This window comes from Acidipropionibacterium jensenii DSM 20535, assembly GCF_000425285.1.
GTDB lineage: Bacteria > Actinomycetota > Actinomycetes > Propionibacteriales > Propionibacteriaceae > Acidipropionibacterium > Acidipropionibacterium jensenii.
This window is the reverse complement of record NZ_AUDD01000001.1, coordinates 170,392-227,914: the sequence shown is the minus strand read 5'-3', so window position 1 is coordinate 227,914 and position 57,523 is coordinate 170,392. Positions and strand designations below refer to the sequence as shown.

Here is a 57,523-nt window from a genome sequence, read left to right as displayed (position 1 = left end):
CGGCCACCGAGCTGCCGCTCGCGTCCTGCCCGACCGCGTCCGCCCCGTGGATCAGCCGCAGCAGCTCATCGATGAGACGCCGTCCGATCTCGGCGAAGTCCTGGCGCACCGTGGTCAGCCTCGGCCACAGCCGCTCGGCCATCACGTCGTCGAAGCCGACCACCGAGACATCCTCGGGGATCCGCAACCCACGCTCGTGCAGGGCCGACATCAGGCCGGCGGCCATCTCGTCGTTGACGCAGAACACCGCCGTCAGCTCCGGATCGGCCAGCAGCCGGTCGGCGGCCCGGTAGCCCGACTCGCTCCCCCAGTCTCCGGGCACCGGCTCGGGCACCCGGGCACCGTGGTCGACCAGGGTCTGGTACCAGCTGCACAGCCGGTCGGCGGCCTGCAGGGAGCTCTCCGGACCGGCCACGCAGTGCACCGTCCGGTGACCCAGCTCCAGCAGGTGCTCCACCGCCCGCCGCACCCCCTCGACCTGTCCGCAGCCCACACTCGTCAACGGTCCCGGCCGGCTGCTGGCCACCACCAGCGGCACCGGGACCGTCGGCAGGGACTCCGGATGGCCGAGTTCGATTCCCTGGACGACGAATCCGTCGACCATCAGCCCGGTGCGCGCCAGCAACGACCGGTACCCGATCTCGAAGGCCTCCGAGCTGCCCATCCCGTCCAACGGACGGCCGATCTGCCCCAGGACGGTGTCGAAGCCCCGCTCGGCGGCGGCGTCCACCACCGCCTGGACGGTCCTGGCCTCCCCGGTGCGCGAGAAGTCGGTGCTGATCAGACCCAGGCAGCCGTGTCGTCCGTAGCGCAGCGCCCGGGCCGCCCCGTTGGGCACATAGCCCAGTGCCTCCATCGCCCGCAGCACCTTCTCACGGGTCGCCGGAAGCACCCTCTCGGAGCCGTTGAGCACCCGCGAGACGGTCTGCGGGGACACCCCGGCCACCGCTGCGACGTCTCGCTGGGACGCTCCCCGCGATGGCACCCCGCCGCGTCCATCGGCCATCTCGGGGTCTCCTCAGTTGACCCGGCTGCCCGCCGCGGACGGGATCGCCGCGTAGAGCCTCGGTGCCGCGAAACCGTGTTCGGCGAAGGCGGCCACGGCGGCCGCGGCCACGTCGTCGCGCTTCTCGGCGTCCACCAGGGCGATCGCGCAGCCGCCGAACCCTCCGCCGGTCATCCGGGCGCCGATGGCCCCGGCCGATCGGGCGGCGTCCACCGCGACGTCCAGCTCGGGGCAGGTCACCTCGTAGTCGTCGCGCAGCGAGTCGTGGGAGGCGTTCATCAGCGGTCCGACGTCGAGCAGCCGGCCGGCCTCCACCAGTGCGACGAAGTCGCGGACCCGCTGGATCTCGGTGACGACGTGGCGCACCCGGCGGACCGGCTCGTCATCGGCCAGGCGTGCCAGGGCGCCGTCGAGATCGGTGATCTCTCGCAGCGTGCCGACGCCGAGGGTCTTCGCGGCGGCCTCGCAGGTGGCCCGTCGCTGCCCGTAGCCTCCGGTGGCGTGGCTGTGCTTGGCGCGGGTGTCGATCACCAGGAGTTCGAGATCCTCGGCGGCCAGGTCGAAGGGGACCTGGCGGACCGAGCCGTCCTGGCAGTCCAGCAGCAGGGCCCTGCCCTCGGCGGTGCGCAGCGACGCGGCCTGGTCCAGGCCGCCGGTGGGCGCGCCGACCAGGTCGTTCTCGGTGTGCACGGCCAGATCGACGAGTGCGGCGCGGCCCGCGTCGGTGGCTCCCAGCCCGAGGCCGTTGACGTCGTCGAGGGCCAGCCCGACGGCGCACTCCACGGCGGCCGAGGAGGACAGCCCGGCCGCCGTGGGCACGCAGCTGACCAGGGCGGCGTCGAATCCGGAGATCTGGTGCCCTGCCCCGGCCAGGGCCCAGGCGATACCGGCGGTGTAGCCGACCCAGCCCCTCACACCGCCGGGATGGACGTCCGGCAGGGCGCCGTCCCAGCGCAGCACCTCGCCGTCGAAGGACGAGACGAGGCGCACCTCGGCGTCATCACGGCGCCGCAGTGCCACATAGGTGCGGTGCGGCAGGGCGATCGGCAGGCACAGGCCGCCGTTGTAGTCGGTGTGCTCCCCGATGATGTTGACCCGCCCGGGGGACGCCCACACCCCGTCGGCCTTCTGGCCGAAGGTGTCCTCGAACAGTGCGACGGCGCCCTCGGCGCCTTCCTGGGCGGTCCAGGCGGGAACAATCTCCTGGGGGTCCTGCTCCTGCAGGTCCTGCTGCGTGTCCACGATGACTCCGATCCTGCGGACGGGGCCTGCGCCGGCCCCGTTGATAGGTGAGGTGACGAACATCGCACGGCACCCGCCCGACCCCGCCACGGTGCGGTGGAACCGAGCCTGATCGGCGGCCGTGAATGTTTACGCCACCACAAGTACAAGTATGACATGCGGCCTTGACACGCGCCGAATCTTGACGAAACATAGATATCCACAGGCACGCTTCCACGACCGGATCCGCACCCTGCTGCGGTAACGCAAACATTCGGGATGACGACCTGTGGGGAACGATCCTCGCAGCGACCGACGACCGGCCGCCAACCGACGTCGCCACCCGGGGAGGATATTCACGATGGTGGCACTGCAGACACTGATCCACGCCAGTCCGATCGACTACGTGATCCTGATCGTCTACTTCGCGTTCGTTCTGGGCATCGGGTACATGGCCCGGCACCAGATCTCGGACTCCCTCGACTTCTTCCTGTCGGGACGCCGGCTGCCGGCCTGGGTGACCGGCCTGGCCTTCGTCTCGGCCAACCTCGGCGCTGTCGAGATCATGGGCATGTCGGCCAACGGGGCCGAACTCGGACTACCCACCCTGCACTACTTCTGGGTCGGCGCGGTTCCCGCGATGCTCTTCCTGGGCGTCGTCATGATGCCCTTCTACTACGGCTCCGGCGTCCGCTCGGTGCCCGAGTTCATGCTGAAGCGGTTCGGGCCCGCCGCCCACCTGGTGAACTCGCTGTCCTTCGCCGTCGCCCAGCTCCTCGTCGCCGGCGTCAACCTGTACCTGCTCGGCAGCATCGTCCATGCTCTGCTGGGCTGGCCGCTGTGGGTGGCCCTCATCGTCGCGGCCATCATCGTGCTGGCCTACATCACCTTCGGCGGCCTGTCCGCGGCTATCTACAACGAGGTGCTGCAGTTCTTCGTGATCATCGCCGGCCTGCTCCCGATGGTTCTCATCGGCCTGCACCGAGTCGGCGGCTGGAACGGCCTCAAGGCCAGGATCACCGAGGCCGCCGCTGCCCACCCCGGCGCCATCGTCCCCGCCGGCGAACAGCTCAACTCCTGGCCCGGCCAGTCCCTGTCGGGCTTCGACAACCCGGTCCTGTCGGTCATCGGCATCGTCTTCGGGCTGGGCTTCGTGCTCGGCTTCGGCTACTGGACCACGAACTTCGTCGAGGTCCAGCGCGCGATGGCCTCCAAGTCCCTCTCGGACGCCCGCCGCACCCCGATCATCGGCACCTTCCCCAAGATGCTGGTGCCCTTCGTCACGGTTCTCCCCGGCGTCCTGGCCGCCGTGCTCGTCCCCGAGATCGCCGCCACCAAGGCCGGCCAGACGGTGGCCGGCGGCGCCTCAGGCACCGTCACCTACAACGACTCCGTGCTGTACCTGATCCAGGACCTGCTGCCCAACGGCCTGGTGGGCCTGGCGATCACCGGCCTGCTGGCCGCCTTCATGGCAGGCATGGCCGCCAACATCTCGGCCTTCAACACCGTGTTCAGCGTGGACATCTGGCAGCACTACGTCAAGAAGGACAAGCCCGACGGTTACTACGTGAAGGTCGGACGCCTCGCCACCGTGGCGGCGTCGATCATCGCCATCGGCACCGCGGCCATCGCCTCGAACTACTCGAACATCATGGACTACCTCCAGACCCTGTTCGGGTTCTTCAACGCGCCGCTCTTCGCGACCTTCATCCTCGGCATGTTCTGGAAGCGCTCCACCCCGGCCGCCGGCTGGTCCGGCCTGGCATCGGGCACCCTGGCCGCCGTCGCCGTCTGGCTGCCGAGCGCTCTGGGCGTGTACTCACTGAGTGGCCAGGGCATCTCCTTCGTGGCCGCCGCCGCGGGATTCGTGGTGGATATCGTGGTCAGCATCGTGGTGTCCTTGTTCACTACGCCGAAGCCTGCCTCCGAGCTGGTCGGCCTGGTCTACTCGGAGACTCCCAAGGAGTCCTTGACGGATCCCGAGGAGAAGAACCAGCCCTGGTACAAGCGGACCGTCCCGCTGGCCGGAGTCTCCCTGGTCCTGGTCATCATCCTCAACTTCCTCTTCTGACAGCGAGGCGCACAACATGGCGAAGAACACAACGACGAAGAGCCGGCACACCGCCGGACTCGGTGACATCCGCGTCATCATCGGTAGCCTGATGGGGATCTACGGCGTCATCCTCACCATCATGGGGATCGCGATGACCAATGCCGGGGCCAATCTCTGGTCGGGCATCGTCCTGCTGGCCGTGTGCGGTGCGCTCCTGCTGTGGAACGCGCTCAACCCCACGGTCGTCGACGAGGGCGAGTCCATCACCGGTGGACCCGCCGCCGACAACAGCAGGTGACCGCACCCCTCAGGCGCGCATAGCGCTGCGGAAAGGTTTCCCTCCTATGCTCCGGCCCCGGCATCCTCGTGATGCCGGGGCCGCGATGGGCCTGTGTCCGGCCGATACGCCTGCGGGGACGGACCCTCGTCAGTCCTTCGGATCGGCCGTCTGGGAATAGCCGCGGTCGGCGTCAAGACACTTGGCGACGTCAGCTGCGAGCTCGTCCATCTCGGCGGGATCCCCGGCACCGGGGCGCACGATATGGGTGCGCCCCACCTGGCCGTGATACAGAGTCAGCCGGGAACGGGTCTCGGTGAGCGCAGCCCGGGTGACCTTGTCCCAGGTGCCCGAGCGGTTCTGCCCGGCACCGTGAATGTGATAGCCCTTCGCATCCAGATCGACGTAGAGCCGCATCCGCAGCATCGACCAGGTGGCAGTGAGCGCCAGCGCGATGCCCAGGGCCAGGACCACCGCGAACAACGCGATCCAGGCATTCGCCCAACCCTGCGACGAGGCCACCACGATGAGTACCGCGCCGGCCAGGGACAGCAGACCGGAGATGACATAGCCGCGGAACGGCGGCCGGGGACTCAGCACATGCCGGGTCGAGCCCTCGGGCAGCTCTGCCCCGGGCTCCTCAGCGACGTCCTCCGAGTCTGGCATGCCGACCTCCCTGATCCACGCAGGCTCCACTGACCCACAGGGCCACGACGGTCCCCGCGGCGAGAGTGGGATTCGAACCCACGGAGGTTTCCCTCGGCCGCTTTCAAGGCGGCTGCACTCGTCCACTATGCGATCTCGCCATCCCGGTCGCCCGGGCACGCCCAATCCTAACCATCTCGCCGGGTTCCCGCCCATCGGTCGGTCCCGGACCGGCCGGGCCCGGGGCGCAGGCGCCGCGCCACGGCGGCGGCCCGGGACTGCCCCAGGGCCATCCCGGCACCGTTCCTGCCCCGGGACGACCATCGGGAGGAGCCGGCATGGCAGGCTGGGGGACATGCATGCGATCACTGTCCTTCCCACGGACGCCACAGACGCGAAGGGGCGCCACCGCCCCGGCCCGGAGAACATGGAGTGGTCCCAGGTGGAGACGCCGACGCCCGGCGACGGCGAGGTGCTGGTCAAGGTGCACGCCGCCGGGGTCAACCGGGGAGACCTGCTCCAGCGACAGGGCCTCTACCCGCCGCCACCCAGAATCACCGATGTGATGGGCCTGGAGGTCAGCGGCACCGTCGCCGACCTGGGACCCGGTGTCACCGGCCGGCACGAGGGCGACCAGGTGGTCGGCCTGCTCGCCGGCGGCGGGTACGCCGAGTACGCCGTCGTCCCGGCAGGGCAGCTGCTGCCCATGCCCCACGGAGTCGACGACGTCGTCGCCTCGACCCTGATCGAGGTGGCCGCCACCGTCGTCTCCAATATGGACCACGTCGGTCTGGAGGCCGGGGAGACGCTGCTGGTGCACGGCGGGGCCGGCGGTATCGGGCAGTTCGCCATCCAGTACGCCAAGGCCCTGGGATGCCGGGTCATCACCACCTGCGGCACCGAGGAGAAGCGCCGGTTCTGCACCGAACTGGGCGCCGACATCGCCCTCGACTACCACGGCGACTGGGTGAACGGGGTCAAGGGAGCCACCGACGGCCGGGGGGCCGACGTCATCCTCGACGTGATGGGCGCCAAGTACCTCGGGCTCAACGTCGATGCCCTGGCCCCCAACGGGCGCCTGGTGATCATCGGGATGCAGGGCGGCGCCAAGGGCGAGCTCAATATCGGCGCACTGCTCAACAAGCGCGGCACTGTCACCGCCACCAGCCTGCGTGGCCGTCCGGTGGAGGAGAAGGCCGAGATCTGCCGGCGGGTCGAGGAGGTCGTCTGGCCGATGTACGCCGACGGGCGCATCAACCCCGCACCGGTCGAGGTCTTCCCGATCTCCGAGGCCGGAGCGGCGCACTCCCGTCTGGGATCCGGCGAGGTCCTGGGAAAGATCGCGCTCACGATCTGATGGGCGGAGATTTCACTCGCTGGAGGACCCGATCCGGGACATTCCTGTCGATTCAGGGCCTCCAGCGAGCGAAATGGGCACCCTCGTCTCCCCGTTCCGCCGACCACCCGTGCCAGCACGCATATTAATTTGATCCACTGCATATCTATGCTCTAGACTCGTCGTCGTGTCCAAGGTCATCACGCATCTTCCCGTCGGCGAACGTATCGGCATCGCATTCTCAGGAGGTCTCGACACCTCCGTGGCGGTCGCCTGGATGCGATCCAAGGGCTCAGTGCCCTGCACCTACACCGCCGACATCGGCCAGTACGACGAGCCCGACATCGCCTCGGTGCCGGGCCGGGCCCACCAGTACGGCGCCGAGATCTCCCGGCTCGTCGACTGCCGCGCCTCGCTGGTCGACGAGGGTCTCTCGGCGATCGCCTGCGGTGCCTTCAACGTGCGCTCGGCCGGACGCCCCTACTTCAACACCACCCCGATCGGCCGCGCCGTGACCGGCACGCTGCTGGTGCGCGCGATGGCAGACGACGCCGTCTCCATCTGGGGTGACGGCTCCACCTACAAGGGCAACGACATCGAGCGGTTCTACCGCTACGGACTGCTCGCCAACCCCCAGCTGCGGATCTACAAGCCCTGGCTCGACGAGGACTTCGTCTCAGAGCTGGGCGGGCGCGACGAGATGAGCGCCTGGCTCACCTCCCACGACCTGCCCTACCGCGACTCCAAGGAGAAGGCCTACTCCACCGACGCCAATATCTGGGGCGCCACCCACGAGGCCAAGACGCTGGAGAGCCTCAACGTCTCGATGGAGAGCGTCGAGCCCATCATGGGCGTCAAGTTCTGGGATCCCGACGTCGCGATCGAGACCGAGGAGGTCTCTGTCAGCTTCGAGCAGGGCCTCCCGGTGGCCATCAACGGCAAGGAGTACGACGACAAGCTCGCCCTGGTGCTGGAGGCCAATGCCATCGGCGGACGCCACGGCCTGGGCATGAGCGACCAGATCGAGAACCGCATCATCGAGGCCAAGTCCCGCGGGATCTACGAGGCCCCCGGCATGGCGCTGCTCTACATCGCCTACGAGCGGCTGGTCAACGCGATTCACAACGAGGACACCATCGCGACCTACCACAATGAGGGACGCCGGCTGGGCCGGCTGCTCTACGAGGGCCGCTGGCTCGACCCGCAGTCGCTGATGATCCGCGAATCACTGCAGCACTGGGTGGCCTCGGCCGTCACCGGCACCGTCGTCCTCAAGCTGCGCCGCGGCTGGGACTACTCGATCATGGACACCACCGGCCCGAACTTCTCCTACCACGCCGAGAAACTGTCCATGGAGAAGGTCGAGGGGGCGGCCTTCGGCCCGGTCGACCGGATCGGCCAGCTCACCATGCGCAACCTGGACATCGCCGACACCCGCGAGAAGCTCGAGCAGTACTCCAAGCAGGGCCAGCTCTCCAACCACGCCGATCTGGTCGGCCAGCTGGAGACCGGTGGCGCCAAGGCCATCTCGAAGAACCACGCCGAGGAGGAGGACAAGGCCCAGAAGTCCCTGGACCGAGCCGCCATGGAGTTCGGGGTCGACTGATCGCGCGCCCCTCCCGCCGGTAGATTGACTCCCGACCGACACCGGTTCGGAGAGCCCGGAACCGGATCCCCGAAACGCCACTGAGTACCTGTACTCAGTGGCGTTCCGTCGTCTACTCAGGTAATTCGGGTAGCGGCGCCTACAGGGGAGTCACAGCCGGGCCCCAGATCCGTGGCAGGCTGAGATCCAGCACCTGAAGGAACCATCGATGCGCCCACGTCGTCCCATCGCCGTGACCGCGGCGCCCAGAGCAGGACCCGCGATCACCAGACATCGAGCACCCCGGAGAAGGGATCTCCAGTGACCAGCACGACTGCCAACCGCGTCCCCCCATGCTCACTCCTCACCGAGGTGTTCCACCACCCCTTCCTGGAGGAGGACGCCAGCCCGGCCAATGCGGAGCAGCGCCGGCTCCACCACACGCTCACCACCCGGGCCACCGAGGTCTGCATGAGCTGCCCCCACTTCGACGACTGCCTCGAGACCGCGATCAGCGGCCACGACATCGCCGGATTCGTCGCCGGCACCACGAGCCGCCAGCGCACCCGGATCCGCAACCTGCTCCACGTCGAGGTGAAGCCCGACGACATGGACGCCCTGGTCGGCATCCTCTCCTCGGGACGCCAGATCGCCACCCACGACGTCGTGAGACTTCGTCGCGCCCATCCCGATGAGCCCCTGGACTTCATCGCCCAGAGCCTGGGATGCTCCCTCTCCACGGTCAAGCGCCATCTCCGCAGGGCCCGCGCCCAGGCCTGCGAACCCACCCCGTTGATCCCCCGCGGCCCCAGCCGCGGCCAGCTCATCACCGCCTTCGAGTCGGTGACCAGGATGCGTCGCGCGGCGCCGGCGGCCCGCGCCGCCTGACCGCCCCCACCAGCCCTGTCATCCGCGGTTCACGCCGCGATGGCAGGGTGGAGGGCATGAGCTTCACCCCGCACCTCGTGGCCCTGGACATCGACGGCACTCTGGTCGACCGTCAAGGACTGCTGCCCACCTCGATCGAGCACTCCGTCGAGAGGATCACCGGCGCCGGCGTCCCGGTGGTCCTGGCCACCGGTCGCGGGCTCTTCGGCGCCCTGCCGGTCCACGACATCCTCCGACTGCCGGCCGGCGACCTGGTCGTCTCCAACGGCGCGGTCACCGTGAGCACCTCCCCGCTCACCGTCCTCGACGAGGTGCGCTTCGATCCGGGCCCGGTGATCCGCCAGGTCCTCGACCTTCATCCCTCGGCCATCATCGCCGTCGAGGATGTCGGCGTCGGCTACCGGCTCAACCGGCTCTTCCCGGCCGGCGAGCTGCAGGGCGAGTTCACCATCGAGTCCACCGAGGAGCTGGCCTCCAGACCGGCGGCCCGGGTCATCATCCGCGATCCCGACGCCCCGCCCGCCGACTTCGTCGAGCTGGCCCGACATCTCGGCCTGCACGGCGTCTCCTACGTGATCGGCTGGTCGGCCTGGCTCGACATCACCCCCCGCGGGGTGTCGAAGGCCTCCGCCCTCCAGGCGCTGTGCGACAGGCGCGACATCGACCCCCGGCAGGTGCTGGCCATCGGGGACGGCCACAACGACATGGAGATGCTCGCCTGGGCCGGCCGCGGAGTGGCCATGGGAGACGCCCCCGAGTCCGTCCAGCAGGTGGCAAACGCGGTGACCGGCACCTTCGACGAGGGTGGTACCTCCGCCGAGCTGGACCGCTGGTTCGCGGGCCCGCGATGAGCCGCGTCACCATCTCCGACATCGCCGAGAAGCTGGGAATCTCGACGGCCGCGGTGTCCTACGCCCTCAATGATCGTCCCGGCGTCTCGGGCGCGACCCGCCAGCGGGTTCTCGACCTCGCCGACGAGATGGGCTGGCAACCGCACTCGATCGCCCGGTCGCTGCGCAGCAACCGGGCGATGTCGGTCGGGATGGTGCTGGCCCGCGACGCCGAGGAGGTCGCGAACGAGCCCTTCTACTCCTACGTCCAGGCCGGCGTCGAGAGGCACCTGGCCGCCCACGACTACAGCCTCACCATGAGCAGACCCGGCGGAGCCCCCGGGGACGACCTGGAGGTCTACCGCCGCTGGGCACTCCAGCAACGGGTGGACGGCGTCATCCTCTTCGACATGGTGGTCGACGACCCCCGGGTGGAGCTGCTCGCCGAGCTGAACCTGCCCGCGGTGGAGGTGACCAGCGATGCCACCGTCGGCCCCCTGCCCAGGGTCGTCGTCGATGACTCCGGGGACGCCCGGATCCTGGTCCACCACCTGGCCGACCAGGGGTACCGCAGCATCGTCCACCTGTCCGGCCCCACCCATCTGGTCCACGAGACCCTGCGCCGGACGGCCGTCGCCCGGGCCTGCCAGGAGTTCGGGCTGCCGGCGGCCCAGCACTCCTGCGAGTACACCCTGGCCGACGGCGCCCGCGGCTTCCGGGACGCCATCGAGAGGTCGACACGGTTTCCGGTGGGGGTCATCGGCTCCAGCGATCTGCTCGCCGCCGGCGCCCTGACAGCGGCCCGCGAGGAGTCCATGGCGGTGCCCCAGGAGGTCGGGCTGGTGAGCTGGGACGACTCCCTGCCCTGCCAGCTGGCCGCCCCCGCCCTCAGCTGTCTGAACCGCAACCCGCTCGCGATGGGAGCCACCGCGGCCGAGCTGCTGCTCGCCCGGCTGGCCGGGACGACCCGGCACAGCGTCCGGATGCCTCCCTCCCGGCTGGTGGTCCGCGACAGCTCCGACCGGAACCGGGTTCTTCTCAACTCCTGAGCCCCAGACCCTTGACATCGTCGCCCGGAGGGGAAACGATCGACGAAGACCTGGGAGCCCGCAGTGTGGCGAGTTCTTAATCGATTCAGGTCGCGGCATATCTCACCGAGGAGCACACCATGCCAACACGACGCGAGTTCCTCGCCTTCTCCTCCCTGGCGGCAGTGGCCATGGCGGCCACCGCATGTGGGAAGAAGGCCGACAACGGCTCATCGAGCACCGGCGACAAGGACACCACCCTCACCTACTGGGCCTCGAACCAGGGCACCAGCCTGGCCAACGACAAGGAGGTGCTCACCCCGGTGCTGGCCGACTTCACCAAGAAGACCGGCATCAAGGTCAACCTGGAGGTGATCGGCTGGAACGACCTGCAGACCCGGATCCAGACCGCGATCACCTCGGGCCAGGGCCCCGACGTGCTCAACATCGGCAACACCTGGGGAGTCTCCCTGCAGGCCACCGGCGGACTGCTCACCTTCGGCGACGCCGAGATGAAGGCGATCGGCGGGGCCGACCGGTTCGTCCAGGCCGCCCTGGAGACCGGCGGAGCCCCCGGCACCAAGCCGGCCTCGATCCCCCTCTACGGCCTGGCCTACGGGTTGTACTACAACAAGGCGATGTTCAAGGCCGCCGGCCTCAATCCGCCGACCACCTGGGAGGAGATGGTCGCCGCCGGCAAGAAGCTCACCGATCCCGCCAAGGGGGTCTACGGGATGAGCCTGGCGGCCGCCTCCTACACCGAGAACTCCCACTTCGCCTTCATCAACGCGGCCCAGAACGGTGCCGAGCTGTTCGACTCCGCCGGCAAGCCGACCTTCACCGAGACCGGCGTCGTCGACGGGGTGCTGCGCTACATCGACCTCATGCAGACCGACAAGATCGTCAACACCTCCGACTCCCAGTTCGACAACGGGACCCTGTCGGTGACCTCCTTCGCCAAGAAGAAGGCCGCGATGATCATCAACCAGAACAATGCCGACGCCACGATCATCGCCTCCGGGATGAAGGCCGACGAGTTCGGGGTGGTCCCCTTCCCCGCCCCCAAGGACGCCAAGAGCAATGTCGCCAGCCACGTCGCCGGCATCAACATCGCGATCATGAAGAGCACCAAGCACAAGGAGCAGGCGCTCAAGTTCGTCAACCACATGACCAGCGAGAGCGTCCAGGAGACCCTGGGCAAGCCCTTCTCCTCGCTGCCGGTGCTCAAGGGCGGCAAGGCCACTTTCACCACCAATCCCGATGAGCTGAAGACCTTCACCGAGATCTACAACACCCGCTCCAAGCCACTCCCGCTGGTCGCCAATGAGGACCAGTTCGAGTCCAGTGTGGGCAAGGCCATGAACAACCTCTTCGCGAAGGCGGCCACCGGCACCAAGGTGGCGGCCACCGACGTCTCGGCGGTGCTCAAGACCGCCCAGGAGTCGATCCGCTGACTCCCCCGCAGGGTCCGCCCCGATCCGGGCGGACCCTGCGGAACCCAGCCCCCCAGCACGAGGTCGCACCATGTCCACCACCCCCGCAACGACGCGCACCCGGGCCCGCAGTGGCGGCCACCACCAGCCCTACCGCTGGTTCCCCTACCTCATCGTCGCCCCCGCCGTGATCTTCGAGATCGCCATCCACGTCATCCCGATGCTCACCGGAATCTGGATGAGCTTCGTCAAACTCACGAAGTTCTTCATCCGGAACTGGACCGAGGCCCCCTGGATCGGGCTGGGGAACTACCGCTACGCGCTGGACCTCAACACCTCGGTCGGCACCGCCCTGGTCCACTCATTCCTCATCACCTGCGCCTACACGGTGATCGTGGTGGCCGTCTCCTGGGGCCTGGGAATGGCCGCCGCAGTGGCCCTCCAGAAGGCCTTCCGCGGCCGCGGGATCTGGCGGACCATCTTCCTGGTGCCCTACGCCCTGCCGATGTACGCCGGGATCATCACCTGGAACTTCATGTTCCAGCGCGACACCGGCATGATCAACCATCTGCTGGTCGACCAGCTCCACCTGATGAGTTCGCGGCCCTTCCTGCTGATCGGCAGCAATGCCTTCAGCTCCCTGGTCATCGTCTCGATCTGGCGGATGTGGCCCTTCGCCTTCCTGATGCTGATGGCCGGTCTCCAGTCGATCCCGACCGACGTCTACGAGGCCTCGGCGATCGACGGCGCCTCCCCCTGGCGACAGTGGCGCTCGGTCACCCTGCCGATGCTCCGATCGGTCAACGTGGTCCTCGTCCTGGTCCTCTTCCTGTGGGTGTTCAACGACTTCAACACCCCCTTCGTGCTGTTCGGCAACTCCCAACCGCCGCCCGGGGACCTGCTGTCCTTCCACATCTACAACTCCTCCTTCCTGTCCTGGGACTTCGGCACCGGGGCCGCGATGAGCGTCATGCTCCTGATCTTCCTGCTCATCGTCTCGCTGATCTACCTGGCCGCCCTCAACCGTTCGAGGAGGAATGATGCGTGACACCCGGGGCGAGCAGATCTTCCGCTGGGTGGTCATCACCCTGCTCACCACCTTCATCGTGGTCCCCCTCTACGTGATGGTCACCTCGGCGATCAAGCCGCTGGGAGACGTCCAGGGACCCTTCACCTGGTGGCCCAGCCACATCACCTTCTCCGCCTTCCGGACGATGTGGCAGACCGTCCCACTGGGGCACTACTTCATCAACAGCCTCATCGTGTGCTCGGTGGCCACCGTGTTCAGCGTCGTCATCGCCATCTTCGCGGCCTTCGCCGTCTCCCGGTGGCGGTTCCGGGGCAGGACGATCTTCACCACCACCGTGCTGTCCACCCAGATGTTCCCGGGGGTGCTCTTCCTGCTGCCGCTGTACATCATCTTCGTCAACATCGACACCTCGACCGGGATCACCCTGGTCGGCACCCGGCTCGGCCTCATCATCACCTACCTCACCTTCTCCCTGCCCTTCTCGATCTGGATGCTGGCCGGCTACCTCGACGGGATCCCCCGCGATCTCGACGAGGCCGCGATGGTGGACGGCTGCAACCCGTGGGGAGCGCTGTGGCGGGTGGTGCTGCCGGCGGCCCGGCCCGGAGTCATCGCGGTGACCATCTACTCCTTCATGACCGCCTGGGGAGAGGTCCTCTTCGCCTCGGTGATGACCACCGACGCCAACCGGACCCTGGCCGTGGGGCTGAGGCTGTACTCCACCCAGACCAACGTCTACTGGAACGAGATCATGGCGGCCTCCCTGGTGGTCAGCGCCCCGATCGTGATCGCCTTCCTCCTTCTGCAACGCAGCTTCGTCGCCGGCCTGACGGCCGGAGCCGTCAAGTAGCCATCCCGAGAGGACTCCCATGGATCGCCTGGACCCCCGCCTGCCCCAGACCTGGCTGGGCGCCAACTTCTGGTCGCGCACCGGCGGCCCGCTGATGTGGCGGAACTACTCCCCCGACGTCGTGCGCGAGGAACTGGCCGTGCTGCACGACCACGGCCTGAACATGACCCGCTCCTTCTTCTACTGGCCCGACCTCCAGCCCGAACCCGAGGTCATCGACGAGGAGAAGGCCGACCGCTTCGCCGACTTCCTGGACGCCCACCGGGAACTGGAGATGTCCACCATCCCGACCTTCATCGTGGGACACATGTCGGGCGAGAACTGGGACCCGGCCTGGCGCAACGGCCGCTCCCTCTACTGCGATGTCTGGATGGTCGGTCAGCAGGCCTGGTACATCGAGAACCTCACCAGGCGGTTCGCCGACCATCCGGCGATCGCCGGATGGCTGATCTCCAACGAGATCCCGATCTACGCCGGGGAGGCCGAGGAGCAGACCGTCACCACATGGGCCCGGATCATGGTCCAGGCGGTCCGGGCCGGCGGCGGAACCCAGCCGGTGTCCATCGGAGACGGCGCCTGGGGCGCCGACATGAGCGGCCACGCCTCGGGGTTCTCCACCCGACGGCTGGCTGGATTCACCGACTACGTCGGCCCGCACGTCTACCAGATGGAGACCGACATCGTCCGGTCCCACCTCAAGGCCGCCTTCGTCTGCGAGCTGGCCGCGATCGGCGGTCGGCCCGTGGTTCTGGAGGAGTTCGGGCTGTCCAGCGACTTCGCCTCCCCCGAGCACTCCCGCAGCTACTACCGGCAGGTGCTCACCACCACCCTGCTGGCCGGTGCGGTCGGCTGGATCGCCTGGAACAACACCGACTTCGACGACCTGGCCGGCCAGCGCCCCTACAGCCACCACCCCTTCGAGCTGCACTTCGGGATCACCGACAGCCACGGCCGGCCCAAGCCGCCGCTGGAGGCCCTGGCGGAGTTCTCCCGGTTGCTGGAGCGCATCGACTTCCCGCACTGCCACCGGGCGTGGGTCGACGCCGCCCTGGTCGTCTCCTCCTACCTCGCGGCCGGCTACCTGTCGGTCGACGAGACCCAGCGACGGCTGGTGGTCCGCCACACCGAGCAGGCCTACATCGCCGCCAAGGAGGCCGGACTGGCCGTCGGGGTGGTCCGCGAGCAGGAGGACGGCGGTCTGCCGGAGGGCTACCGCCTCTACCTGGTGCCCTCGGTCAAGGAACTCACCGCTCCCAGCTGGCACCAGCTGGTGGATCTGGCCGAGGCGGGAGCCTGCGTCTACGCCTCCTACTGCGCCGGGGAGTCCCCCTCCCAGCGCGGCCCCTGGTGGAGTGCCACCGAGGAGCTGTTCGGGGTGCGCAACGACCTCGCCTACGGGATCAACAACCCGGTGGTCGACGACCTCGTCGAGGTGCGTCTGCTGGCCGATCTGGGGGATCTGCGGGCCGGCACGGTGCTGACCTTCCCCACCGCCGGGACCGAGAACTCGCGGGCCTTCCTGCCGGTGACGGTGACCGACGGGCGGGTGGTCGCGGTGGACGCCGCCGGCCGTCCGATGATCGTCGTCAAGGAGCACGGTCGCGGGCTGGCGGTGCTGTCCACCCTTCCTCTGGAGCACTTCGCCGCTCGACGCCGGGACGCCAACCCGGAGGACACCTGGCGTCTCTACCGGGCGCTGGGCCTCATCGCCGGGATCGAGTCTCCGGTGCAGGTCGAGGATCCCCGCGTCCTCATCGACGCCATGGAGCACGACGACGGCAGGATCTTCCACATCCTGGTGAGCGAGCGCCCCGAGGCCACCGAGGCCCGGGTCCACAGCCGCGAACCCCTCAGCACCCTCGACGGGGAGCCGGTCACCGGACCGGTCCATCTCGACCCGTACGGGGTCGCGGTCCTCGTCAGCACACCGTCACCTCAGGAGAACCGATGACCTCCCACGTCTTCCCCCGGCCCTTCCTCTTCGGCACCGCCACCGCCTCCTACCAGATCGAGGGGGCGGTCGCCGAGGACGGTCGCGGCCCCTCCATCTGGGACGTCTTCAGCCACACCCCCGGACGCACGAACAACGGGGACACCGGAGACATCGCCTGCGACCACTACCACCGGTACCAGGAGGACATCGCCCTGATGAGGGACCTCGGGGTGGACGCCTACCGGCTGTCCATCGCGTGGCCGCGGATCCTCCCCGGGGGGACAGGTGCCGTCAACCCGTTGGGGGTGGCGTTCTACCGGACCCTGCTGGAGGGACTGCGCGCCGCGGGGATCCGACCGGTCATCACCCTTTACCACTGGGACCTCCCCCAGGCACTCCAGGACCGTGGCGGGTGGGCCGAACGGTCCACCGCCGAGGCCTTCGCCCACTACGCCGCCGTGATGGCCACCGAACTGGGCGACCTGGTCGACACCTGGACCACCCTCAACGAGCCGTGGTGCGCGGCCTACCTGGGGCACGGCTCGGGGGTCCACGCGCCGGGGATCACCGATCCGGCCCTCTCCGTGAAGGTGGCCCACCACCTCAACCTGGCCCACGGACTGGCCGTCCAGGCGATCCGCCAGGTGCTGCCCGACGCCCGGTGCTCGGTCACCCTGAATCTCCAGGTGGCCCGTCCGGAAGACCCGGAGGACCCCGCGGATCGGGCCGCCGCCCGCACGGTCGAGACGATCGGCAACGACGTCTTCCTCTCCCCGATGCTCGAGGGCCGGCTGCCCGAGGAGCTGGTCGCCGCCACCGCCCCGGTGACCGACTGGTCCTTCGTGGCCCCCGGGGATCTGGCGGAGATCCACCAGCCCCTCGACGTGCTGGGGATCAACTACTACTCGACGATGACGGTGCGCCCCCGGCGCGCCGACGACCCGGACTCCTCGGGGGGACACGGGCAGACCGGCCACTCCCCCTGGCCGGCCTGCGATGACATCGCCTTCCTGGACCCGACCGGACCGTTGACCGCGATGGGCTGGAACATCGAGCCCCAGGGGCTGACGGATCTGCTGGTGGCCACCTCGCGGCGGTTCCCGGATCTGCCGCTGATGGTCACCGAGAACGGGGCCGCCTTCGAGGACCGGGCCGACCAGGACGGACATGTCGCCGATCCCGACCGGATCGACTACCTGCACGATCACATCGCCGCCGTCGGCCGGGCCCGCGAGGCCGGCGCGAGGGTGGAGGGGTACTTCCTGTGGTCCCTGATGGACAACTTCGAGTGGGCCTACGGATACTCCAAGCGGTTCGGCATCGTCCGGGTCGACTACCGGACCCTGGCCCGCACCCCCAAGGCCTCCTTCGACTGGTACCGCGGCCTCATCGCCACCCGCCGGCTCAGTGAGCGGCCCTGAGCACTCCCCTGGGAAGGTCGCACTCGTCGCCGAGCCGGATCCCCTCGGCGATCCGGTGCTCCCGGCGGGCGTCGATGAGTCTGGGCAGCAGCCGGGCGCACAGCGAGGCCGGAGAGATGGTGTTGATGTAGATCTTGGTGCCCCCCTCGAACCCGGCGGGGTTGGAGACCCGCAGCTTCAGCACGATGTGCCAGGGCATCGGGGTCTTCACCTGGACCGGCCGGTGGTGCCACTCCTCATTGCTCGGCACATCGACCCCCACCGCGACGTGGACGGCGTGCACCAGGTCGGAGACGGCGTCCACCTCCTCGGGGTCCATCCGCCAGGGCTGGTCGATCCCGCTGGTGGACCACACCTCGACGGCCGGGTAGCGGTGCCCGAAGGTGACGAAGGCGACCGCGTGGTCGTTGGCGGCCAGCAGCAGATGGTGGTCGATGGCGAAGTCGGGACCCCACCGGTTGAACAGCGAGGGGTCGTCGGCGGCCGCCTCGAGCGCCGACTCATTACTGGCGCCGATCTCGTCGATGGCCACCAGCTGCTTGTGCAGGTGGTCGAAGGAGGCCCCGGCCGGCCTCAGCCAGTTCTGGAAGACGGCGACATAGCGGGCCTGGGGATTCGCCCGGTACAGATCGGCGGTGGCGGTGACGGTCATCGCCATGAAGGCGCGGTGCTCCACGACGCTGAGCTGACCGGAGCCGGCCAGTCCGGCAGTGGTGGCGGCGTCGTCGGCGTAGTGACGCCGGGCGATGATGACGTCGTGCCCGCCGCCGAAGAAGGGGGCCGACTCGCGGCGCAGATCGTCCGCCGACAGCCGGTCCGCGCGCAGCGACAACCCCTGGGCGGCGAACTTGGCGTCCAGCACGCGACAGACGTGGGCCATCCCCTGCGGATCGGCCAGGTAGGACTCCTGCCAGCTGCGGGCGTCATCGGACAGGTCGATGCCGTGGTTGTCGTGCCAGTACTGCCAGGTGAGGATCTCGAAGAGGTTGGGAACCCGTCGGAACTCGGCGGTGCTGGCCGTCAACTCCTCCACCGGCAGGTGACGCAGGGTCCGGAAGCCGCCGCGGACGTCCCCGAAGGGGTCCCCGACCAGCCGGCACTTCTCGGGCGGGGTCTCCAGCAGCCGGTCGGCGCAGAAGGAGCAGGCCGAGACCCGCTCGGCGTCCCCGATCGGGCGCGGATTGGCGAGCGGGCGGCCCAGCGGGCGGGCCCCCCGTCCGGGAACGGTCCACACCTGGACCCCCGAGAAGGGGTTGGTCTGCTTGATCGTCCCGTCAGGGAGCTCGCGGTAGTACTGGTCCTCGTTCCCGGAGGGGGTCACATCGTCCACCCCATCAGGCCCGGGAGAGGGTCTCGCGGCCTCCCAGGTAAGGCCTCAGGGCGACCGGGACGGTGACCGAGCCGTCGGCGTTCTGGTGATTCTCCAGGATCATGATGATGATCCGGGTCATCGCGCACAGGGTGCCGTTGAGGGTGGCCAGGGGGGCGACGCCCTCAGGGCCGCGGTGCCGGATCGACAGCCGGCGGGCCTGGAAGGTGGTGCAGTTGGAGGTCGAGGTGATCTCACGGTAGCGGTTCTGGGTGGGCAGCCAGCCGTAGCAGTCGTACTTGCGGGCGGCCGACAGACCGAGGTCCCCGGAGGCGACGTCGAGCACCTCGAAGGGGATCTCGAGGGCCTCGATGAACTCCTTCTCGAAACCGAGCAGCTTGGCGTGCCAGGCCTCGGCCTCCTCGGGCAGGCAGTAGACGAACATCTCCACCTTGTCGAACCAGTGCACCCGGAAGATGCCGCGGGTGTCCTTGCCGTAGGAGCCGGCCTCGCGGCGGAAGCACGGCGAGAAGGCGACGTAGCGCTTGGGCAGCTCGGCGTCCTCGAGGATCTCCTCGGAGTGGAAGGCGGCCAGCGCGACCTCGGAGGTGCCGACCAGGTACTGGTCGTCCTTGGGCAGGTAGTAGACGTCGTCGGCGGCCTGGCCGAGGAACCCGGTGCCCTCCATCGCCGAGGGCTTCACCAGGGCCGGCGGGATCATCGGGGTGAATCCCCAGCCGGCGGCCTTGGTCATCGCCAGGTTGAGCAGGGCGATCTCCAGCTGGGCGCCGATCCCGGTGAGCACGTAGAACCGCGATCCGGAGATCTTGGTGCCGCGCTCCATGTCGATCGCGCCGAGGGCCTCGCCGATCTCCAGGTGGTCCTTCGGCTCGAATCCTTCCGCGGCGAAGTCGCGCGGGGTGCCGATCGTCTCGACCACCTCGCCCTCGTCCTCGCCGCCGGCCGGGACGCCGTCGATGACGATATTGCCCAGCGTCTTGTCGAGCTCGATGAACCGCTCCTCGGCGGCGTCGGCCTCCTTCTTGAGGTCGGCGACCTGACCGGAGATCTCCTTGGTGCGGGCCAGCAGGGCGGCCTTCTCCTCGCCGGAGGCCTTGGCGATCTTCTTGCCCAAGCCCTTCTGCTCGGCACGCAGGGACTCGTGCGCGGCGATCGCGTGGCGACGGGACTCGTCGGCGGCAACCAGCTCGTCGACGACGGACGGGTCGTCGCCACGGGCGATCTGGGAGCGTCGGATGCGGTCCGGATCAGTGCGCAGGAGTTTGGGATCGATCATGGCCCCGATCCTACCGATCTGTGTCCGCCGTCGTGTTGCGGCCCGCTCGGCCCACGGCGCAGCCGCGCTGATCGACCCGGGGCGCAGCCGCGCTGATCGAGCCATGACTCAGTCCGCGTTGATCTGGTCAGCGGGTTGGCGGCCGGTGACCCGGGCGAACCAGATCTCGGCCTCCCGGTAGGCCTGGTCGGTGGAGGCGTCGGGGGTCGGCACCTGGCCGGCCGTCTGCTCCCCGTCGATGACGGCGTGCGGGTAGGAGCCGAGGAAGACGACCTCCTCGCAGACCCGGTGCAGACCCTTGAGGGCGGCGGCCATCCGCTCGTCGTCGGCGTGGCCGACGGCGTCGATGGAGAAGGAGTAGCTGCCGAGCCGTCCCTTGGTGGGCCGGGACTCGATCCGTGACAGGTTGATCCCCCGGAAGGCGAACTGGTGGAGGATGTCGAGAAGGGCCCCGGAATGGTCCTCGCGCATGTAGGCGACCACCGTGGTCCGGTCGTCCCCGGTGCGCTGCGGGAGGTGGCCGCGCGGTCCGACCAGGACGAACCGGGTCTGGGCGTCGGGGTTGTCGGCGATGCTCTCGGCGGCCGGCACCAGCCGGTACATGTCGGCGGCCACCGCCGCGCAGATCGCCGCGTCGTAGCGGGAGAACGGGTCGGAGACCTCCTTGGCGGCCCCGGCGGTGGACCCGCTCTCGGTGATGTCGGCCTCCTTGGGGAGGTGGGCCTCCAGCCAGCCGCGGCACTGCGCGGCGGCGTGGGAGTGGGTGATGACGTTGCGCACCTGGCCGAGGGTGGTGCCTGGGCGCACGTAGAGACCGAACTGCACCGGAATGACGACCTCGCGCAGGATCTGCAGGTCTCCCATCGAGGCGAGGGTGTCGAGGGTGGCCGAGACGCCGCCCTCCACCGAGTTCTCGATCGGCACCAGGGAGGCCTCCACATCGCCGTCCTTGGCGGCGGCGATGGCGGTCGTCACCGAGCTGAAGGGGCGGGCGTCCGACTGTCCGAGGGACTTCAGGGCCTGGTGGGTGAACGTCCCGGCGGGACCGAAATATCCGAGCACCGGGCAAGCCTATCCGGCTCAGCGGGACCCCCGCCGACGCATTGACCCCCCGGTTGCCTAGGGTCATGGTCCGTACCAGCGGTCAGGCGTTCCGGGCTCCTCGGGCGAGGGCCTCGGTGTTCGACAGGAGGAGCACTGCGATGGCTGACGACAGCACGATCGACAGCGACTCCGACACGGGTCCGATGCCCCGGAAGGGACCGCTGACCTGCGCCCAGATCGTCGACGACGCCCACACCCGGATCAGCGACGGCCAGCTGGCCCTGGGAAATGCCCTCAACGATCTCCACCAGAGCTGGTCGGACACCGTGGTGAAGGCCTTCTGCCGCAGCTATCCCGCCTTCGACCTCCAGATCGACTCGGTCAAGCAGGGCCTGGAGGAGATCCACGCGTGCCTGGTGGCGGTGGCCCGCTCAACCCCGGGCAGGAGCCGGCCGGCTCCCCTGCCGGAGTCGCCGACCGCCGACCTGGCGGACCGCTCGGGGGCCGGCTGCCCGGCAACCGGCCCGAGGGCCGCCGCAATGGTCCAGGGGGCCGATGAGCTGGCCCTGTGCCGCGACCGGATCGACGCCGAGCTCACCGCCCTGACCCCCCGGCTGGCCGCCTGCTGGTGGCCGGGGGCGGACTCCCTGTGGGACCACTTCCAGAACGCGCGCAGCGGCTGGACGGCGGCCCTGCACCAGATGACCCTGCTGGTGGAGGAGATGAACCGGTTGGTGGCCGGCTACCGCACCACCTCGGTGACGGCCCCGGAGCCGGGCTCGGGGCCCTGCCCCGCCGGCTGGTCCGGAGTCGCCGCGCAGGGTCGGGAGTCGAATGCCGCCAGCACCTGCCTTCCTTCCCAGCGCGGGGCGCTGGGCGGGGTCCATGACACCGGCGGTGCCGCGAGCGCCTCGTCGAGACCCTCCAGGTAGTCCTCCCGCGACTGCTCGACGGCTCCCAGCGACGTCAGGTGGTCGGTGAGCCACTGGACGTCGAGGATCCGCGGATCGGTGGAGGCCAGCTCCACCGCCAGCCTGATGAGTGCGGTCTTGGAGGCGTCGCGGCCGTGCTCGGGGTCGTGGAACATCGACTCCCCGGAGAACAGCCCGCCCAGCGAGACCCCGTAGAGCCCGCCGACCAGGCGGCCCTCGGAGTCCCAAGTCTCCACCGAGTGGGCGTGACCGCGATCGTGCAGGAAGAGGTAGGCCCGGGCGATCCGGTCGTCGATCCAGCCCAGTGGACGGCTGGGGTCGGCGCACCTGTCGATGACCGCCTCGAAGTCCCGGTCGACGGTGGTGGTGTAGTGCCTGGCCGACTTGCGCAGGCTGGAGCTCACCCTCACCCTGTCCAGCGGGAGGTTCGCCCTCATCAGGGGAGACCACCACCCCATCGCGTCGCGCAGCTCCGCCGGCACCTCGTCGTCGTCGATGGGCATCGGGAAGACGCCCTCGCGCAGGGCCGCCAGCACCAGGTGGGGTCCGAAGGCCTCCGAGATGGCCACCAGATCCTGGTCGGGCCACTGGTCCGGGTCCCCGAACAGCTCAGGTGTGGTCACCGGCACAGTCTGTCACCCGGCCGTGGCGGTATCCAGAGCTTCGCCTCCCGCGTTCCCGGTGTTGCCGGGACCCCTTAACCTTGGGAGTGTGACCCGGGCGGTCCGGGTGAGGAGGATGCCCCATGGGGATCGGCAGCGACATCGGTAAGGCCCTCATGACTCAGGTACCCAGCATGGCCCCGGGATTCGCAGTATCTCTGCTGCGCTCGGTGCTCGGATTCGCCATCGACGGCGCTCCGAACCTTCCCGGCGCCCGGCGGGCGGCCTCCAAGACCCTCTCCCGCAAGGAGGGCGACGTCGAGGCGTCGATCAAGTACCTCGTCGGCGAGCACATCGCGCTGGCCGGGGCCCAGGGGTTCGTCTCCAATCTCGGCGGGTTCATCACGATGGCGGTCGCCGTCCCGGCCAACATCTCCGGGGTGGCCATCGTCCAGGCCCGGATGGTGGCCAGCATCGCCCACCTGCGCGGCTACGACCTCGACGACCAGCGGGTCCGCAGTGCCGTGATGGCCTGCCTGCTGGCCCGGTCCGAGGTGGACCAGCTGGTCAAGAACGGCGACCTGCCGAGCTCCCCGATGGGCATCGCCACCGCCCCGGTCGTCGATCCCGACCTGGAGAAGACGGTGGCCGTGCGGATCCTCTCGGTGCTGGTCGGCCAGTCCGCCGGCAAGCAGATCCCCCAGATCATCGGACGTCGCATCCCGGTGATCGGCGGAGGGATCGGCGCCACCACCGACAGCGTCACCACCTGGAACGTCGCCCGCTACGCCAGGACCCAGTTCCCGAGTCGCCGTCCGCGGTGAGAACCGTGTGCGGCTGACCCCTCCGCCGGTGGGAGGATGCCGTCATGTCGCGCTGTCCATCGCCCTCCCGCGCAACCGTCGATCTGTCCGCCATCGTCGCCAATCTGGCACTGGTGCGGCAACGTGCCGGTGACCGCAATGTGCTCTTCGCCGTCAAGGCCGACGCCTACGGCCACGGCGCCGTGGCGGTGGCTCGGGAGGTCGAGGCCACCGGAGCCGCCGACTGGCTGGCCGTCGCCACCGTCGCCGAGGGCCAGGAGCTGGTTGAGGCGGGGATCGGACTGCCGATCCTCAAGCTGTCCCCCGCCGACCCGTGGGATCTGGATGCCGCGGTCCGGGCCGGACTGCGGCTCACCGTCCTGGACGCCGAGACCGTCGGCCAGGTCGAGGAGGCCTCCGCCCGGTGCGGGCTGCACACCAGGGTCCACATCGGCGTCGACAGCGGGATGGGTCGTATCGGTCTTCCCCCCGAGCGTCTGGGCGAGGTGGTCGCAGCGGTCGACCACAGCGCCCACCTCGATCTGGAGGGGGTCTTCACCCACCTGCCGATCAGCGACGTCCCGACCGGGCGAGCCTTCACCATCGTCCAGATCGGTCGATTCCTGGGCGCCGTGGAGACCGTCCAGAAGGATCGCGGGCCGATCCCCCAGGTGCACATGGCCAACTCCGGTGCGATCCTCGGCCACGACCTCACCGGCACCACCATGGTCCGCGCCGGGATCGTCGGCTACGGGTACGACCCGGATCCGGGCGGCCCGAACTCCCAGGGGATCGGGCTGCGTCCGGCGCTGTCCTGGACCAGCCACATCTTCTTCCTCAAGACCGTGGAGGCCGGCACCACAATCGGCTACGGGCGCACCTGGACCGCACCCTCGCGCACCGTCATCGCGACCGTCCCGGTGGGATACGCCGACGGCTACCCGAGGCTGCTGTCCAGCCGCGGACCGGTCCTGATCGGGGGACGACGGCACCTGGTCGCCGGCCGGGTCTGCATGGATCAGATCATGGTCGACCTCGGCCCCGATGCCGACGCCGCGATCGGCGACGAGGTGGTGATGATCGGCAGCCAGGGCGACGCCGTGGTCACCGCCGACGAGCTGGCCGGGCTCACCGGGACGATCAGCTACGAGATCACCTGCGACATCTCCAAGCGGGTCGACCGGGTGTGGGTCGGCGGCACCGCCTGAGGCCGGGTCCACCACGCCGAGATGAGCGAATCGTCTTGGCTCTGGCCTCGGGAACGGCAAGATGGCGGTCATGACCGACGACCAGTGGAAGCGCAATCCGTGGGACAACGACCCGACCTCGGGAGGCCAGGACTCCAGTCCGGCCCCCGATGACGGGCAGTCACAGGGCGACGACGACAACGCGGTGGACCAGACCACCATCCGCCCGCGGACCGACTGGGAGCCCACCGAGTCCCATCAGAGCGACCAGCCTGCTCCCGAGAGCAGTCCCTCCACGGACCAGCAGCCCTCCTGGCAGACCGACCAGACCACCGCCCTGGGTGTGGGCTACGGCGCCCCACAGCCGCAACCGGGTCAGTGGTCCCCCTCGACCCAGCCCTCCGCCCCCCAGCCGCAGGGATATCCGGCCAGCGCCAGCCAGCCCTCGGCTCCCCAGTACCCGGGCCAGCAGTACCCGGCGCAGCCCTCCCAGTCCTACCCGGGCGGCCAGCAGTACCAGGGACAGCCCGCGGCCGGGCAGTATCCCCCCGCCGGCCAGTACCCCCAGGGCGGGTGGGGTGGTGAGCCTCCTGCCGGCGGCTACTCGCCGGCAGGGATGAACCAGCCCCCGATGAACCAGCCCGCGGGGCCGAAGATGCCCGGATTCCTGGCGAATCTCTTCGATCTCACCTTCACCCGGTTCGTCACCCCGACCATCGTCAAGGTGGTCTACATCCTCATCATCGCCGCCGCGGTGGTGTGGTACCTGGGGATGATCATCGGCGCGTTCTCCACCGGCTCCACCCCGGTCGGGGTGGCCGCCCTGGTGCTGGGATGGATCCCGGCCCTGCTGGCCATCGCCCTGTCCCGGCTCCAGCTGGAGTACATCATCGCGCTGATCCGCACCAGCGAGTACACCCGCGACCTGCGCGACCGCTTCGCCAAGGGGGACGACACCCCTCAGGAGTGAGCGAGCGGCCGATCAGTACATCAGCCGGTCAGTACATCAGCGACGTGGTGGGATCCGACAGGATCTCCGCGACGTCGTGCAGGAAGGTCGAGCCCTGCTCGCCGTCCACCAGACGGTGGTCGAAGCCCAGGCTCATGGTGGTCACCCAGCGGGGCACGATCTGCTCCTGTGCGCCGCTGCCGACCACCCACGGACGACGGCTGATCGCACCGAGCACCAGCAGCGCGGACTCGGTGCGGTTGACCACCGGAGTGCCGGCGTCCAGACCGAAGACCCCGACATTGGAGATCGAGAAGGTGCCGCCGGAGTAGTCGGAGGGCTGCAACCGGTCCTGCTTGGCGATCGCGACGATCCGGGTGAGCTCGGAGGCGATCTCCAGGAGGTTCATGTCCTGGGCCCCCCGCAGCACCGGGACCATCAGCCCGCGCGGGGTGGCGGCGGCGATACCCAGGTTGATGTCGCGGTTGTAGACGATCTCACCGGAGTCGTCGTCCCACCGGGCGTTGATCACCGGGGTGCGGGTCATCGCCAGGCAGGCCGCCTTGCACCAGACGGTCAACGGGGAGACCCGCAGTCCCTTGAAGGCGCGGTCGGCGCGCAGCTTGGCGACCAGGTCCATGGTGGCCGAGACGTCGGCGGTGATGAAGCTGGTGACCAGCGCCTTGGTGTCGATGGAGTCCTTCATGGCCACCGCGGTGACCTTGCGCACCCCCTGGATCCGCACCCGGTGCTCGGTCCCCTCGGCATTGGTGGCGTCGCCGTCCAGCAGTCGGCGCTGGGCCGGGGACAGCGACTGCTGGCCGGCCGGGGCGCGCTTGACGTCGGTGCGGGCGGAGCCGGCCGACCCGCCGGTGCTGCGCGCATCGGCGGCCTGCTTGACGTCGGTGCGGGTGATGACGCCGTCCGGTCCGGTTCCGGTGACATCGGCCAGGTCGATGTCGAGATCCTTGGCGAGTCTGCGGGCCGGGGGCTTGGCCAGGACATGGTCCGGTCCCTCGCTGCGGTCGACCCGGGGAGGCTCGGGAGCCGCACAGCTCGGCGTGGCGCAACTGCGGGCGGGAGCTGCTTCGGCCGCGGGCTCGGCAACCGGCGCGGCAGCAGACTCCGGCGCAGCAGCGGGCTCAGGAGCAGGGGCAGCCGGTGCGGGAGCCGCAGCAGGTTCTGCAGCGGGCTCGGGGGCCGGGTTCGACCGGCTCTCCGCGGAGCGGCGGCGACGACGTCGTCCCCCCTCCTCGTCGGGAATGTGGCCGACCAGCAGTTCGGGCTCCTCGGCGGGCCCGTCCCCCTGGTCGATGGAGACCAGCGGGGCGCCGACGGCGACGGTGTCCCCCTCGGAGACCAGCATCCGGGCGACCACCCCGGCGAACGGGCTGGGCAGTTCGACGATCGACTTGGCGGTCTCGACCTCGCACAGGACGTCGTTGATGGCGACGGTGTCCCCCTCGGCCACCCGCCAGGAGACGAGTTCGGCCTCGGTGAGTCCCTCGCCGGGATCGGGCATGCGGTAGTTCTTCACATCTACTCCTCGGTCAGAACGCCAGTGAGCGGTCGACGGCGTCCAGAATGCGATCGACATCGGGAATGTGGTCGGACTCGACGCGGCTGGGCGGGTAGGGGGTGTCCCACCCTGTCACCCGCAGCACCGGGGCCTCCATCACGTAGTACAGGTCCTCGGCGAGCCGGGCGGCGATCGGGCCGCCCAGACCTCCGGTCAGGGGAGCCTCGTGGACCACGATGCAGCGGGTGGTCCTGCGCACCGACTCCTCGATGGTCTCCATGTCGATCGGCGACAGGGAGCGCAGGTCGATGACCTCCAGGGAGGTGCCCTCCTCGGCGGCGGCATCGGCGGCCTCCACACAGGTCTGCACCATCGGCCCGTAGGCCAGCACGGTGACATCGGTGCCGGGCCGGGTGACCCGAGCCTGGCCCATCCCGAGAGTGGCGACCTCGGAGACCGGGCCACGCGCGTAGTAGCGCCGCTTGGGCTCGAAGAGGATCACCGGATCGCGGGAGGCGATCGCCTGGCGCACCAGCCAGTAGGCGTCGTCGGGGCTGGAGCAGGTGACCACCTTGAGCCCCGGAACTCCCGCGTAGAAAGCCTCGGGGGACTCGGAGTGGTGCTCCGGGGAGCCGACCCCGCCGCCGAACGGGATCCGGATGGTCACCGGGAGGGACCAGGCGCCGCACACCCGGGCGTGGTAGCGGGCCAGCTGGGAGACGATCTGGTCGAAGGCCGGGGCGTGGAAGCCGTCGAACTGGATCTCGACGCAGGGCCGGTAGCCGCGCATCGCCAGTCCGATCGCGGTCCCGACGATGCCCGACTCGGCGAGCGGGGAGTCGACCACCCGTTGCGGGCCGAACTCGGCCTGCAGGCCGTCGGTGATCCGGAAGACGCCGCCCAGACGGCCGATGTCCTCCCCCATCAGGACGACCTTCGGGTCGGCCTCCAGGGCGTCGTGAAGACCGGTGTTGAGTCCCTTGGCCAGTGTGAGGATGCTCATCGGTCGGCCACCTCCTCCTCGCCGAGGGCCAGCCAGTCGGCGAGCTCATTCTGCTGTCTCAGATTCTCGGGGGTGGGGTCGACGTAGACCCTGCCCAGTTCGGTGACCAGATCGGGCTCGGGGATCTTGGCGATCGCCCCGCGCACCTCGGCGCCGAAGTCGTCGGCCCGACGGTCCAGGTCGGTCAACCAGTCCTGGTCGATGAGACCGGCGTCCAGCAGGTGGGTCTGCAATCGGGAGATCGGGTCCAGGGCGGCCCAGTGGGCCTCCTCCTCCCGGCTCCGGTAGCGGGTCGGGTCGTCGGTGGTGGTGTGCGCCCCCATCCGGTAGGTCCAGGCCTCGATGAAGCTCGGCCCCTCCCCGGCCCGGGCCCGGCGCATCGCGTCGCGCAGCACGGCGGCCATCGCGACGACGTCGTTGCCGTCGACCTGGACCGCGCGGATCCCGAATCCGGCCACCCGGCGGAACAGCGGTCCGCGGGCGATCAGGGTGGTGGGCTCGGAGATGGCGTACTGGTTGTTGACGCAGCAGAACACGATCGGCGCGTGATTGGCGGCGGCGAAGACATATGACTCGTTGACGTCCCCCTCGCTCATCGCCCCGTCGCCGTGGAAGAGCATCACCGCGGCATCCTCGCAGGACGCCGGGTCATCGCAGGTGGCCGGGTCGTCGCAGGAGACCGAACGACCGACCATCCCGTCGCGCTGGATCCCCATCGCGTAGCCGACGGCGTGCAGCGGGTTGGAGCCGATCATCACCGGGTAGGCGCTGCACCGGGTGGCGACGGTGTCCCAGGGGCAGATCGCCGACCCCCGCCAGGTGGCGAGAATCTCGGGCAGGGTGACCCCCATCCAGTGGGCCAGGGCCTGTTCGCGGTAGGAGGGGAAGACCTGATCGTGCGGGCCGACCGCCATGATGGCGCCGGCCTGGGTGGCCTCCTGGCCGCGCAGCGGCGGCCACAGGGACAGTTCGCCGTGGCGCTGGAGGTTGGTCCCCTCCAGGTCCAGCCGACGGGCGATCACCAGTCTCTCGAGGGCCTGGCGCAGCTGATCGGCCGACAGCTGGATCGGGTAGTCGGGGTGGTCGTGCCAGACTCCCTGCGGGGAGAGGATCTGAACCATCGATGGATCAGGTCGCGCCTCGGGCGCATGGTCGAGCCGAGCCACCGGGTTGGGGTCGATTTCGGCCTGGGTCCCAGTCATGGACACCTCCGGAGGGCATGAGTACGTGAGCTCTACCATTCTGAGCACTCCCGACGGACCTGCACAAGCCGAACCTACGGTTCGGTAGGAAGTTGACAAGAGGGGCCCGATCCGGCGGTGGAGACCCACCATCGGACCCCCGGTCGCCGCTGGTCGGAAGCCATCTCGTACCGTGGGGTGATTGTGGGAGGGGCCTCCCGTCGATCCTGGTGCCAGCCCCTCCGGACGAGGAGGAACCACGTGACCACCACGACGCATCCCGGACATCCCGGAGTTCACCACCCCGGTCATCCCGGCGGTCACCCGCTGGTCCGCGAGATCAAGCACGATCTCAGCCAGAAGCCCTTCATCGTCATCTGGGAGGTGACCCGGGCCTGCGCCCTGGTGTGCAAGCACTGCCGGGCCGACGCCCAGCACCACGCCGCCCCCGGCCAGCTCACCACCGCCCAGGGCAAGGACCTGATGGACCAGCTCGCCAGTTACGATCGGCCCTACCCGATGCTGGTGCTCTCCGGAGGCGACTGCTTCGAGCGCAAGGACCTCAACGAACTGGCCGCCTACGGCGTCTCCAAGGGGCTGCACGTCTCGGTCTCCCCCTCGGTGACCCCGCTGTTCACCCGGGAGCGGATCCAGGGGCTCCAGGACGCCGGGGTCTCGATGCTGTCGATGTCCCTGGACGGCGGCACGGCTGCCAGCCATGACGCCTTCCGCGGCATCCCGGGCACCTTCGACCGGACCATCGAGGCCTGCCACATGCTCAACGAGATGGGCATGAGATTCCAGCTCAACACCGTCTTCACCAAGAAGAACATCCACGACGCCCCCCAGATGATGAAGAACGCCATCGACCTGGGCGCCTTCATGTTCTACACATTCATGCTGGTGCCGACCGGCCGCGGCGCCCACCTCGACATGCTCTCCCCCTACGAGCGCGAGGACGTCCTGTACTGGCTGCACGACAACTCCACCCGGATCGCGATCAAGACCACCGAGGCACCGCAGTACCGCCGGATCGCCTTCCAGCGGGCCGCCGTCGAGCGCGGCGAGGCCGAGCCCGTCAAGCACGGCGAGCTGTACCGCTGGCTGACCCGCGAGACCACCTCCCTGCTCGGCGCCCGCATCGACCGGCCGCGCCCCCCGCGCACCCCGCTGGCGATCAACTCGGGGTCCGGGTTCGTCTTCATCGACCATGTCGGCGACGTCTACCCCTCCGGTTTCCTTCCGGTCCACTGCGGATCGGTCAAGGAGCGCCCGTTCGCCGAGATCTACCGCGACTCCCCGGTGATGAAGGCACTGCGCAACCCGTCGGGGTTCAGCGGCAAGTGCGGGGTCTGCGAGTTCAACCACTTCTGCGGGGGTTCACGCTCCACCGCCTACGCGATGACCGGCGACTACTTGGCCTCCGACCCCTCCTGCGCCCACATCCCGGCCGGCTACACCGGCCCGCTGCCCGAGGGAGTGCATCGCGAGGGAGCAGACCTGCTGGCCTGATTTCGGCGCCCCCGAGTGATCGAGGTGGCGGCGACGATCAGCTTACCGACCAGGTGTGGACCGGCTCTCCGATGTGCTGCTTGTCCCGGTACAGGCAGGTCATCCGGACCAGCGCCTCGGCCCGCGACAGTCCGCCGCTCTCCAGCTGGGAGACCACATGACGCTGCCAGGCGGCGCCGTTGTGGCCGCTGATGGCCCTCTCCCGGACCACCGACATGTAGTGGCTGATGAGCCCCGGGTCGACCTCGAGCATCTCCAGACCGGTGGCGGCCAGCGGGATGAGGACGTCGGCGAGCAGCTCGGCGACCGGGGCCCGGCCGAGCCCGGGCCACCTCACCTCGGCGTCCAAGCCGTGCTGGGCGCAGGCGGTGAAGTTCGCCTCGGCGTCGGCGAAGGGCATCCGCGACCAGATCGGCCGGACCTGACGGGCCAGCCTGCTCACCAGACCGTAGAAGAAGGCGGCGTCGGCCATCTGGTCGCCGATCGTCGGACCGGCGGCCAGCACCCGGTTCTCCACCCGCAGGTTCGGCCTGCCGCCGCCACCGGCGTCGTAGATCGGACGGTTCCAGCGCCACACCGTGCCGTTGTGCAGGACGAGTTCGTGGAGCCGGGGAGCGGCCCCCTCGGTGAGCAGGGAGGTTCCGGCGGCCTGCCGCGACTCCGGCAGGATCGCCGGGAAGTAGCGGACGTTCTCCTCCCACAGGTCGAAGACGGTGTTGATCCAGCGCTCCCCGAACCACACCCGGGGACGCACCCCCTGGGTGATGAACTCCGGGGGCCGGGTGTCGGCGGCCTGACTGAAGACCGGGATCCGCGACTCCGCCCAGCCGGCGTTGCCCAGGAAGAACGGCGAGTTGGCCGACAGCGCCACCTGCGGTCCGGCGATCGCCTGGGCGGCATTCCAGGTGGGGGCGAAGTTGGAGGGGGTCACCTGGAGATGGAGCTGGACCGAGGTGCAGGCCGACTCCGGGGCGATCGAGGAGAAGACCAGATCGGTCTCGTCGTCCCCCTGGATCTGAATGGTGATGTCCTCCCCGCGGGCCTCCAGGATCGCGTGGTCGAGGGCCTGGTAGCGGTTCTCCGGGTTGCGCCAGTGGGGGTGGCGCAGGTCCTCGGCGGTGAGGGTCGGCAGGATCCCGATCGGCAGCAGCCGGACGCCGATCTGCCCGGCCCTCTCCTGGGCCAGGGCAAGCCGGGCGCGCAGTGCCTGCTCGACCCGGTCGAGGTTGTCGCCCTTGACCGGGAAGGCCGGCAGGTTGAGCTCGAGGTTGTGGGCGCCGAGCTCGGTGGTGAAGTCCTGCGAGCCGATCGCCGCCAGGGTGTCGGTGGCGCGGCGGACCGGACGCCCGTCGGCGTCGATGAGGTTCATCTCCATCTCCATGCCGATCGACCCCGCGGGGGCGAACTCGGCCTTGGGGAGGTATCGCGCGAAGGTCTCGAGGTTCTCGCGCATGGTGATCCGGTAGCGGGTGCGCTCGGCGTGCGTGTAGGTCACGGAGCTGGTGTCTCGTCCCATTGCTCAACAGTGGCACGGCGTCGGGCCGGTTCACCACAGGTTCAGCTCAGCGCCGGTCATCCCTGAGTGAGAACCAGGGCGGTGAAGTAGGCCAGGTAGCAGGCCACCATCACCCCTCCCTCAAGTTTGGACAGCCGCCGCCCGGTGAGGAACAGCGGGATGCACAGCAGGCAGACCGCCACCATCAGGGGAAGGTCGATCCTCAGCAGGCTGGGGTCGATCGGGCCCGAACCGCCCGACACCAGGACCGGCACCCCCAGGATCAGGGTGAGGTTGTAGGTGCTCGACCCGATGAGATTGCCGATCGCGATGTCGCGCTCCCCGCGGAAGGTGGAGATGATCGCGGTGAACAGCTCGGGGGTCGAGGTGCCGATGGCGATCACGGTGAGCCCGATGAAGGCGTCGGAGACCCCCATCGCCCGGGCCAGCGACTCCGCGGCACCCACCAGCCAGTCGGCCCCCACCACGATGACGGCGATCCCCACCACCAGCAGGACCAGGTACAGCCAGGTCCGCCGCCCCGCGCCGTGGCCCCCGACCCCGTCGATGAGCTCCTCGATCTCCTCGACGGGTCGCGGGTCACGGCTGCGCTTCGACCACAGCCCCAGGGCCACCGTGTAGACCACGGCCAGCGTCACCAGCGGGATCCCGGTCCAGGTCGCCAACTGGCCTCCCGCCGTCAGGCCCAGCACCAGGACCGCGACGATCACCACGCTGGGCAGATCCAACAGCAGGGTGCGCCGGTCGAAGTGGACCGGGCGCACAGGCCCAGGATGAGCAGCAGGTTGACGACATTGGTGCCGGCGATGTTGCCGATCGCCAGAGACCCGGCATTGGCCCTCATGGCGTCGATCCCGACGGCCAGTTCCGGGGCGCTGGTGCCGATCGAGACGATGGTCAGACCGATGACCATCGGCGGCACGCCGAGTCGGGCGGCCAGCGCCGCACCATTGCGCACCACCAGCTCCGCACCGCCGACCAGCGCGGCCAGACCGACCACGAGCTGGATCACCGATGCCATACTGGATCTTATCCAGACGCGTCCTCCCATCGACGAAGCACGAAGGAGTGCCGATGAGTCATCCCGTTCCCGATCCCCCGATGGACCGCGTCCGCCACCCCCTGGACCCGTGGGCGCTGCGCGAGACGGCGCTGCCCTCCCGACCGGCGACCGCCGAGACCCTTTTCGCGGTCGGCAACGGGTATCTCGGCATCCGGGGCACCTCGGAGGAGGGCCATGACGCCGTCTCCCCCGGTACCTTCATCAACGGCTTCCACGAGACCTTCCCGATCCATCACGCCGAGGAGGCCTACGGGTACGCGCGGGTCGGACAGACGATGCTGCCGGTACCGGATCCGACGGTGATGCGGATCTACGCCGACGCCGAGCCCCTGCACCTGCCGGTGGCCGATCTGGTGAGCTACCAGCGGGTGCTGGACCTGCGCTCGGGGACCCTGGAGCGCGACCTGGTCTGGCGCACCCCGGCCGGGGTGCGGGTGCACGTCGTCTCCCGCCGGATGGCCTCCTTCACCCGCCGCCATCTGGCGGTGATGGAACTGGAGATCACTCCGCTGGACGGCGATGTTCCGCTGACCGTAGTGAGCTCGGTGGTCAACCGGTTGGACGCCGACCCGGAGGCACCCGATCTGGAGAGGTCCGGGCTGGAGAGCTCTGGTCTGGAGGACTCAGCGGCGGTGATCGCCGACCCGCGCAAGACCGACGGGGTCGGCGGCCACGTCCTGCAGTGCGCCGAGTCCCGTCGGGACGGTTCGCGCCACTACCTGGGTTACCGGGTGGCGGCGTCGGGGATGACCCTCGGGATCGGCGTCGACCACCAGATCGATGCGCACGGCGAGGTGACCGAGCACGAGGAGCACGGGGCCGACGCCGTCACCCGCGAGTTCCGGGTGCTGGCGGCCAGCGGACAGACGGTGCGACTGGTGAAGTACGTCGCCTACCACTCCTCGCGCTCCTCGGAGCCCGGCGAGTTGATCCAGCGGTGCCGGCGCAGCCTGGACGAGGCCGTCGCGGTCGGCGTCCGCCCCCGGGGTGCTGCCGACGGGAGGACATGCGGCGGGAGGACGAGCGACGTCGCGGACCTGTTCTCCGAGCAGCGGGAGTGGATGGACGGGTTCTGGCGTCGCAGCGATGTCGAGGTGCTGGGGCGTCCGGACCTCCAGCAGGCGATCCGGTTCAACCTCTTCCATCTCGCCCAGGCCGCCGCCCGCTGCCAGGGCCACGGCATCCCGGCGAAGGGGCTCACCGGCACCGGCTACTCCGGCCACTACTTCTGGGACGGCGAGGTCTACGTCCTGCCCTTCTACTCCTACACGACCCCGGAGGTCTCGAGGGCGGCGCTGCGGTTCCGCTGGACGATGCTGCCGGCGGCCCGGAACCGGGCCCGGGAGATCAACATGGCCGGGGCGCTGTTCCCCTGGCGCACCATCAGCGGGCTGGAGGCGTCGGCGAACTACGCCCAGGGCACCGCCCAGTTCCACATCGACGCCGACATCGCCTACGCCCTGATGCTCTACGTCCGCACCTCGGGGGACTGGGACTTCCTCACCCGCACCGGCATCGACCTGCTGGTGGAGACCGCCCGGATGTGGCTGGATCTGGGGTTCTTCCGGCTGGAGGGGCAGCGCTGCTTCCACATCCACGGCGTCACCGGCCCCGACGAGTACACCACCGTCGTCAACGACAACCTGTACACCAACATCATGGCGCGCGGGAACCTGTGGGACGCCGCCCGCACGGTGCGCCGGATCCAGCGCGACCACCGCGAGGCCTACTCCCGGATGGTCGACCGGGTGGGTCTGCGGCCCGGGGAGGTGGAGGCCTGGGAGGAGGCCGCGGAGCGGATGTACATCGCCTACGACCAGACTCTGCGGGTCCATCCCCAGGACGACCAGTTCCTCTCCAAGGAGGTATGGGACCTTCCGAACACCCCGGCCTCCGATCGTCCTCTGCTGCTGCACTTCCATCCGCTGGTGATCTACCGCTACCAGGTGATCAAGCAGACCGACGTCGTGATGGCGCAGTTCCTGCACTCCGACGAGTTCTCCGCCGAGGAGAGGCTGCGCGACTTCAACTACTACGAGCCGCTCACCACCGGGGACTCGAGCCTGTCGGCGGTGGCCCAGGCGATCGTGGCCGCCGACGTCGGGCATGTCGCCAAGGCGGTGAGCCATTTCCGGAATCTGCTGTACATCGACCTGGCCGATCTGCACGACAACACCGAGGACGGAATCCACATCGCCTCGGCCGGCGGGGTGTGGAGCGCCCTGGTGTACGGCTTCGGGGGGATGCGCGACGACGCCGGGATTCCCGATCTGGACCCTCGGCTTCCCGAGGAGTGGGAGGGATTGCGGTTCCGGCTCACCCTGGCCGGCTCGCGGGTGCTGGTGGAGCTGGCGCCCGATGCCCTCGAGCTCACCCTCGAGGAAGGGTCCGGAGCCGTCCTGCAGGTGCGCGGGAAGAAGGTGGAGGTGACTCCGGCAGGTCCGGTGAGGATCGATCTGGAGCCCTACTCCCGACTCTCCGAGGCGCCGACGATGAGCGACATCGCGGGGCTGGAGAGGGCCGACGGGACCATCATCGAGCCCAGCCTTCCCAGTCACTCGACCCATCGGCTCGGGACCAGGGCGGCGACCAGGGGACGTCCGGAGGTGCACTTCTCGGTGCGGGAGGAACCCGGTCGGTGAGTGGGCGGCGTCCTGATGGTTCGGGGGAGGTCCGGGTCGGGAGGGTCGTGTGATCGGGAGGACCGGTGGTTCGGCAGGGCTTGGAGACTCGGCCAGCACCGCCCGGATCGGGCTTGCGAAAACTGTCAGACCTCCCTGCTTGAATTGGTACATGGAGGACACCGGAGGGTTGATCAGGCAGGCCAGAGTGCGACTGGCCGATGCCGATGCCGCCCGCCGTCGCGGTGAGGTGGAGACGATCAGAGCGGTGCTCCAGATCGTCGATCTGTGGCCGAGTCCCGAGCCCCTGCCGGTGGACCGCGACTCCTCCTCCACCCAGATCGCCGCCTCCTCCTCCGACCACCCCACCCTCGACCCCGCCTCCGAGCGGACGGTTGCGGCCGGGTCCGAGGGAGCCGGGGTGGTCGGGGAGTTCGTGGCCCTGGAGGTGGCCGCCACTCTGGGAATCTACGATCCGATGGCCAGCATGATGGTCCACGACGCCGTCAACCTGAGGGGCCGCCACCCCATGATGTGGGCCGCCGTCCAGGAGCTCACCCTCGAGGTGTGGCAGGCCCGCAAGGTCGTCCGTGCCTGCACCGAACTGTCCGCCGAGGCGGCCGGGAGGATCGACGCCACCCTGGCCCGGCTGTGGGGGACCGTCGGCTGGTCGACCATCTCCAGGCGACTGCCGCGTCTGGTGGTGGCCGCCGACACCGCTCTGGCCGCCCGCAAGGCGCGCCGGGCCAGGCAGGAACGGTTCGTCCACATCCGTCACAACGGCGACTCCACCTCCTGGCTCACCGCACGGATGGACACCGGTGCCGCGCTGTGTCTCCAGAACAGCATCCAGCGCCTCACCGACCAGATGATCGACGAGGGCGCCACCGAGGAGCTGCCCCTCCTGCGGGCCCAGGCCCTGGAACTGCTGGCCACCCCCTACCTGCCCTCCTCCTCGGAACCGGCCAACCCGTCGCCGCCGCTTCCGCTGGCCGATGTCGTCGTCCATCTCGACGCCGCCGATCTGGATCCCGCGCGATGGTCGACCGGGGTGGCCCAGGTGGACTGCCGCGGTGGCGATGTCGGCCCGGTACTGCTGGCCGATGTGGCCCGTCTGCTGGGCCATCACCGGGTCCGCGTCATCCCGGTCATCGACCAGGGTGCCGATCCGGCGACCGACGGCTACCGGATTCCCACCGGGACCAGGATGCAGCTCCAGTTGCGCGAGCAGACCTCGATCTTCCCCTACTCGTCGCGACGATCCTGGTCCTGCGATCTGGACCACACCGTCCCCTACCGATTCTCCCGACCCGACTCCCCGGCCCCACCCGGTCAGACCAGGATCTCCAATCTCGGGCCCGTCTCGCGGCGGGAGCACCGGGCGAAGACGGCGGGAAGATGGCGGCTCGAGCAGCCCGCACAGGGCGTGTATCTGTGGATCTCGCCCACCGGGATGCGCTTCGCGGTGGTCAACGGACACACCCATCGGCTCGCCGATGTCGGATCGGTGGAGCGCGGGGAACCGGACGTGGTCGCGGCGCGCTGATCACTCGCCCGTGCTGCGCAGACTGCACATAATCGTGAGTTCGGCCCAGTCAGGACCACTTCTCACAGCATCTGCGCATAAGCTTCTCCTTCGCAGTGATCTGGACCGAAAGAGTGGGAGAGCATGATCGAGACGCTTGAGGGGTCGCGCCCCGGTGAGGCCACCACGGCTGCCACAGCTGAGAGGAACCCGTCGATCGGCGGGTCCGGACTCCCCGCTCCGGTCTCACTTCTGCAACTGCCCGACGGCTGTCACCTGTTCTGCCGGGCCGGGGATCGCTGGAGCCAGGCGGTCAGTTCCGACCTCCTGCACTGGCGCCACATCCCCACCACCGACCACCATCTGCCTGCCGACTCGGGTTGCGTCGTGGCCGACGGGGCCGATCTGGTGGCTCTCCTGCTCCACCACGGCGCCTCCGACACTTCTGGCTCCACCTCCTCAGTCACGATGGCCCGCAGCACCGACTCCGGCCGCACCTGGCACCCTGAGCCCGGACCGGTGGTCGACGTCTGCCTGCCCGGCGCCCAGTCGCCCGTTGCCCAGCCGTCGGACCTCCGGGTGATCCGCGATGAGGCCCACGACCAGTGGGTGATGGTGGTCGCCGACGGCACCGGGTTCACATTCCTGGTCTCCACCGACCTGACCTCCTGGACCGCCACCAGCGTCCTCGACGCCGCCCGCTGGCACGAGGGCGGGGCCCTCTGCCATCCCGATCTCCTCCCACTGGATCTGGAGGGTCAGACCCGCTGGGTGCTGTGGTGGACCAGCGCCGCCTCCCCCCGGACCAATGGGTCGACCACCCGGTACCTGGTCGGCGACTGGGACGGCCGCGCCTTCACCCCGCAGAGAGGTTCGTCACAGACCGGCACCCCGGCGTCAGACCCGGTGCTGCGCACCGATCTCGGTCGCGACCTCTACGCCCCGATCTCGGTCCAGGACGCCTCGGGACGCCGCATCATGATTGCGGCGGTGGGCAATGAGGACTACGCGGATCTGACCCCCGGCAGCACGGCGACCCCCGATGACCGGCCGCCCACCCTGGCCACACCCCGCGAGCTCCGCCTGGTCCACACCCCGGCCGGTCCGCGTCTTGTCTCCGCACCGGTCACCGCGCCAATCGGTCCGGACGCCACCTCGCGCACCGTGGCCGACCGGCCCGTCACGGCGGCGTCCAACCCCCTGTCGCAGCTCGGCGGCCGGGCTCTGGACGCCGAGATCGAACTGGAGGCCTCGGCCTACGACTCCGCCGGCTCCGTCACCCTTCAGATCCGCTGCGACGGACAGGTCCACACCGACCTGGTGTGGCGTCCCGCGGAGGGATCGCTGACCCTCGACCGCAGCGAGAGCGGCGCCACCGAGTTCAGCCCGTCATTCACCGCCCCGAGCACCGAGCCCGGGGTGCCCGCCGAGGGACTGCTGCGCGCCACCTCCGCGACGGTCACCACCCGCTGGCCGCAGTCCTGCCTGGGCGTGATGCGCCGGGCATGGCTGCGGGTGGTGGTCAACCCCTCGAGTGTCGAGGTGTTCAGCCCCGACGGTCTGGTCGCCATCACCTCGGTGATCTTCCCGGGCCCGGGAGCGACCGGGCTGCGACTCGCGGCGACCAGTGGGACCGCTCGGCTGGTGAGCGCCACGGTCCACCCGATCGCCGCGAGCTGAGGAACTGCCTGTCGATCGAGGTCGCCTACTTGTCGGTCTGCTTCTCGGTCATCGCGTACTCCTCCTCGGGGGAGAGCACCAGACGCTTGCGGCCCAGGGTGGCGAAGTAGATGATCGCCAGGACGTACAGGCCGACCACCGTGTAGATCGCCGCGATGTAGTCCGGGTTGAGCAGGACGCCGATGAAGATCACCACCGCGACGATCCCGGCGAACACCGCGCCGCCGATGCCGAACATGCTGACGTGCGGGCGGGAGGCGTTCGGGAAGCGACGTCGCAGGATGACGAACGAGGTCATCTGCAGCAGGTAGGACAGCACCGCGCCCCAGACCGCCATGTTCAGCACCACGGAACCGGCCGAGGAGCTGCCGTACTGGACGATGAACAGGGACAGGAAGCCGATCACCGCACCGACGATGAGGGCCAGGTAGGGAGTCTTGCGCTCACCGGTCAGGGACAGGAACTTCGGGTAGTAGCCGGCCCTGGACAGCGAGTACATGTTGCGACCGTAGGCGAACATGATTCCCTGCACCGACGCCAGCAGCCCGACCAGGGCGAACAGCGACAGGATGGCTGCGAGGTTGCCCGGGATGAGGGCGGAGAAGCCGTCGAGGAGGGGCTGGGAGGACGCCGCCGTCTTGGTCGATCCCAGCACGGCCGGGTTGAGGAAGACGACGATCGCACCGGTGACCATCAGGGTGAGCATGGCCCAACGGCTGGCCCGGGGGATGTCGCGCTCCGGGTTGTGGGCCTCCTCGGCGGCCAGCGGGAGCTCCTCGATACCCAGGAAGAGCCACATCGCGAAGGGCATCGCGTAGACGATCGACCATCCGCCGAACGGCAGGAAGGTGCTGTGACCGGGGCCGGCGGCGACGTCCCACAGGGAGTGGAAGTCGAGCTTCCCGGAGAACAGCGCGATGAGCATGAATGCCAGCAGGATCCCCACCGAGATGAACGCGACGATCACCGCGAACTTGAAGGAGGCCTCGGCGCCGGCCGCGTTGAGCAGGACGAAGACCGCGTAGAGGACCACCCACCACAGCGGCATCAGGCTGTGGGCCTCCAGGCTGAACCCGGTGAGCGTCTTCATGATCTGGTCGGCGTACTGGGCCGAGAAGTAGATCACGACGCCGGTGGTCATGACGTACTCGATGGTCTCGGCCAGGCCCGTCACGAATCCTCCCCACGGGCCCATCGCGGCCCGGGCGAAGGAGTAGGCGCCGCCGGTGTGCGGCATCGCCGCCGACATCTCGGAGATGGAGGCGATCATCGCGATGTACATGCACACGACGATGGCCGCCGCGACCAGGAAGCCGCCGAAACCGGCAGCGCTGATGCCGCCGTTCCAGCCGGAGAAGTCACCGGAGATGACGGCGGCGACACCGATCCCCCACAGCCCCCAGATCCCGGCTGTCCGTTGGAGCTGGCGTTTGTCGAAGTAGCCGTCCTCGGCCCGTTGATAGGTGACGCCGGCGACCGCGACCGGGTCCTCCTTGGCGGGTTTGTCGGTGATGATGCTCATCTGCGCTCCTTGGAGTGTGTGGACTCAGGGCGCGCGACGCCGGGGCGTCGGCGTCGATTGCAGGACGATAACCCCGGAGAACGAGCCCACCGCCCCAATCTGCGGCGCATTAACGAGGTCGTTACCGCACCGGTTCAAGCCGTAACACCCGGTGCATTGTCGATGAGTGACTACCCTTGTCGGATGACCGAGATCTGGCCGGTGGAACCGCCGGTGGCCGGCACCGAGCAGGAGCACCTGGTCGGCATGCTCGACCGATTGCGAGCCACCTTCCGGTGGAAGGCCGGAGGCCTGGACGCCGAGCAGCTGGCCCGGCGGACGACGACCTCCGCACTGACCCTCGGCGGGCTGCTCAAGCACCTCACCTACGTGGAGGACATCAAACTCAGCTGGGCATTCGAACAGGAGCCCGGCGAGCCCTGGCGGTCGGTCGACTGGGACGCCGACCCCGACTGGGAGTTCCGCACCGCGGCCCTCGACAGCCCGGCCGAGCTGTACTCCCGCTACGACCGGGCGGTGAGCACTGCCAGACGCCGTCTCACCGAGCTGCTCGACGAGGGCGGCCTGGACATGCCGACCGCCAGACAGTGGCAGGGACAGACCGTGCTGTTGAGGCGGATCGTGTGCGATCTGGTGGAGGAGTACGGACGCCACACCGGCCATGCCGACCTCATCCGCGAGGCCATCGACGGGCTCGTCGGGGAGGACCCTCCGGAGGGTTGGCAGCCGAGCTGAGCGTGGCGGACGGGCCCGCTCTGTCTCAGTCCTCCTGAGCGAGCACCCGCGGCACGAAGAAGGCGGTGGCCAGGGCTGCCAGGGAGATGAAGAAGGAGATCCACAGGCCGCCGGTGTACCCGGCGAGGGTGCCGGCACCCACCGTCGCGGCCACCGAGGTGACCCCCAGACCGTTGCCGATCCCGAAGGCCGCACCCAGCAACCCGGGCAGCGCACCGGGTGCGCTCCTGGGCGACAGCAGCACACCGAGACCGTTGACCGGTGCGATGCACATCCCCTTGTAGGTGATCCCCAGGCAGGCCAGCGCCACCATCACCGCCCAGCGGTGCTGCGGGAAGACCGCCGCGAACGCGATCACCGCGGCGTTGAGGGTCAGGCCGATCCGCAGGGTGAGGGTCCAGCCGATCCTCCCGGTGAGCCAACCGGTGAACGGGGAGGCGAGGGCGGCGATGGCCGCGGCCGGTGTGATGTAGCACAGCGCGGCGACCGAGGCCGGCAGGCCGTAGCCCACCTTGGTGTCCTGGGCGAAGAGCACGAAAGTGAAGTAGATCACCGCGGAGAAGGCCACCGTGAACAGGATGGTGGTCGCCAGCAGCGGCCAGATCTGCCGCGACACCAGATGGGCCGGGTTGATCAACGGATCATGACGACGTCTCTCGACCAGAGTGAAGGCGACCGCACTCACGACGAAGATCGCGATGTAGATCAGCGTCGTCTCGGCACCCCACCCCTGCGCGGAGCCGTGGGCGACGAGCTTGGTGAGCGCGATGAGCACGACGGTCATCAGGGCCGCACCCCACCAGTCCATCCTCCCCTCGATGAGCCCCACCTCGTGGCGGGGCATCGTCACCCCCACCGCGACCAGGGCGATGACGGCCACCGCGACGATCACCAGGAAGACCGAGCGGAACCCGAACCGGTCGGCCAGGAAACCGCCGAGGACGCCGTCGAACCCCGCCACCCTGCCATTGATGGCGCTGAGCACCGCCACCACCACGGCGAATGTCTTCGGCTGCAGCCTCGCGCCCAGAACCACGAAGGTGATATGGAAGGATCCGCAGGCGATCCCCTGCAGGACCCGGGCGCCGAGCAGCACCGGCAGGTTCGGGGAGAACAGAGCCACCACGCTGCCGATGGCCGCGATGGTCAGGACGATCATCAGCATCCGGCGGCGACCGAGGAAGTCGGACCAGCGGGTGGCCACAACCCCGGCCACCGACCCGGCCAGGAAGAACAGGGAGCTGACCTGGGCGATCTGGGTGGTGGAGGCGGAGAAGGTCCGCGCGATGTCCGGCAGGGTCGGGGCGACCATCGTCGCATTGAGCTGATAGGCCACCACGGCGGTGATGAGGGCGGCGACCAGGCGGACTGCCGGACGTCCGGTGATCACCCCGATGCCTGCGGTGGGAACCGAGGCCGCGGTGTCCGCGCCGGTGGAGGAGGCTGAGGGTGGGGCGGAGGGGGTTGCGTTGGTCACAAGAGACTCCTTCGGCTGCAGATGAGCCGGAATCGAACTGTGTGGACAGCAAGTTCACCAAACGCATAACAGCGCGACACAATGTCCCAGACCCGTCAAACCCACGCGCGATCCCGACCGATGACGATCCGGAGGTCTTCTCGTGAACACCGAACAAGGGGCAGATGGCATGGCGATCTCACACATTCTGGTACTGGACTTCGACGGCACGGTCTGCGTCGGCGACTCGCCGGTACTCGCCTACGGCCACCAGCTCGCCCGGCAGCTGCACGACGACCCCCGCACCGCCGATGTCGACATCGAGGCCACCCTGCGCGACTTCCTCACCTCCTCGAAGGGATCCGAGCCGGCCGTCCTCGCCGACGCCGTCGACGGATACGCCGCCGCCCAGACCCTCGGGAGGCGCCACGGTCTCACCGCCGAGCAGATCCACCGGGCGTTCCAGCAGAGTCGGAGGATGCTCGACGACGGTCTGCTGGAGACCAGCACCCCGAAGGGCCTCCCCCAGTTCCTGGCCGACCTGCCGGCCACCGTCCACCGGGTCCTGGTGACCAACGCCCCTCTGGACGGCGTCACCTCCCAGCTGGAGAAGCTCGGGGTGGCCCCCGTGATCGACCACATCGTCACCGACGCCCACAAGCCGGCCGGCAGCCCCGCCATCCTCACCGGACTGCTGGCCGAGGCGGGCCTCGCCGAGCGCCCGGAGTCGCTGCTGAGCGTCGGCGACGTCTGGACCAACGACCTCGCCCCGGCCCTGGCCCTCGGCTGCCGCACCGCATTCATCGACCGCCGCCGCACCGGGGTCGGCACCCCCTCGGCCCGCGGGGAGACCTTCGAGGAGCTCTACGCGTTCATCTCCTCCTGGGCTGCCACCCCGGTTCTCAGCGAGAGCCACTGAGATGGCCTACTTCCTCCAGCTGTCCGACGTCCATCTGGTGGCCCCCGGGAAGAAGCTCTACGGAACCGTCGACTCCACCTCCCTGCTCCGGGACCTCCTGGACCGCCTGGCCGACGCCGAGCTGGCCCCCTCGGCGGTCCTGGTCACCGGGGACGTCGGCGACCACGGCGACGCTCAGGCCTACCGGACCGCCCGCACCCTCATCGAGTCCTATGCCGGCCGGACCGGCTGCCCGGTGATCTGGGTGAACGGCAACCACGACGAGATCGAGTCCTTCCGCAGCCACATCCTCGACGGCGGGGTCATCGACAGGGTCGAGCACGTCGACGGGGTCCGTCTGATCGTCCTGGACAGCACCGTCCCCGGTGCCAGCCACGGCCTCCTCACCCCCGACCAGTTGGACTGGCTGCGCACGGTGCTGGCCGGCCCGGTCGAACCCACCCTGCTGCTGATGCACCACCCCCCGCTGCGCTGCCCGCTGCCCGGGCTGGACCGCGACATGCTGCGCAACCGCGCCGATCTCGCCGAGCTGCTGGAGGGTTCGGGGGTCTCGATGGTGGTCACCGGCCACACCCACTACGCGGGGGCCGGGGTCTGCGGCGGCGTCCCGGTCTGGGTGGGCGGCTCCACCGCCGCCTACACCGACGTCGTGCCCCCGAGGCAGCGCGCCCGCACCGCCGACTACGGGAGTTTCAGCCGGATCGACCTCATCGACGGGGAGGCGGTCGCCGTCTCCATCCCCTGCCAGCAGATGGACACCGTGCTGGACTTCCAGGCCATCATCGACGGCACGATCGACAAGGACCTGCTCGCCGAGATCGGGATCCCGGCGAGGGCCGACGAGAAGGACCGCCGGTGAGCGAGGCCGCCCTGACCAGCCCGGTCACCGCGACGATCCGGGCCCGCTCACCGCAGTTGCGGAACAGCGAACTGACGGTGGCCCGGTTCATCCTCGAGAACCCCCGGGAGGTGGTCGGCCTCACCGTCAACGAGCTGGCCGCCGCGGTGGGACTGTCCCGGGCGACCGTCATCAGGGCCGCCAAGAGGTTCGGGTTCAGCGGCTACCAGCAGCTGCGGATCGGCCTCGCCCAGGAGGTCGGCCGGTCCCCTCTCGGCCCCGGCGAGCACACCGGCCCCTACGGCGACCTGCTGTCCACCATCGGGCGTTCGGTGGAGGACCTGAGGTCGGCCGGCAGCCTGCTGGACGCCGCCACCGTCGACCGTGCCACCGAGCTCATCGCCCACGCCGGCAATGTCTTCGTGGTCGGCTGCGGGCTGTCCGGCCCGGTCGCCGACGACCTCGCCATGAGGCTGTCGGCCCTGGGCATCCCGGTGAGCCGCACCGTCGACCCGCTGGCGCAGCAGATCGCCGCCTTCTCGCTGCCTCCCGGGTCGGTCTGCGTGGCCGTCAGCGGCAGTGGCCGCAACTCCGCGACCCTCGCCGTGGTGCGCGCCGTGCGGGAGCGCGAGGTCCCGGTGGTCCTCATCACCACCTCCGAGGAGTCCCCCACCAGCAGGTCCGCCGACCTCGTCCTGCTGGTCGCCCTGCCCGGGATGAGCGACCCGACCGGGATCACCGAGATCACCCGGCTCCCGCTGTACCTGCTCGGTCAGGCGCTGGCCGGCGCGGTCGGCCACCTGGTCCCCGACCGCGGGGTCGCCGAGAAGGTCGCCGCGACCGTCAACGCCTTCGCCGTCCAGCCCTGAGGCCGGTCCCCGCCGGAATCTCAGTCCGCCAGGATCTCGGTGAGGGCGGAGACGAGCTCGGGGGTCGCCAGGTCGTAGTCGTGGACCTCCGCCAGATGGCCCAGCGGGTAGCGGCCCACCGAGGTGACGGCGTTGAGCGCCGCCGCCCCCTGCTCGGCGACCAGCCGGTAGATGGTGTCCTTGAGGACGAATCCGGTCTGGGCGGCGGCCAGCAGCTCCTCCACGGCCGCCAGCGTCTCGGGCTGGCCGGTGGTCGCCAGCACCGCCGACCGGACCACCATCGTCCCGCCGGTGCTGCGCAACCTCAGGCGGGTCCGCCCGTCGGCCTCCTCGACCCCCATCAGCTCGCCCCCCTCCACCTCGAACCTGGCCCCGGAGCGCGAAGCGAGGCCGAGCAGGGTGAGAGTCCACTCCACCCGCCCGGACCGGTCCCGGTCGGGACGGGTGATGGTCAGCCGGCCCTCGGTGGCCGACAGCTCCAGCACCGTGGTCTGCCACTGGTCGTCCGCGGTCTCCTCGTCCAGCTCGAACCGTCCGTCGGCCCCGGCGGCGACCAGCACCTCCAGCTCGGGGAACAGCTCCCGGGCGTCCAGCGACTCCCCCTCGGCGACCAGCGGCAGGAATCCGCCGGCCCTCAGCAGCACCGGGATCGACATCAGGTCGCGCCACATCCGATGGCTCCGGCCGCCGCGGTAGGACCGACCGGTGACGATGTCGGTCCACCTTCCCGAGGGCAGCCAGACATCGGCATGGCCCCTGGCCACCACCGGGTCGTTCGGGACGACGATCGGGGCGACCAGCAGCTGGGAGCCGAAGAGGTACTCGTCGAGATACCGGTAGGCCTGCGGGCTGTGGTCCTGGTAGTAGACCGGCTCGACGAGGGACCGGCCGTCGCGGTGGGCGTGCAGGTTCATCGCGTTCAGATAGGGCAGCATCCGGTGACGCAGCCGCAGGTGCTCGATCATCGACCGCTGGCCGGGCTGGGAGAACCGCCACGGCTCCTTGCCGGAGAACCGCGAGGAACTGGAGTGCAGCCTCGTGATCGGGGAGAAGACGCCGAACTGGACCCAGCGGGTCGCCAGCACGTCGTCGCGGAACCCGTCCAGGTGGCCGCCGATGTCATGGCTCCACCAGCCGTAGCCGATATTGGCCCCGGCGGCGGTGAACCGCGGCTGGAAGGCCAGCGACCGCCAGGTGATGAGGGCGTCCCCGGAGAACCCGACCGGGTAGCGGTGGGATCCCGGCCCGGCGTACCGGGAGAAGGTGAGGCCGCGCTCCATCCGGGCCGCCGAGTCGTCGTAGTGGCCCTGGTTGAGCACCCACAGCGGATCCATCCCGGCGGTTCTCGAGTAGGGCCCGGACTGCCAGTCGACCCACCAGAAATCTGTTCCGAGCTTCTCCAGGCCGCGGTGCAGCACACCGAAGTAGGCGTCCATGAAGGCCCGGTCGGTGACGTCGAAGGCGATCGGGGAGCCGCTGGGGGCCCGGCCCAGCGCCCGGCACATCGGCTCGTAGGCCTCCTCGAAGGCCCTCACCCCCTCGGCCGGGTGGACGTTGAGGGTCACCGCGAGCCCGCGCCGGTGGAGTTCGGCCTGGAATGCCGCCGGGTCGGGGAAGAGCTCCCGGTTCCAGGTGTATCCGGTCCAGCCCGACCCGTAGCCGGGATCGATGTCGGTCAGGTGCCAGTCCATGTCGACCACCGCCACCGACAGCGGCACCCCCTCAGCCTCGAACCGGTCCATCAGGGTGAGGTACTCGGCCTCGTCGTAGCGGTGGTAGCGGGACCACCAGTTGCCCAGCGCGAACCGCGGCAGCAAGGGCTGGGACCCGGAGATCGCGAACAGGTCGGCGACGGTGCCGACATGGTCGTGGCCGCCGGCGAACAGGTAGAGGTCCAGGTAGCCGGGCTCGGCCTCGCGGGCGCACAGCCGACCCCGGTCGTCGAGGATCATCGAGGCGGAGTCGTCGATGACGGCGTAACCCAGCTCGCTGACCACCCCCGGGTCCAGGTCCACCGGCCCGTCGGCGACGTCCAGGGTGCGCGCCGCACCGCCCATGTTGCCGTCCAGCCGACCGCGCCCGGCCCGGCCCTCGGCCTGCATCCGCCGGTCGGCCGGCAGGGAGAGGTCCTGCCGGTATCGCCACACCGAGTGGTAGTCGGAGACGCCGCCGCGCACCTCGGCGCTCAGCCCGTGGGTGGAGAAGGGTCCCCGGTCGTAGTCGAGGATGAAGAAGTCGGTGGTGACCCGCACCCCGGTGCCGGTCTCCTCCACCCGGTGGTCCACCACGGGCAGATCCCGGTGCACCGCGAAGGTGGTGGGGCGGTCCTCGAAACGGCCCGAGGGGGACCACTCCAGGCGGATCACCCGCGGGGTGAGCGGGGTGAGCCGGTAGTGCTCTCCCTGCAGAAGGGAACTGGGCAGCAGAGAATTGGGCAGCAGGGGATCTGGTCGTGCCGGGTCGCAGCTCATGGCTGGATTCTCCTCGCGGAGTCGCCGCGCGGTGGCCGATCGGGAGCGCTCACTCCAGATCGGCCTCGGGGATCACCTCGACCGACAGCACGCCGTCGGTGCCGGTGATCTCGGAGACCAGCGCCTCGGTGTCGTGCGGGCCGTCCAGCTCCAGCACCAGCCGGGCCCGGTCGGTTCCAGGCCGAGGGCGGGGCACCGCCCGCGACACCGACCATCCCGCCCGGGTGATGGTCGACAGCAGCTCGCGCAGCAGCCCGTGCCCGTCGACATAGCTCACGTCGAGGTGGACCAGGGCGTGTCTCCTGGTGGGCAGCACCCGTTCCAGGCTGTTGAACCCCAGGGTGATGACGAAGTGCATCGCCGTCACCACCACCGCCAGCAGCCACAGTCCCGCGCCGGCCGCCATCCCGATCGCCGCCGACTCCCAGACCGATGCGGCGGTGGTGAGCCCGCGCACCCGGCTGTGCTGGGTGATGATGAGGCCGGCCCCCAGAAAGCCGATCCCCGAGACGATCTGGGAGGCGACCCGCGACGGGTCCAGCCGGATGTCGCCGCCCATCAGCGGCATCAGGTCGAAGAATCCGTACTTGCCGACCTGGAGGAACAGCGCCGAGGAGACGCCGACCAGACTCTGGGTGCGCAGTCCGGCGCCCTTGCCGCGCATGCTCCGCTCCAGACCGACCAGGGAGGTCAGCAGCAGGGCCAGCAGGAGCTCCCAGACCTGGGTCCAACTCTGTCCCAGCCCCAGTCCGGCCTCGAGCGGACACCATCCGAGCGCATCTGACACCGTCATCGGCCGACCCCTTTCTGCGGAGACTCTCGTCGGTCCTCGTCCTGTGGCCATCATGGTTGACTGTCCCCATGAGCCACCAGCCCCCGTCACCCATCACCCTCGAGGAAGTCTCGACCGTCCGCTTCAACCTCGGCGGCAGGAGCGAGTACCGGGTGGTGGACGTCGATCCCCTCATCGACTCCCTGATCGCCCGGGTGAAGGCCGGCGAGCCGGTCGACGATCTGGTCGCCAGGCCGAGGTTCAGGCTGTCGACCAGGTACGACAGCTCCTACCGCTGCCGCGAGGTCGACGCCTTCGTCAAGAGCCTCAAAGGCCGGCCGGTCGCCCGCCCCTGAGGCCCCTCAGCACCGCAGCCAGGCGGTGGTCGCCGGCGGCAGCAGGGGTTCCCCGTCGTCGTCGCGGGGCAGCGGCTCGCTGGCCACCAGCAGCCGGCCCCGGGGCATCCCGACGGTCTCGGCACCGAAATTGGTGACGCAGATCCACCCGCCGGGCCGCTCGAAGATCAGCACCGGGCCGTCGGCCTCGCGCCAGCTGAGAGTCTCCGAGGACTCGAGTTCGCGGCGCAGCGCCAGGGCCCGCCGGTACATCGACAGGGTGGAGTCCTCGTCCCCCTCCTCGGCCTCCACCGAGCACCCGGCGAACCAGGAGGGCTGCGGAAGGTGCGCCCCCGACGGCCCGAAGCCGTAGGACGATCCCTCCCGCCGCCACGGGATCGGGACCCGGCAGCCGTCCCGGCCCAGTCCGTCGTAGGCGTGCCGGCCGCCGTGCAGGAAGACCGGGTCCTGACGCTGGTCGTCGGCGATCTCGGTGACCTCGTGGAGGCCCAGCTCCTCACCCTGGTAGATGTAGGCGCTGCCGGGCAGGGCGAGCACGAAGAGGGTGGCGGCCCGGGCCCGGCGCAGCCCCAGGTCGCGGTCCAGCTGGTCGGCCGGCGCCCCGTCGAGCATCCACTCGGTCCCCTGCTTGACCTTGCGGCCGTTCAGCGGTGCCAGCCCGTAACGGGTGGCGTGCCGGGTGACGTCGTGGTTCGACAGCACCCAGGTCGAGGAGGATCCCGACATCGTCTGCTGCTCGAGGTTGGCCGTCACGATCCGCCGGAACTGGTCGGCGTCGAAGTCGGCCTGCAGGAGGTCGAAGTTGAAGGCCTGACCAAGGGACTCCGGGCGGGCGTAGCGGGCCCGTCTCTCGGGATCGTCGAGCCAGGCCTCGGCCACCGCGGTGCGCGGCGGGTCGTACTCGTTGAACACCTGGCGCCACTCGGCGTAGATGTCCTGGACCTCGTCGCGGTCGATCACCGGATGTCTGCCGTCGAGCGGCATCTCGGCCATCTCGGCGGCCGAGGGCAGCACCTCGGGAAGGTCCTTGGCCAGCGCATTGGCGACGTCGATCCGGAACCCGTCGACCCCCCGGTCGGCCCAGAACCGCAGGGTCTTCAGGAAGTCGGCGTGCACCTCGGGGTTCTTCCAGTTCCAGTCGGGCTGCTCGGTCGCGAAGGTGTGCAGGTACCACTGGCCGTCGGGCACCCGGGTCCAGGCTCCCCCGCCGAAGGATCCCTTCCAGTCGGCGGGCGGGAGCTCGCCGTGCTCCCCCAGCCCGTCGCGGAAGATGTAGCGGTCGCGGGCGGCCGAGCCCCGCGGGGAGGCCAGCGCCTCCTGGAACCACGGGTGCTGGTCGGAGGAGTGGTTCGGCACGATGTCGACGATCAGCCGGATACCGGCCCGGTGGAGCCCCTCGCTCATCCGGTCGAACTCCCCCAAGGTCCCGATCCGCGGGTCCACCGCGCGGTAGTCGGCGACGTCGTAGCCGCCGTCGGCGAGTTCGGAGGGGTAGAAGGGGCTCAGCCAGACGGCGTCGACCCCCAGCTGCCTGAGGTAGTCGATCCGGGAGATGATGCCGGCCAGATCCCCGATACCGTCGCCGTTGGAGTCGGCGAAGGAGCGCGGATAGATCTGGTAGACGACCGCCTGGCGCCACCAGTCCGGGGAGTCGTCGGGGATGCGGAAGGTCGGCTGTTTCGCGGGTGCGATGGTCACGGGGTCCTCTCTGGGGAAGGTCGCGGGGGGCGGGGGTCAGGCCAGTGAGGCCTCCCATGCGCGGTGCAGGTCGGCGTACCGGCCGCCGCGCAGCTGCAGTGCGGCCGGGGCGCCGTCCTCGATGATACGGCCGTGCTCGAGCACCAGAACCCGGTCGGCGATCTCCACGGTGGACAGCCGGTGGGCGATGATGATCGCCGTCCGGTCGGCCAGGATGGTGCGCAGCGCCCGCTGCACCAGCCGCTCCGAGGGGATGTCCAGGGAGGACGTCGCCTCGTCGAGGATGAGCACCGCCGGGTCGGCCAGGAAGGCGCGGGCGAAGGCGACCAGCTGCCGCTGACCGGCCGACAGCCGTCCTCCCCGCTGGGAGACGTCGGTGTCGAAGCCCTCGGGAAGGGCCTCGATGAAGGTGTCGGCGCCGACCGTCCGGGCGGCCTCCTCGATCTGGGCGCGGCTCGCCCCGGGACGGCCGAAGGCGATGTTGTCGGCGACCGACCCGTTGAAGATGAAGTTCTCCTGGGTGACCATCGTGATGTTGCGCCGCAGGTCGTGGTCGGCGAGCCGGTTCAACGGCACCCCGTCCAGCTCGACCCGGCCGGCCACCGGGTCGTAGAACCGCGAGACGAGTTTGGCGATGGTCGTCTTGCCGGCTCCGGTGGTGCCCACCAGGGCCACCGTCTGGCCGGCCGGGATGTGCAAGTCCAGGTCGGGCAGCACCGGATCCCCCTCGCCGTACCCGAAGGTGACATGGTCGAGGTCGATGCGGCCCTGGCTGCGCCCGTCGGATCCCACCGCCACCGGATCGTCCGGTTCGGCGACCTCGGCCTCCTCTCCGAGGACCCCGGAGAGCTTCTCCAGGGCCGAGATGGCCGACTGGAAGGTGTTGTAGAACTCGCCGATACTGCCCAGCGGCTCGAAGAACTGGCGCAGGTAGAGCAGGAATGCGGCCAGCACGCCGACGGTGGTCCAGCCCTCGACGACGAACAGCCCGCCGACCAGCAGCACCACGCCGACGGTGATGTTGCCGATCAGGGTGATTCCCGGCATGAAGATCGCGAACAGCCGGAAGGAGCGCACGTTGATCCCGCGGTAGCGGTCCGACAGCTCGGTGAAGATCTCCTGGTTGCGGGGTTCGCGCCGGTAGGCCTGGACCGCCTTGATGCCGGTCATGGTCTCGACGAACTGCATGATCACCGCCGCCGAGGCGTTGCGCACCTTACGGAAGGTGCGGCTCGACTCGCGGGAGAACCAGCGGACCAGGATCCCCACGAAGAGCAGCGAGGCCAGACAGATCAGACCCAGCCGCCAGTCCATCACCAGCAGCATCACCCCGGTGCCGATCAGGGTGAGCACCGCCGAGAGCAGATCGTCGAACCCCTCCTCCATGAGGTCGGCGATCGCCTCGATGTCATTGGTCATCCGCGAGACCACCCGCCCGGAGGTGTAGCGGTCGTGGAAGGAGACGTCCAGGCTCTGGAAGTGCCGGAACACCCGACGGCGCAGCTCCAGCAGGAGATCCTGGCCGATCCTGCCGGAGAACCGCAGGAAGATGATCCGGGTGATCACCTGGACCAGAAGGGCGACCAGCATCGCGGTGACGGTCTCGATGAGGTAGCGCGGCGAGCCGCCGGTCATCAGGGGCGGGATGCCCATGTCTATCCCCCGCCGGACCAGCCAGGGGGAGGCCAGCCGGGACAGGTTCTCGACGAGGATGATGACGACCAGCAGCCAGATGAGACGGCGGTGCGGGCGCAGCAGATCCCACAGCAGGGACCGGCTGCGCGCCCGCAGGATTCCCGAGGCGCGCTGGGAGACCTCGGCGGCCTCCTCCTGGGCGACCCCCCGCCAGCTCGTCTCCTGGTCCTGGGTGGTGCTCTCAGCCATGGTGGTGTCCTCCCGCCCCGATGGCGGCCTCGGCGTCGTACTCGGCGCTCAGCAGTTCCCGGTACTCCGGGACGTCGGCCAGCAGTTGCGAATGGGTGCCGACATGGGTGATGGTCCCCTCCTGGAGCATCGCGACCCTGTCGGCCAGCAGCACGGTGGAGGCGCGGTGGGCGACCACGATCGCGGTCACCCCGACCAGCACCCGCCGCAGCGCCGACTCGACCAGCGCCTCGGTCTCCATGTCGAGGGCCGACAGGGTGTCGTCGAGGACCAGCACCCGGGGGTTGACCAGCACCGCCCGGGCCAGTGCCAGGCGCTGGCGCTGGCCTCCGGACAGGCTCATCCCCTGCTCGCCGATGCGGGTCTCCAGACCCCACGGCAGGTCGCGGATGAAGCCGGCCTGGGCGACCTCGACGGCCTGCCAGATCTCCTCGTCGGTGGCCTCTTCCCGTCCCAGGGTGAGGTTCTCCCGGACGCTCATCGAGAACAGCGTGGGGTCCTCGAAGGCGGTGGCGACGATGGTGCGCAGGTTGGCGACCTGCAGCTCCCGGATGTCGACCCCGTCGATCCGGATCGCGCCGCCGGTGACATCGGCCAGCCGCGGCACCAGCCCGGTGAGGGTGGTCTTGCCCGACCCGGTGCCCCCGACCAGGGCGACCGTCTGGCCCGGCGCGATGTCCAGGTCGACGTGGCGCAGCACGTCCTGGTCGCCGTCCGGGTAGCGGAAGGAGACGTCGTCGAAGGTGAGGCGGCCCTCGACGGCGTCCAGTCGGGAGGGGCCGTCGGAGATCGTCTCGGGGGCGTCGAAGATCTCGCAGATCCGATCGGCCGCGGTCATCGAGTCCTGGGTCATCGACAGCAGGAAGCCCAGTGAGGCGATCGGCCAGATGAGGCTCATCATGAGTGTGATGAAGGCCACCAGGGTGCCCAGGGAGAGTCGGTGCTGGGAGGCCGCCAGCGCCCCGAATCCCAGCACCACGATGAGGGTGAGGGAGGGAATGGCCTCCAGGATGGTCCAGAACTGGGAGACCAGCCGGATCCGCGACATGCTGGTGCGATAAAGGACCCGGGACTTCTCGTCGAACCCCTTGAAGGCGTGCTCGGAGCGGCCGAAGGCCTTGATGACCCGCAGCCCGTGGACCGACTCCTCGACCACCGAGGCGACGTCCCCGGTCTGGTCCTGGATGGCCCGCGACAGCCGGGTGTAGTGCCGCTCGTTGACCAGGCAGAGGATGACGATCGGCACCGCCGAGACGATCACCACCAGGCCGAGCGGCCAGTACATCCGCAGCAGCAGGATCGTGACGATGACCACCTGCAGGGTGTTCATGATGAGGAAGAGCAGCCCGAAGCCGAGGAACCGGCGCACCGTCGACAGGTCGTTCATGATCCGGCTCAGCAGCTGGCCGGACTCCCACTGGGTGTGGAACCCCAGGGGCAGACGTTGCAGCTTGGCGTAGAGGTCCAGCCGGATCCCGGTCTCGGTGCCCAGGGTGCCGCGGGCCACCACCCAGCGCCGCCAGAACATGAAGATCGCCTCGACGACGCCGATCCCGATGGCACCGGCGCCCAGGGCGTACAGGCCGGGGCGGTCGGAGTGGGCCACCGGGCCGTCGATGATCCGGCGGATCAGCAGCGGGGTGACGATCCCGGCCAGCGTGGAGGCCAGCGCGAAGACCACCATCAGCGCGAACCGGGTGGCGTAGGGACGCAGGTAGGGGGTGAACCTCAGCAGATTGCCGAGCCGGTGCCGGTGTCCGTCGGGGCGCGGCGGGGCCACCGCCGCAGGCCGTCCCAGGGCGTCGCCGTAGAGCTGCTCGACCTCGGTGCTGACGGTGGGCAGGGTGCGTGAGGGCATGGGGACTCCTGGTGGATCTTCGGGATGGATCGTGGGCGCGCAGACCTGGCGCCATCACTCAGGAGTGGAACAACATGGCCTATACGCTATGCCCGAATGGTCCAGGACACCAGAACGCAGCCGACCGAGAGGCCCCTCATGTCATATCCGCCATCCGTGATCTTCGTCTGCTGGGGCAACATCTGCCGCTCCCCGATGGCCGAACGGGTGGCCCGCAGGTGGCTCGCCGATGCCGGCGTGGCGGCTCGGGTGACCAGCGCCGGGGTGAGTGACGAGGAGGGCTTCGCCCCGATGGACTCGCGGGCCAGGACGGTTCTGGAGGCCCACGGATACGACGCCGCCGGCCACCGCGCCCACCAGATCGACGCCGAGGAGATCCGGGGGGCCGACCTGGTGATCGCCGCCGAGCCGATGCACCTCACGATGCTGCGCCGGATGGCGCCGCACGCCACCAATCTGCGCCTGATCTGCGACTACGACCCCGCGAAGAAGCGCGGCACCGCGCTGCCGGACCCCTGGTACGGGCCCGACCAGCAGTTCACCGCGACCCTGCAGGCGATCGAGGCGGCGATGCCCGGAATCGTCGACGCCGTCTCGAAGCTGCCCGATAGGCTGGCGCCATGAGCTTCTTCCTGGTTGGCGGCGGGTCCGAGTCCCAGGAAGGCGCCGACGGTACGGGCCTGGACGAGGTCTACGACGCCTTCATCGAGGAGGCGCGCTCGACCGGCCGTTCCACACTCGCCGTCGTGGTCTGCGGATCCCCGGAGTCCGCCGAGGTCTACTCCTCCCCGCTCGCCGGGATCGTCACCTCGCGGTGGCCCGAGGCTCAGATCCGCACCATCCGTCTCACCGATGAACCCCCGCTCACCCCTCTGGAGGGGTTGGACGAGCTCGCCGGGATCATCGTCGGCGGCGGCCGGGTGGCCGACTACCTGGCGGGGCTGGGGCCCTCGGCCGATCAGCTCTCCCGGCTGGTCCGCGGCGGCTCCCCCTGGCTGGGATTCTCGGCCGGGGCGATGGCCACCGCCGTCACCGCCATCGAGGGGGGCTGGCACCTCCAGGGCCGACAGATCTACCCCGAGGCGGCATCCGAGGGGTTCGACGAACTCGCCCTGGCCCAGGGGCTCGGCCTGGTGAGCATCACCTGCCTGGCCCACAACGACACCTGCGGCGGCGACGGACTGCTCATCTCGGCGATCGACTCCGGACTGCTGTCCTCGGCGGTGGCCGTCGACGAGGGCACCTGCCTGGTGATCCACCACAGCTCGGGACGCACCCAGGTGATGGGCTCCGGGGTGGTCCGCTGGTTCACCAAGGACCCGCAGGGGGTCATCGTCCGCTCTGAGCGGAGCCCCCACAAGGAGGTCCCACCGCCACCGGCCGCTCCGCGGTTGGCCGGGATGGCCCGGGTCGCCGCGGCCGCCCGTGCCGCTCACCAGCGCCATGACACCGAGAAGACCGGTCCGACCGGGGACACCGCCGTCCCGGTCGAGTCCGGTCAGTGAGAGGTGGCAGGCTATGGCCATGCACATCCTTGTGGTGGACGACGACCGAGCCGTCCGCGAGTCCCTCGCACGGTCGCTTCACTACAGCGGTTACGAGGTCGACACCGCCAGTGACGGCGTCGAGGCCCTCGCCAAGCTCAGCTCGATCCACCCCGACGCGGTCGTGATGGACGTCATGATGCCCCGGCTGGACGGCCTGGAGGCCACCCGGATGCTGCGCGACAACGGCAACGACGTCCCGATCCTCATCCTCACCGCCCGCGACGCGGTGGGCGACCGGGTGGACGGGCTGGACGCCGGAGCCGACGACTACATGGTCAAGCCCTTCGCCCTGGACGAGCTGCTCGCCCGGCTGCGCGCCCTCACCCGCCGGTCCCGCGCGGAGGCCGAGGCCGAGGCCGGCGGCGAGGACGAGTCGGAGCTGCTCTCCTTCGCCGATCTGAGCCTCGACCCGCAGACCCGCGAGGTGAACCGGGCGGGACGCCGGATCAACCTCACCCGCACCGAGTTCGCCCTGCTGCAGGTCTTCCTGCAGAACCCCCGCAAGGTGCTGGAGCGCAGCTGGCTGCTGCACGAGGTGTGGGGGTTCGACTTCCCCACCACCGCCAACTCCCTGGAGGTCTACATCGGCTACCTGCGCCGCAAGACCGAGCAGGACGGTGAGCCCCGCCTCATCCACACCGTCCGCGGAGTGGGCTACGTGCTGCGAGAAGCGACTCCGTGATTCCACGCTGGTGGCGTCGGCTGCTGGACTGGCAGCCCCGCATTCCGCGCATCACGATGGGCCGGCGGGTCACCATCCTGGTGGCCCTCAGCGTCGCGGTGGCCGTGATGGCGACCAGTCTGGCCGGCTACTCGATGACCCGGCTGTCGCTGTACTCCCAGCTCGACAACCGGCTCACCGCCCTGGCCCGGTACCTGTCCACCCCGATCAGCAACGGCACCAGCGACATCGGCGAGTTCAGCACCGACGCCCTGCAGGTCTCCGACGTCACCATCACCCTGGTGCGCGCCGACGGGACCGTCGAGAACGTCCCGGGGGCGGTCACCACGGTGCCCACCGGCCCCGAGGAGCTGGCGGTCGCCCGCATCCAGTCGGGCACCTCGACCCGCACCGTCACCGACTCCGAGGGGGTGCCCACCCGGATCGTCTCGGTGCCGCTGTCGGTCAACGGCGTCCGGTACTCCCTGGTGGTCGGACGCTCCCTGCAGCCCACCGAGGCCACCCTGCACTCGCTGTGGCTGGTTCTGGTGGCCACCGGTCTGCTCGGCATCCTGTTCACCGCCATCACCGGCTACTTCGCGGCCAGCTCGACGACCCGCCCGATCCTCGACCTGTCCCAGGCCGTCCAGCGGGTCAC

Annotated in this window: 48 protein-coding genes, 1 tRNA gene and 1 pseudogene (2 of these 50 running past the window's edge); 29 read left to right on the top strand and 21 right to left on the bottom strand. The window is 69.6% G+C overall.

Annotation, left to right across the window (positions count from 1 at the left end):
• Both H590_RS0101025 and galK read right to left on the bottom strand, forming a co-directional pair.
• Positions 1-1,006 carry the 5' portion of a LacI family DNA-binding transcriptional regulator gene (locus tag H590_RS0101025; protein WP_051238026.1) on the bottom strand. Its footprint begins 71 nt before the window's first position, so the window shows 1,006 of its 1,077 coding nt (coding positions 1-1,006); the start codon lies at positions 1,004-1,006; its stop codon lies off the left edge, out of view.
• A 12-nt stretch (positions 1,007-1,018) separates the two neighbouring features.
• Positions 1,019-2,248: a galactokinase gene (galK, locus tag H590_RS0101020; RefSeq protein WP_051238041.1), complete on the bottom strand. Its 1,230-nt coding sequence runs from the start codon at positions 2,246-2,248 to the stop codon at positions 1,019-1,021.
• Positions 2,249-2,591: 343 nt separating this feature from the next.
• Here galK and H590_RS0101015 point away from each other — a divergent pair, with 343 nt between their 5' ends.
• Positions 2,592-4,298: a sodium:solute symporter family protein gene (locus tag H590_RS0101015; protein WP_028702085.1), complete on the top strand. Its 1,707-nt coding sequence runs from the start codon at positions 2,592-2,594 to the stop codon at positions 4,296-4,298.
• 16 nt (positions 4,299-4,314) lie between these two features.
• Entirely contained in the window at positions 4,315-4,578 is a 264-nt protein-coding gene (locus H590_RS0101010; RefSeq protein WP_028702084.1) for a hypothetical protein, read from the top strand.
• 129 nt (positions 4,579-4,707) lie between these two features.
• Here the strand turns inward: H590_RS0101010 and H590_RS0101005 are convergent, their stop codons facing one another.
• Both H590_RS0101005 and H590_RS0101000 read right to left on the bottom strand, forming a co-directional pair.
• On the bottom strand, positions 4,708-5,223 hold the full coding sequence (locus H590_RS0101005) for a hypothetical protein (RefSeq protein ID WP_028702083.1): 516 nt from the start codon (positions 5,221-5,223) through the stop codon (positions 4,708-4,710).
• A gap of 57 nt (positions 5,224-5,280) precedes the next feature.
• Positions 5,281-5,363: transfer RNA gene (locus H590_RS0101000), tRNA-Ser, on the bottom strand.
• Between the two features lie 194 nt (positions 5,364-5,557).
• On the opposite strand from H590_RS0101000, the gene H590_RS0100995 reads away from it, so the two are divergent.
• The 10 genes from H590_RS0100995 (at position 5,558) to H590_RS0100950 (ending at position 17,536) form a co-directional block, all read left to right on the top strand.
• The gene (locus tag H590_RS0100995; RefSeq protein ID WP_028702082.1) at positions 5,558-6,559 is read left to right on the top strand and encodes an NAD(P)H-quinone oxidoreductase; all 1,002 of its coding nucleotides are present in this window, start codon (positions 5,558-5,560) and stop codon (positions 6,557-6,559) included.
• Between the two features lie 166 nt (positions 6,560-6,725).
• Positions 6,726-8,144 carry an argininosuccinate synthase gene (gene argG, locus H590_RS0100990; protein WP_028702081.1) on the top strand — a complete coding sequence of 473 codons (1,419 nt, stop codon included), beginning with the start codon at positions 6,726-6,728 and terminating at the stop codon, positions 8,142-8,144.
• A 300-nt stretch (positions 8,145-8,444) separates the two neighbouring features.
• The gene (locus H590_RS14155; protein ID WP_051238025.1) at positions 8,445-9,011 is read left to right on the top strand and encodes a WhiB family transcriptional regulator; all 567 of its coding nucleotides are present in this window, start codon (positions 8,445-8,447) and stop codon (positions 9,009-9,011) included.
• A 56-nt stretch (positions 9,012-9,067) separates the two neighbouring features.
• Complete coding sequence (locus H590_RS0100980) at positions 9,068-9,862, top strand: HAD family hydrolase (protein ID WP_028702080.1); 795 nt, start codon at positions 9,068-9,070, stop codon at positions 9,860-9,862.
• Complete coding sequence (locus tag H590_RS0100975) at positions 9,859-10,890, top strand: LacI family DNA-binding transcriptional regulator (protein ID WP_028702079.1); 1,032 nt, start codon at positions 9,859-9,861, stop codon at positions 10,888-10,890. The genes H590_RS0100980 and H590_RS0100975 overlap by 4 nt, the downstream gene beginning before the upstream one ends.
• Before the next feature lie 119 nt (positions 10,891-11,009).
• A complete protein-coding gene (locus H590_RS0100970; protein WP_028702078.1) occupies positions 11,010-12,323 on the top strand; it encodes an ABC transporter substrate-binding protein in 1,314 nt (437 codons plus the stop codon).
• Positions 12,324-12,393: 70 nt separating this feature from the next.
• The gene (locus H590_RS0100965; protein WP_028702077.1) at positions 12,394-13,350 is read left to right on the top strand and encodes a carbohydrate ABC transporter permease; all 957 of its coding nucleotides are present in this window, start codon (positions 12,394-12,396) and stop codon (positions 13,348-13,350) included.
• Complete coding sequence (locus tag H590_RS0100960) at positions 13,343-14,182, top strand: carbohydrate ABC transporter permease (RefSeq protein ID WP_028702076.1); 840 nt, start codon at positions 13,343-13,345, stop codon at positions 14,180-14,182. Before H590_RS0100965 ends, H590_RS0100960 begins: the two co-directional genes overlap by 8 nt.
• Before the next feature lie 19 nt (positions 14,183-14,201).
• Positions 14,202-16,133 carry a cellulase family glycosylhydrolase gene (locus H590_RS0100955; protein WP_028702075.1) on the top strand — a complete coding sequence of 644 codons (1,932 nt, stop codon included), beginning with the start codon at positions 14,202-14,204 and terminating at the stop codon, positions 16,131-16,133.
• On the top strand, positions 16,130-17,536 hold the full coding sequence (locus H590_RS0100950) for a GH1 family beta-glucosidase (RefSeq protein ID WP_028702074.1): 1,407 nt from the start codon (positions 16,130-16,132) through the stop codon (positions 17,534-17,536). Before H590_RS0100955 ends, H590_RS0100950 begins: the two co-directional genes overlap by 4 nt.
• Here H590_RS0100950 and H590_RS0100945 read toward each other — a convergent pair.
• The 3 genes from H590_RS0100945 to pheA all read right to left on the bottom strand — a co-directional run bounded on the left by H590_RS0100945 (position 17,520) and on the right by pheA (position 21,204).
• A complete protein-coding gene (locus H590_RS0100945) occupies positions 17,520-18,857 on the bottom strand; it encodes a DUF4921 family protein (RefSeq protein ID WP_036980465.1) in 1,338 nt (445 codons plus the stop codon). The two genes, H590_RS0100950 and H590_RS0100945, sit on opposite strands and share 17 nt — an antisense overlap.
• Before the next feature lie 13 nt (positions 18,858-18,870).
• Entirely contained in the window at positions 18,871-20,142 is a 1,272-nt protein-coding gene (gene serS, locus H590_RS0100940; protein ID WP_028702072.1) for a serine--tRNA ligase, read from the bottom strand.
• A 108-nt stretch (positions 20,143-20,250) separates the two neighbouring features.
• Entirely contained in the window at positions 20,251-21,204 is a 954-nt protein-coding gene (gene pheA, locus H590_RS0100935) for a prephenate dehydratase (RefSeq protein ID WP_028702071.1), read from the bottom strand.
• Between the two features lie 140 nt (positions 21,205-21,344).
• Here pheA and H590_RS19375 point away from each other — a divergent pair, with 140 nt between their 5' ends.
• On the top strand, positions 21,345-22,118 hold the full coding sequence (locus H590_RS19375; protein WP_414973624.1) for a hypothetical protein: 774 nt from the start codon (positions 21,345-21,347) through the stop codon (positions 22,116-22,118).
• Here H590_RS19375 and aat read toward each other — a convergent pair.
• Positions 22,028-22,741, bottom strand: a pseudogene (gene aat, locus H590_RS14150) (leucyl/phenylalanyl-tRNA--protein transferase); the annotation flags it as partial. The gene H590_RS19375 and the pseudogene aat sit on opposite strands and share 91 nt — an antisense overlap.
• A 122-nt stretch (positions 22,742-22,863) precedes the next feature.
• Here aat and H590_RS0100920 point away from each other — a divergent pair.
• The 3 genes from H590_RS0100920 (at position 22,864) to H590_RS17065 (ending at position 25,680) form a co-directional block, all read left to right on the top strand.
• On the top strand, positions 22,864-23,544 hold the full coding sequence (locus H590_RS0100920) for an EcsC family protein (protein ID WP_028702070.1): 681 nt from the start codon (positions 22,864-22,866) through the stop codon (positions 23,542-23,544).
• A gap of 44 nt (positions 23,545-23,588) precedes the next feature.
• A complete protein-coding gene (gene alr, locus H590_RS0100915) occupies positions 23,589-24,731 on the top strand; it encodes an alanine racemase (RefSeq protein ID WP_028702069.1) in 1,143 nt (380 codons plus the stop codon).
• Between the two features lie 70 nt (positions 24,732-24,801).
• Positions 24,802-25,680 carry a DUF4282 domain-containing protein gene (locus H590_RS17065; protein ID WP_126412737.1) on the top strand — a complete coding sequence of 293 codons (879 nt, stop codon included), beginning with the start codon at positions 24,802-24,804 and terminating at the stop codon, positions 25,678-25,680.
• Between the two features lie 28 nt (positions 25,681-25,708).
• Here H590_RS17065 and H590_RS0100905 read toward each other — a convergent pair whose 3' ends face one another.
• From H590_RS0100905 to H590_RS0100895, 3 genes are read right to left on the bottom strand one after another with little or no spacing between them, the layout of a single operon-like run.
• Positions 25,709-27,181, bottom strand: coding sequence for a dihydrolipoamide acetyltransferase family protein (locus H590_RS0100905; RefSeq protein ID WP_028702068.1), 1,473 nt, complete (start codon positions 27,179-27,181; stop codon positions 25,709-25,711).
• 28 nt (positions 27,182-27,209) lie between these two features.
• Entirely contained in the window at positions 27,210-28,181 is a 972-nt protein-coding gene (locus tag H590_RS0100900; RefSeq protein ID WP_028702067.1) for an alpha-ketoacid dehydrogenase subunit beta, read from the bottom strand.
• Positions 28,178-29,302 carry a thiamine pyrophosphate-dependent enzyme gene (locus tag H590_RS0100895; RefSeq protein ID WP_028702066.1) on the bottom strand — a complete coding sequence of 375 codons (1,125 nt, stop codon included), beginning with the start codon at positions 29,300-29,302 and terminating at the stop codon, positions 28,178-28,180. Before H590_RS0100895 ends, H590_RS0100900 begins: the two co-directional genes overlap by 4 nt.
• 321 nt (positions 29,303-29,623) lie before the next feature.
• On the opposite strand from H590_RS0100895, the gene H590_RS0100890 reads away from it, so the two are divergent.
• Positions 29,624-30,874: a TIGR04053 family radical SAM/SPASM domain-containing protein gene (locus tag H590_RS0100890; protein ID WP_028702065.1), complete on the top strand. Its 1,251-nt coding sequence runs from the start codon at positions 29,624-29,626 to the stop codon at positions 30,872-30,874.
• 37 nt (positions 30,875-30,911) lie between these two features.
• On the opposite strand, the gene H590_RS0100885 is transcribed toward H590_RS0100890, so the two are convergent.
• Genes H590_RS0100885 through H590_RS18815 form a run of 3 tightly spaced genes read right to left on the bottom strand, consistent with a single transcriptional unit; the run spans position 30,912 to position 33,411 of the window.
• On the bottom strand, positions 30,912-32,390 hold the full coding sequence (locus H590_RS0100885) for a glutamate-cysteine ligase family protein (RefSeq protein ID WP_028702064.1): 1,479 nt from the start codon (positions 32,388-32,390) through the stop codon (positions 30,912-30,914).
• Between the two features lie 56 nt (positions 32,391-32,446).
• On the bottom strand, positions 32,447-33,154 hold the full coding sequence (locus tag H590_RS14140) for a sodium:calcium antiporter (RefSeq protein WP_197720472.1): 708 nt from the start codon (positions 33,152-33,154) through the stop codon (positions 32,447-32,449).
• On the bottom strand, positions 33,097-33,411 hold the full coding sequence (locus H590_RS18815; RefSeq protein ID WP_197720471.1) for a sodium:calcium antiporter: 315 nt from the start codon (positions 33,409-33,411) through the stop codon (positions 33,097-33,099). The genes H590_RS14140 and H590_RS18815 overlap by 58 nt, the downstream gene beginning before the upstream one ends.
• A 53-nt stretch (positions 33,412-33,464) precedes the next feature.
• On the opposite strand from H590_RS18815, the gene H590_RS14135 reads away from it, so the two are divergent.
• The 3 genes from H590_RS14135 to H590_RS0100865 all read left to right on the top strand — a co-directional run bounded on the left by H590_RS14135 (position 33,465) and on the right by H590_RS0100865 (position 39,279).
• Entirely contained in the window at positions 33,465-36,095 is a 2,631-nt protein-coding gene (locus tag H590_RS14135; protein WP_071161679.1) for a glycoside hydrolase family 65 protein, read from the top strand.
• 151 nt (positions 36,096-36,246) lie between these two features.
• Positions 36,247-37,620 carry a DUF222 domain-containing protein gene (locus H590_RS0100870; protein WP_028702063.1) on the top strand — a complete coding sequence of 458 codons (1,374 nt, stop codon included), beginning with the start codon at positions 36,247-36,249 and terminating at the stop codon, positions 37,618-37,620.
• A gap of 123 nt (positions 37,621-37,743) precedes the next feature.
• Positions 37,744-39,279, top strand: coding sequence for a glycoside hydrolase family 32 protein (locus H590_RS0100865; protein WP_028702062.1), 1,536 nt, complete (start codon positions 37,744-37,746; stop codon positions 39,277-39,279).
• A gap of 25 nt (positions 39,280-39,304) precedes the next feature.
• Here H590_RS0100865 and H590_RS0100860 read toward each other — a convergent pair whose 3' ends face one another.
• The gene (locus H590_RS0100860) at positions 39,305-40,801 is read right to left on the bottom strand and encodes an amino acid permease (protein WP_051238023.1); all 1,497 of its coding nucleotides are present in this window, start codon (positions 40,799-40,801) and stop codon (positions 39,305-39,307) included.
• Between the two features lie 183 nt (positions 40,802-40,984).
• Between H590_RS0100860 and H590_RS0100855 the strand changes: the two genes are divergently transcribed.
• Positions 40,985-41,536, top strand: coding sequence for a DinB family protein (locus H590_RS0100855; RefSeq protein ID WP_028702060.1), 552 nt, complete (start codon positions 40,985-40,987; stop codon positions 41,534-41,536).
• A gap of 25 nt (positions 41,537-41,561) precedes the next feature.
• Here the strand turns inward: H590_RS0100855 and H590_RS0100850 are convergent, their stop codons facing one another.
• Positions 41,562-43,013, bottom strand: coding sequence for an MFS transporter (locus H590_RS0100850; RefSeq protein ID WP_036980352.1), 1,452 nt, complete (start codon positions 43,011-43,013; stop codon positions 41,562-41,564).
• A 169-nt stretch (positions 43,014-43,182) separates the two neighbouring features.
• Here H590_RS0100850 and H590_RS17060 point away from each other — a divergent pair, with 169 nt between their 5' ends.
• From H590_RS17060 to H590_RS14120, 3 genes are read left to right on the top strand one after another with little or no spacing between them, the layout of a single operon-like run.
• The gene (locus H590_RS17060; RefSeq protein WP_051238022.1) at positions 43,183-43,911 is read left to right on the top strand and encodes an HAD family hydrolase; all 729 of its coding nucleotides are present in this window, start codon (positions 43,183-43,185) and stop codon (positions 43,909-43,911) included.
• A 1-nt stretch (position 43,912) separates the two neighbouring features.
• Positions 43,913-44,770 carry a metallophosphoesterase gene (locus tag H590_RS14125; protein ID WP_051238021.1) on the top strand — a complete coding sequence of 286 codons (858 nt, stop codon included), beginning with the start codon at positions 43,913-43,915 and terminating at the stop codon, positions 44,768-44,770.
• Positions 44,767-45,618 (top strand): MurR/RpiR family transcriptional regulator, encoded by an 852-nt coding sequence (locus H590_RS14120; RefSeq protein WP_051238020.1) that lies wholly within the window; start codon positions 44,767-44,769, stop codon positions 45,616-45,618. Before H590_RS14125 ends, H590_RS14120 begins: the two co-directional genes overlap by 4 nt.
• Before the next feature lie 20 nt (positions 45,619-45,638).
• On the opposite strand, the gene H590_RS14115 is transcribed toward H590_RS14120, so the two are convergent.
• A complete protein-coding gene (locus tag H590_RS14115) occupies positions 45,639-48,089 on the bottom strand; it encodes a glycoside hydrolase family 31 protein (RefSeq protein ID WP_051238019.1) in 2,451 nt (816 codons plus the stop codon).
• A gap of 49 nt (positions 48,090-48,138) precedes the next feature.
• Positions 48,139-48,882 (bottom strand): MgtC/SapB family protein, encoded by a 744-nt coding sequence (locus tag H590_RS0100825; protein WP_051238018.1) that lies wholly within the window; start codon positions 48,880-48,882, stop codon positions 48,139-48,141.
• A gap of 68 nt (positions 48,883-48,950) precedes the next feature.
• Here H590_RS0100825 and H590_RS0100820 point away from each other — a divergent pair, with 68 nt between their 5' ends.
• A complete protein-coding gene (locus H590_RS0100820; protein ID WP_028702057.1) occupies positions 48,951-49,217 on the top strand; it encodes a hypothetical protein in 267 nt (88 codons plus the stop codon).
• A gap of 6 nt (positions 49,218-49,223) precedes the next feature.
• On the opposite strand, the gene H590_RS0100815 is transcribed toward H590_RS0100820, so the two are convergent.
• From H590_RS0100815 to H590_RS14110, 3 genes are read right to left on the bottom strand one after another with little or no spacing between them, the layout of a single operon-like run.
• Complete coding sequence (locus H590_RS0100815) at positions 49,224-50,915, bottom strand: glycoside hydrolase family 13 protein (protein WP_028702056.1); 1,692 nt, start codon at positions 50,913-50,915, stop codon at positions 49,224-49,226.
• A gap of 36 nt (positions 50,916-50,951) precedes the next feature.
• Positions 50,952-52,799 (bottom strand): ABC transporter ATP-binding protein, encoded by a 1,848-nt coding sequence (locus tag H590_RS0100810; RefSeq protein WP_028702055.1) that lies wholly within the window; start codon positions 52,797-52,799, stop codon positions 50,952-50,954.
• Complete coding sequence (locus H590_RS14110; RefSeq protein WP_051238017.1) at positions 52,792-54,657, bottom strand: ABC transporter ATP-binding protein; 1,866 nt, start codon at positions 54,655-54,657, stop codon at positions 52,792-52,794. Before H590_RS14110 ends, H590_RS0100810 begins: the two co-directional genes overlap by 8 nt.
• A gap of 138 nt (positions 54,658-54,795) precedes the next feature.
• On the opposite strand from H590_RS14110, the gene H590_RS0100800 reads away from it, so the two are divergent.
• The 4 genes in view from H590_RS0100800 to H590_RS0100785 are tightly spaced (at most 50 nt apart) and all read left to right on the top strand, a layout consistent with a single transcriptional unit that may run on beyond the window.
• Complete coding sequence (locus H590_RS0100800) at positions 54,796-55,281, top strand: low molecular weight protein-tyrosine-phosphatase (RefSeq protein WP_084149171.1); 486 nt, start codon at positions 54,796-54,798, stop codon at positions 55,279-55,281.
• Positions 55,278-56,162, top strand: a complete 885-nt coding sequence (locus tag H590_RS14105; RefSeq protein ID WP_051238016.1) for a type 1 glutamine amidotransferase family protein — start codon at positions 55,278-55,280, stop codon at positions 56,160-56,162. The genes H590_RS0100800 and H590_RS14105 overlap by 4 nt, the downstream gene beginning before the upstream one ends.
• A gap of 19 nt (positions 56,163-56,181) precedes the next feature.
• Positions 56,182-56,886, top strand: a complete 705-nt coding sequence (locus tag H590_RS0100790; protein ID WP_197720470.1) for a response regulator transcription factor — start codon at positions 56,182-56,184, stop codon at positions 56,884-56,886.
• Between the two features lie 50 nt (positions 56,887-56,936).
• Positions 56,937-57,523: the start of a sensor histidine kinase gene (locus tag H590_RS0100785; RefSeq protein ID WP_028702052.1), read on the top strand. It continues 796 nt past the right edge of the window; only the first 587 of its 1,383 coding nucleotides appear in the window; the start codon lies at positions 56,937-56,939; the stop codon falls past the right edge of the window.

Bases quoted from the DNA above. Each gene is read 5' to 3' on its own strand.
- H590_RS0100855 (WP_028702060.1), top strand. From the start codon at position 40,985: ATGACCGAGATCTGGCCGGTGGAACCGCCGGTGGCCGGCACCGAGCAG.
- H590_RS19375 (WP_414973624.1), top strand. From the start codon at position 21,345: ATGGCTGACGACAGCACGATCGACAGCGACTCCGACACGGGTCCGATG.
- H590_RS0100970 (WP_028702078.1), top strand. From the start codon at position 11,010: ATGCCAACACGACGCGAGTTCCTCGCCTTCTCCTCCCTGGCGGCAGTG.
- H590_RS18815 (WP_197720471.1), bottom strand. From the start codon at position 33,411: ATGGCATCGGTGATCCAGCTCGTGGTCGGTCTGGCCGCGCTGGTCGGC.
- H590_RS14115 (WP_051238019.1), bottom strand. From the start codon at position 48,089: ATGAGCTGCGACCCGGCACGACCAGATCCCCTGCTGCCCAATTCTCTG.
- H590_RS0100900 (WP_028702067.1), bottom strand. From the start codon at position 28,181: ATGAGCATCCTCACACTGGCCAAGGGACTCAACACCGGTCTTCACGAC.
- H590_RS14125 (WP_051238021.1), top strand. From the start codon at position 43,913: ATGGCCTACTTCCTCCAGCTGTCCGACGTCCATCTGGTGGCCCCCGGG.
- H590_RS14110 (WP_051238017.1), bottom strand. From the start codon at position 54,657: ATGCCCTCACGCACCCTGCCCACCGTCAGCACCGAGGTCGAGCAGCTC.
- H590_RS0101010 (WP_028702084.1), top strand. From the start codon at position 4,315: ATGGCGAAGAACACAACGACGAAGAGCCGGCACACCGCCGGACTCGGT.
- H590_RS0100860 (WP_051238023.1), bottom strand. From the start codon at position 40,801: ATGAGCATCATCACCGACAAACCCGCCAAGGAGGACCCGGTCGCGGTC.
- H590_RS17065 (WP_126412737.1), top strand. From the start codon at position 24,802: ATGACCGACGACCAGTGGAAGCGCAATCCGTGGGACAACGACCCGACC.
- alr (WP_028702069.1), top strand. From the start codon at position 23,589: ATGTCGCGCTGTCCATCGCCCTCCCGCGCAACCGTCGATCTGTCCGCC.
- H590_RS0100885 (WP_028702064.1), bottom strand. From the start codon at position 32,390: ATGGGACGAGACACCAGCTCCGTGACCTACACGCACGCCGAGCGCACC.
- H590_RS0100865 (WP_028702062.1), top strand. From the start codon at position 37,744: ATGATCGAGACGCTTGAGGGGTCGCGCCCCGGTGAGGCCACCACGGCT.
- H590_RS14135 (WP_071161679.1), top strand. From the start codon at position 33,465: ATGAGTCATCCCGTTCCCGATCCCCCGATGGACCGCGTCCGCCACCCC.
- H590_RS0100965 (WP_028702077.1), top strand. From the start codon at position 12,394: ATGTCCACCACCCCCGCAACGACGCGCACCCGGGCCCGCAGTGGCGGC.
- H590_RS0100790 (WP_197720470.1), top strand. From the start codon at position 56,182: ATGCACATCCTTGTGGTGGACGACGACCGAGCCGTCCGCGAGTCCCTC.
- H590_RS0100800 (WP_084149171.1), top strand. From the start codon at position 54,796: ATGTCATATCCGCCATCCGTGATCTTCGTCTGCTGGGGCAACATCTGC.
- H590_RS0100975 (WP_028702079.1), top strand. From the start codon at position 9,859: ATGAGCCGCGTCACCATCTCCGACATCGCCGAGAAGCTGGGAATCTCG.
- H590_RS0100950 (WP_028702074.1), top strand. From the start codon at position 16,130: ATGACCTCCCACGTCTTCCCCCGGCCCTTCCTCTTCGGCACCGCCACC.
- H590_RS0100895 (WP_028702066.1), bottom strand. From the start codon at position 29,302: ATGGTTCAGATCCTCTCCCCGCAGGGAGTCTGGCACGACCACCCCGAC.
- H590_RS0101005 (WP_028702083.1), bottom strand. From the start codon at position 5,223: ATGCCAGACTCGGAGGACGTCGCTGAGGAGCCCGGGGCAGAGCTGCCC.
- H590_RS0100995 (WP_028702082.1), top strand. From the start codon at position 5,558: ATGCATGCGATCACTGTCCTTCCCACGGACGCCACAGACGCGAAGGGG.
- serS (WP_028702072.1), bottom strand. From the start codon at position 20,142: ATGATCGATCCCAAACTCCTGCGCACTGATCCGGACCGCATCCGACGC.
- H590_RS14105 (WP_051238016.1), top strand. From the start codon at position 55,278: ATGAGCTTCTTCCTGGTTGGCGGCGGGTCCGAGTCCCAGGAAGGCGCC.
- H590_RS0100920 (WP_028702070.1), top strand. From the start codon at position 22,864: ATGGGGATCGGCAGCGACATCGGTAAGGCCCTCATGACTCAGGTACCC.
- H590_RS0100870 (WP_028702063.1), top strand. From the start codon at position 36,247: ATGGAGGACACCGGAGGGTTGATCAGGCAGGCCAGAGTGCGACTGGCC.
- H590_RS0100905 (WP_028702068.1), bottom strand. From the start codon at position 27,181: ATGCCCGATCCCGGCGAGGGACTCACCGAGGCCGAACTCGTCTCCTGG.
- H590_RS0100820 (WP_028702057.1), top strand. From the start codon at position 48,951: ATGAGCCACCAGCCCCCGTCACCCATCACCCTCGAGGAAGTCTCGACC.
- H590_RS0100810 (WP_028702055.1), bottom strand. From the start codon at position 52,799: ATGGCTGAGAGCACCACCCAGGACCAGGAGACGAGCTGGCGGGGGGTC.
- H590_RS0100960 (WP_028702076.1), top strand. From the start codon at position 13,343: ATGCGTGACACCCGGGGCGAGCAGATCTTCCGCTGGGTGGTCATCACC.
- H590_RS0100980 (WP_028702080.1), top strand. From the start codon at position 9,068: ATGAGCTTCACCCCGCACCTCGTGGCCCTGGACATCGACGGCACTCTG.
- H590_RS17060 (WP_051238022.1), top strand. From the start codon at position 43,183: ATGGCGATCTCACACATTCTGGTACTGGACTTCGACGGCACGGTCTGC.
- H590_RS0100955 (WP_028702075.1), top strand. From the start codon at position 14,202: ATGGATCGCCTGGACCCCCGCCTGCCCCAGACCTGGCTGGGCGCCAAC.
- H590_RS0100825 (WP_051238018.1), bottom strand. From the start codon at position 48,882: ATGACGGTGTCAGATGCGCTCGGATGGTGTCCGCTCGAGGCCGGACTG.